Here is a 48,876-nt window from a genome sequence, read left to right as displayed (position 1 = left end):
TATAAAAGTTTTAGAGGAAATATACAGGGAGATAAAATATAATAAGAGCATTTTAAATGAATATAAGAATAGATATGAATTTAATAATTATAGGGGAAAAGATATTTCTATTATAATAATAAGCATCCTTATATTGGAAGATATATGTAATTATATAGGAATTGAGGATAAAATCTTATTAGGATATTTCAAAAAAATATGTGATGGAAATATATAAAAATCGACAAATAGTTATTGAAATAATTACAGAATACAAAATGATTAGTCTAGTTATATTAGTTTTAAAGAAATATTTATAATAATGATGTCACTTTTAAAGGATAAATAATTATCCCACCATAACATAAACTGACACTTTTCTTTAATTAGCAGTGTTAGTATAGCTTTAATAAGTAGTTAGGCATGTGAAAATAAATATCAAGTCAAAGATAGAACGTATATTTTGAATCATACAAAGAAACAGATTCTTCTGATAGTGGTATTGTCAGAAGGTTCTGTTAACCGAGTATGATTTAAAATAGACTAATATACTAACTAGTTATTTATTTACGCGGCCTTAAGTAGTGGGGGGATTTGTAATGAATATAGTTGATACTTTTAGTAAATCAATAATGAATGGTGAAACTGAATATAAATATGAGTATAGGATAACAAAATCTAATATTATGCTATATGATTATGGTGTTAATAGCGAAGTTCAATCTTATGGTATTGAAATTGAGAGACAAGATATAATAAATGGTAAAACCATTAATTTAGAGAGAGATAGTGTATACAACATAAGTCCACAAAGATATAAAGTACAGGAATTAACAAAATTATTATATGATAATGACGTTTCTCCTATAAACTCAATTGAAATTCTAGGTGAATATGTTGATGAATATATTTCTGATTTTGATGATGTACTTAAGGGCATTTCTATAGGTTAGGAGAGGGAGACCTCTCTTTTGTTTTTTATAAGGCATCTTCAAATAAATAACAAGTCAGTATACTAGTCTATTTTGAATTATACTACGTTAACAGAACCTTCTGATAGCACCACTATCATCAGAACCTGTTTCCTTGTATAATTCAAAATATACGTCGCATCTTTCACTTGTTATTTATTTTCATATGCCTAATACATAGATTTTAGAATTAAAGACGGTTTTTAGTCAAGTTAAAACTATTGATTATTACTTTTGAAAATGATAACTTTATTATAGCTTGCCACATATATTATAATAAATATATATAATATGATTTTGGAATTGAATTAATAAAACTTTTGTACAAGTAACAATATGATGTAAATGGAGGCTATTATATGATAGTAGGAGTAGGTATAGATATAGTGGAAATAAATAGAATAAAGGAAGCTATAGAGAAAAACTCATTATTTTTAGAAAGAGTATATACTGAAAATGAAATTGAATATTTAAAAAGCAGGAATTTTAGACCAGAATATGCAGCAGGAAGGTTTGCGGCTAAAGAAGCTATATCAAAGGCTTTAGGTACAGGATTTATGCAGTTTAGTATTCGAGACATAGAAATAGATAGAAATGCTAACGGTAAACCAGTGGTAGTATTAAGGGGAAAGGCAAAACAAATAGCAAATAAGTTTGGTCAATATAAAATACATTTGAGTATATCACATAGTAAAGAAAATGCAATAGCATATGCTGTTATAGAGGTGATTTAATTGAAATTTGCGTCAAGTGACGTCATACGGAGTATTGATAGATATTGTATAGATAAAATTGGTATTTCAGAATTGATTTTGATGGAGAATGCAGCTTTAAAAATTATAAAGAATATAGATTTGAAAAATAATAAATCTTTTACAATAATTTGTGGATCTGGAAACAATGGAGGAGATGGTTTAGCTGTAGGGAGACATCTAGTTGCACTTGGCAAGGATGTGAAAGTTTTTCTTGTAGGGACTATAGATAAGATGAGTGAGTCATGTAAAGCAAATTATACTATTCTAAAAAATATAGGAGTAAAGATTATTAACGTTGTCAGTTCAGAAGACATAGAGCTATTAAAAAATGCTGTAATTGACTCCAATATTACTATAGATGCACTTTTGGGGACAGGCATAACAAGAGAAGTTAAGGGAATGCATACTCTTGTTATATCTGTTATTAATGAAAATTCAAATTATATATTAGCCATAGATGTTCCATCTGGATTAGATAGCAATAATGGATATAAAATGGGGAATTGCGTTGTTAGCAATAAAACTGTAACCTTAGGGCTTTATAAAAGTGGATTTTTGAATTATGACTCAGAAAAATATACAGGTCAGGTTATAGTTGAAAAAATAGGGATACCAAAATTTGTAGAAGATAAATATCATGAAGGTAATTTTATTGCGGATAGAGATATGTTTAAAAAGTATGTTCTACCTAGAAATAAGTATTCACATAAAGGCGATTATGGTAGAGTTTTAATCTTTGCAGGTTCTAAAAATTATACAGGAGCGGCCTATATATGCACAGAAGCAGTTGTAAAAAGTGGAGCAGGACTTATAACACTATGTTGTGAGGAGGATATACTTCCTATTTTAAAATCTAAACTTGTAGAGGCCATGACCATTTCAAATAAGGATAGTGAAGGAATAGATAAGCTTTTGAACAATAGTAATTGCATAGCAGTAGGACCAGGTATGGGTAACAATGTAAATACACTTAAAGTTGTTGAGTCTATACTTAAAATTGTTCATTGTCCTGTAGTATTAGATGCTGATGCAATAAATGTTTTAAGTAATAATCTTATTTTATTAAAAAATGCTAAAGTTCCTGTAGTGTTAACACCTCATTTAGGAGAAATGGCTAGACTTACTGGTTTTTCTATAGATTACATAAAAGAAAACAAGATGGAAGTGGCAAGAGACTTTGCTAAAGACTATAATATTATTCTTCTTTTAAAAGGATATAATACGATTATTACAGATGGAAACATAACTGTAGTAAACTCTACAGGGAATAGTTCCATGGCTTCAGGTGGTATGGGAGATTGTCTAACCGGAATAATAACTTCTTTCATAGCACAAGGACAAAAGCCTATGACCGCTGCTATAACGGGAGCTTTTTTACACGGTTATTGTGGTGAAATTTTATCAAGAGAAATGTTTAATGTAAGTGCTACTGATATATTAAATAAAATTCCATACATGATAAAGGAATTACAAAATTAATAATTAAATATGAATTCTTTGGACAAGGATTGAATAGTATTAATAATAAGACATGTGAAAATAAATAGAAAGTTAAAGATGCTACTATACTGACTAGTTATTTGATTACTATGTCTAATATTGAATGCTTATTTGGGGGATTTATGAAAAAAATATTATTAATACTGTTAGCCTTTATAATTATTTTCTCTGCAATAGGCTGTAGTCTAAAAAACAATAATAAGAAGGATACCTTAGGATATTTTAAAAGTTTAAAGAGCTACAGTGCAGATATGGATATTGAAGTGAAAAATGATAAACAAAATTTGAATTACAGTGGTAGACAAATATATTCTTTAGGTTTAGGATATAGATTAGAGTTAAATAAAGAGCGGGTACTTATATACAAGGAAGATAAAATTTATGTTACTGATTTAAACAATGGACAAAAGTATGTAACTGATATGAATTTTGATGATGTATATAAAATAAGTTTTTTAGGAAAATTTATTGATCTTTTGTATACAAATGAAACTATAAAGACTTCTTTTAAAACTATAGATAATGACCAATATGAACTTATAAATACTACTATGCCTGACAGCAATAGAAATATAAGTTATGGTGTTTTATATGTGTCTATAGATAAAAAAATACCTAAAAAATTGATTATATATGATAACAAAGGTAAAGAAAAGGTTATAATAACATATAAAAATTTTATACCAAATTGTAATGTGGACAAAACTCTTTTTTAGGTGGATGAAGATAGGTAACTAGTTAAGGAAGAAAAATATACTGACAGATTATTTATTTTCATATGCCTAATATAAATTTAAAGGATATATTTGGGATGGTGATGTACTTTGTTTAAACATTTAAGACCGGTTTGGGCAGAAATTAATCTTGATAATTTAGAATTTAATATGAGAGGTATAAAAAAACTTTCTAAAAGCTCTGAAATTTTCGGCGTAGTGAAGGCAGATGCTTACGGGCATGGAGCTGTTGATGTAGCTCCTGTGCTTCTAGAAAATGGAGCTACGAGACTAGCTGTTGCAGTTATAAGTGAGGCTGTAGAGCTTAGAAGATCTGGGATTGATTGTCCAATAATGATTTTAGGATATACGCCACTTAGCTTGGCTGATGATATATTAAAATATGATATAGAACAAACTGTATTTTCTTATGAATATGCATTTGAACTTTCTAAAATTGCTGAAAAAAGACATATAAAAGTTAAGATACATATAGCATTGGATACAGGAATGGGGAGAATTGGATTTTTACCTGATGAGAAAAGTGTAGAGGATGTATATAAAATAAGTAAGTTGCCAAATATAGATATAGAAGGATTGTTTTCTCATTTTTCTACTGCAGATGAAGAGAATAAAGAATATACTAACAAACAATTTGGTAACTTTAATTGGTTTTATGATAAGCTTAAAGAAAAGGATGTTTCAGTAATGATAAGACATATAGCTAATAGTGCAGCTATAATGGAATTACCAGATACACATCTTGATGGAGTAAGACCAGGTATTATACTCTATGGATACTATCCATCTGAGGAAGTAGACAAGAAAATGCTACAGTTAAAGCCTGTAATGACTCTAAAAACTAACATAGTACACATAAAAACTCTTAAAAAGGGAGAGTATATAAGTTATGGCAGAAAGTTCAGATGTAATAAGGACAGAACCATAGCAACTCTTCCCGTAGGATATGCTGATGGATATACAAGACTTATGTTTGAAAAGGCAAAAGTTATTATAAATGATGAATTTGCTCCAGTAGTTGGACGAATTTGTATGGATCAATGCATGGTTGACATAACTGATATTAGCAATGCTAAGGTTGGTGATGAGGTGATTCTTATGGGAGAATCTGAAAACTGTAAGTTTAATGCAGATGATATTGCTCAGCATATAAATACTATAAATTACGAAGTGATTTGTATGATTGGAAAAAGAGTTCCTAGAGTTTACATAAAAAATGAAAAAGTTATAAAAATAAGGAATTATGTGTAATATATACTGTGAGAAAAATGTAGAAGAAATAAAGCAAATCCTTTGACATATTGACAAATTTTAAATTATAATGGGTACATACATATTTTCGTTTTGGTAAATAGGAGGTATTAATTGTCCAATGTCAAGCTCAAAGAGATTAGTAGTAAACCTCTCAGATAAACTTTGCAGTGAATTTGATAAAGCACTAAAGCAAGATTGTAAAAAAAGAAGTGAATTTATTCGTGAAGCAATAATATTATATATAGAAGAGAAGAAAAAAGTTGATTTTATAGAAGAAATGAAAAAGGGATATATGGAAATGTCAGAGTTAAATCTAGAAATTTGTGAAATGGGTTTTTGTTCTGATATAAAAGAATTAAAAGAATATGAAGTTAAGCTTTCGGAGAGTGATTTGCCTGATGACGATGGTGGTGAAACGAGGAGATATATTCTATGCTGATTTAAGTCCGGTAGTTGGATCAGAACAGGGTGGAATAAGACCTGTTATCATTATTCAAAATGATATAGGTAATAAGTACAGTCCTACGGTAATTGTAGCTGCAATTACTTCGCAGATAAATAAGGCAAAACTTCCAACTCATGTTGAAATTTCTTCAGAGGAATATGGTCTAAATAAGGATTCGGTAGTTTTGCTTGAACAAATAAGAACTCTTGATAAGAAAAGGCTTAAGGAAAAGATAGGTCACATGACAGATAGTGACATGGAAAAAGTGGATAAGGCACTTCTTGTAAGTATAGCACTTAAGGGTGACTGATTTTTGAAGCCATTTTAAAATTATAAATTTGGAATAGCACTCTAGTTCATTCTAGAATGCTATTTTATTTATGTTAAATAAAAATAGTTCAGTGACTTAGCAATATGAAGGTGTTTTTTATAAAAGATTATACAATTTAAATATGATTTTAAATATAAAATCCTATTGCTAAAATAGGATTTTTTTATTTGATTTATTAATAATAGTATTGTCCGGATATATGAATTATATACTAAGACATGTTCAAATAAATAACAAGTCAGTATACTAGTCTATTATGAATCATACTACGTTAACAGAACCCTTTGATAGCACCACTATCATCAGAACCTGTTTCCTTGTAAGATTCAAAATATACGTCGTATCTTTAATTTGTTATTTATTTTCATATGCCTAAGTTAAAATATCTAAAAATAAATTATAAAATATATGTTGTTTTACAGGTATATGTGTTATCATATATACATAAATGTGTTATACTATATATAATTAATATAATATATACACATAAAAAAGGCAAATTAAAGCTCATATACAGTTATAAATCAGGAGGTAAAAATATGGAAAATGATTTAAAGCTTCTTAAAGAGACCACTGTAAAGGTTAGGGAAGATATTATAACTATGCTAACTGAATCTGCTTCAGGTCATCCAGGTGGTTCTCTATCAGCAGTAGAAATATTGACAACCCTATATTTTAAAGAAATGAATATAAACCCTGAAAACCCAAAGGATGAAAATAGAGATAGATTTGTATTATCTAAGGGTCATGCAGCGCCAGCTCTATACAGCATTTTAGCTGAAAGAGGGTATTTTAATAAAAATGAACTAAAGGGACTTAGAAAATTTGGATCTATATTACAAGGTCATCCTAATATGAATTATGTACCAGGTGTGGATATGTCAACAGGATCCTTAGGCCAGGGAATTTCAGCAGCAGTTGGAATGGCTATTGCAGGAAAACTTGATAAAAAGGATTATAGAGTATATGCGCTTCTTGGAGATGGTGAATTGGAAGAAGGTCAGGTATGGGAAGCTTCTATGGCAGCTGCACAGTATAAATTAGATAATTTAACTGCTTTTGTTGATCATAATGGACTTCAGATTGATGGAAAATGTGAAGATGTAATGTCTCCAGAACCAGTAAGCAACAAATTTAGAGCATTTAATTGGAATGTAATAGATGCAGACGGACACGATTTTACAGCATTAATAACTGCAATTGATGAAGCAAAAAAAGTTAAGGGTAAGCCTACTGTGATAGTTTGTAAAACTGTAAAAGGAAAAGGTGTAAGCTTTATGGAAAATGAGGCATGCTGGCATGGAGCAGCACCAAATAAAGAGCAATGTAATAAAGCTCTAACTGAAATTCAAGGAAGATAATAAAAAGACTATTTTGTTAAGTATGGAGAATATAGGAGGGACAAAGTAATGTCAAAAAAAGTAGCTACAAGAGAGGCGTACGGACAAGCGTTAGCTAAGCTAGGATTAGAAAATAAAAAAATAGTTGTACTAGATGCTGACTTATCGAAATCTACAAAAACAGCTGAATTCAAAAAAGCGTGTTCAAATAGATTTATTAATATGGGAATTGCAGAGGGCAATATGATGTCAGTAGCAGCTGGACTTGCTACTTGTGGTAAAATTGCCTTTGCTAGTACTTTTGCTATATTTGCAGCAGGAAGAGCTTTTGAACAAATAAGAAATTCTATTTGTTATCCTAAATTGAATGTAAAGATATGTGCTACTCATGCAGGAATTACAGTTGGAGAGGACGGAGCTTCACATCAATCTGTAGAAGATATATCTTTAATGAGAAGCATACCTAACATGACTGTTATATGTCCTAGTGATGCAGTTGAAACTGAGGCCGTTATTAAAGCTATAATCGAATATAATGGACCTTGTTACGTGAGACTTGGAAGATCAGCAGTGAATATTATAAATGATAGACCAGATTATAAATTTGAAATTGGTAAGGGCGTTATTTTAAGAGAAGGCACAGATGCGACAATTGTTGCTACAGGTATTATGGTAGATGCAGCTCTAGAGGCATATGATATATTAAAAGCAGAGGGGATAAATGCTAATGTAATTAATATACATACAATAAAACCTATGGATACAGATATAATAGTTTCGGCTGCAAAAGAAACTGGTATTATTGTAACAGCAGAAGAACATAGCATAATTGGTGGATTAGGTTCAGCGGTTTGTGAAATCACTGGAGAAAATCATCCTGTTCCCGTACTTAGAGTTGGTATAAAAGATGTATTTGGAGAAAGCGGAAAGCCGGATGAACTTTTAAAAGCATATAATTTAACAGCTCAAGATATAGTGGATAAGGTTAAGATGGGAATAAATTTAAAAGCTAAGTAGTAACTACTTAGCTTAGGAATACTAATACTTTTACTTTGAATTTTGAAATTCATACAGTACAATTGACACTGATAAAAACAATATTGTTTTTATCAGTGTGTTTATTTTTGTTTAAAATTTATGTATAGTGTAAAACTATATATAAATTTTAAAAGTTTTTTAGATTTAAGATTTTAACTAATGAAACTTAGGCATATGAAAATAAATAGTATATTGAGCATAAAAATAGCATATGTTAACATTTATGTTATAATTTTATCAATGAATCTTACTTTATGGGCGTTTGTTGTACTTCCATCAAGTCTAGATGAATTATCCAGGGACGTGTGACTATTATCTGCACCTTTAGAAGAGCAGAGTGTGAGGAATTTTATAAGCACTAGTCATAGGGTAAACTTAAAATATTAAGAAAAATTGAAAGGTGATAAAATGAAAAAAATAAAAGAATATATATTGATAACGGTAGGATTTTTAATTGTGGCGCTTAGCATAAAATTTTTCTTAGAGCCTAATAAAATTGCAGCAGGTGGAGTTATGGGGATAGCTATAATAGTTAATGAAATTTATCCTCACCTATCAGTAGGTCTGTTGATGTCTGTATTAAATGCAGCTTTGTTTATAGTAGCATTTGGTGCTATAGGAGGTAAATTTGGAGCTAAGACTATTTATTCAAGCTTAGGACTTTCAGGTTCAGTTTGGATTATGGATAAATTTTTTACATTTGCAACGATTACTAATAATATACTGTTAGCTACTCTGTTTGGAACTCTTATAGGTGGAATAGGAATGGGAATAGTTTTTAATCAGAATGCTTCTACTGGAGGAACTGATATTATTGCAAAAATACTCAATAAGTTTTTACATATTGATATTGGTAAATCTTTACTGATTGTAGATCTTGTCATAACACTTTTTGCAGGTGCTACCCTTGGTGCTGATCTGGGTATGTTTTCACTTCTATCAGTTATACTACATGGATTTATAATAGATATGGTAATTGAGGGTTTCAACATGTGTAAACAGATAATGATAATAAGTAAGAAAAATGAGGAAATCAGCAAATATATTATAGAAAAATTGGATAGAGGTTGTACTGTTTTCAATGGAAAAGGTGGCTATACGTGGAAAGATACTTTTATACTATATACAGTTTTAAGTAGAAATGAATTTATAAAATTAAAAAAATACATAAAAGAGGTTGACCCAAATGCCTTCATAACTGTAAGTGATGCACGTGAAGTTTTGGGTGAAGGATTCAATAATATAGTAGGAGAAGATTAACAAATTATTAATCATGAGTAATTTAATTTTAATTTGAATAATGTAATACAATAAATAAAATTTTAACTATTATGTAAAAATAATCACTCTGAATACAGCAATATTCTGTAGAAAAAGCCTATATTATTAAATATAATTATATATATTTAGTAATGTTAATACAATTTTAATAAAAAATTGACTTTGGAAAACATTTAAATATGGTATAATCATTACATACGCAATATGAGGTTAAACAAAACAATGTAAATGAGGGGAATAATAATGATTGAGTTTAAAAATGTCAGTAAAGTTTATATGAATGATGTTATTGCACTTTCAAATATTAATATAAGCATAAAAAGGGGAGAATTTGTTTTTTTAGTTGGTCCAAGTGGTGCAGGTAAATCTACATTTGTAAAGTTATTGATGAGAGAAATTGAGCCTACGGCAGGAAGTATAGTAGTAAATGATACAGATATTACAACTTTGTCTAGAAAACAAGTTCCATACTATAGAAGAAAGATTGGTATGGTTTTCCAAGATTTCAGGTTAATATCTACACTTAATGTATATGAAAATGTAGCTTTTGCTATGAGAATAATTGGGGCAAGTGCAAGGGAAATAAAGAAAAGAGTACCTTTAGTTTTAGCAATGGTTGGTTTATCTGATAAGTATAAAGATTTTCCAAATCAACTTTCCGGTGGAGAGCAGCAAAGAGTATCAATTGCAAGGGCAATAGTAAACAATCCAGCCATTTTAATAGCAGACGAGCCTACTGGAAATCTTGATCCAGATACAGCAAATGAAATAATGAATATAATAAGTGACATAAATAGAGCAGGAACTACTGTACTCATGGCAACTCATGCGAAAAATATAGTTAATAGTATGAAAAAGAGAGTTCTAGCTATTGAGAATGGTATTTTATCAAGGGATGAGCAAAGGGGTAGATACGATGAGGATTAGTACAGTAAAATTATTTATTATTGATGCTTTGAAGAGTATAAGAAGAAATACTACTATAAGTTTGGCATCAGCAGCTACAGTAATGGCTACGCTTTTTATTTTAGGTGCATTTGCTATGCTTCTTTTAAATGTTAAAGTTGGAATTACAGATGTAGAGTCACAGGTTGAAGTTAAGATTATATTAAAAGATGACATAAAAATAGATGATCAGCAGAATGTTTATAATAAGGTAAGTAAATTAGATGGTGTAACAAGTGTTTCTTTTGAAAGTAAAAAACAAGCATTGGAAAACTTGAAAAATCAACTTGGAAAGAATAATAAAGGCTTAGTAGCAGGTATGGAAAATGATAATCCACTCCCTAATTCATATATAGTTAAAGTTAAAAGTCCTGATTATGTTTCTAAAGTTGTAGCGGCTTTGCAAGATGGTAAAGGTAAATATATGAATGGTATAGAACAAGCTAAAGACGGAAGAGATTTAGTTAATAAAATTTCAGCTATAACTAAAACTGTAAAATGGGTTGGAGCAGCTCTATTTGTTATATTGATAGGTGTGTCTTTATTCCTTATAGGAAATACTATCAGACTTGCAGTATATTCGAGACGTAAAGAAATTAACATAATGAAATATATAGGTGCTACAGATTGGTTTATAAGATGGCCATTTATTATTGAAGGAATGATAATAGGATTATTTGGTGCTATAGTTTCGGTATTAATTTTATACTATATATACGGAATTGCATATGCCAAGGCAACGTCTTCTGTATCTATAATGATGCAGTTTATAAGTCCTATATATGTACTTACAAATATATCTTGGGTTTTCATTCTTATAGGAATATTTATAGGAGCTCTTGGTAGCATAATTGCAATTAGAAAATTCCTTATTGTATAGATGAATTTTATAATTTAATATTTATCCGATAACTAGTATACTTGAAAATAAAAAATACAGATATGCATAAGGCATATGAAAATAAATAGTAAGTCAAAGATGCGACGTATATTTTTAATCATAGAAGGAAACGGGTTCCGAGGATAGTGAGCTATCTGAGGGTTCTGTTGACGTAGTAGGATTCAAAATATACTAGCATACTGACTAGTTATTTATTTGAATATGCCTAAGTTAAAAACTATAATAAATATATAGTATAATAATTATAATTATAGGAAAAATAAAATAAACAGGATTTATGGCATGCAATAATATATGATTTTGCATGCCAGTTTATTTTATTTAGATATCTCAAAATGGAAAAAATATAATTTAAATATATTTTTTTTACTTAAGGCATATGAAAATAGGCTAGCATACTGACTAGTTATTTATTTGAATGTGCCTAACATTTATTATCAACATATCCAAAATTACTTAAATTGTGAAAAGAATTTTGCAATTTATTTTTTTATAGTGTTATAATTAATTCATATTTACATAAATAATATAGAGTAGTAGCAAATGAAGGAGTGAATATAGTGATAAATAATAAAAGAAAATGGGTAGTATGTACTGTTGCTATAATAATAGTAACCAATATACTTGCATTCTCTATAGGAAACAGGGTGTCATTGAGCTTACCTAATGGAAATGTTGAAGTAAACAAAAGTAGTTTAAATGAAATAATGAAATTTCAAAAATTGTTTTTAGTAAGAAGTGAATTATATAAATATTACAATGGTAAAATTGATGACAATGCATTGGTAAATGGTGCAATTAAAGGTATGACTAATGCTCTTAATGATCCATACACAGTATTTATGGATCAAAATGAATCCAAAGCATTTAACACTCAGATTCAGGGCCAAGAGTATGTTGGGCTTGGTATTCAAGTAGAAAATAGAAGTGATAAAGTCACAGTTAATTCTGTCTTTGATGGTTCACCAGCAGAAACAGCGGGCATAAAAGCAGGGGATGCTATAATTAAGGTAAATGGAACTGCAATTGTAGGAACAGATCTTAATAAAGCAGTTTCTATGATGAAGGGTAAAGAAAATACAGATGTGACTTTAACTATAGCTAGGCAGGGAAGAGAAAATTTTGATGTTGTTGCTAAGAGAAAAAAAATTGCATATAACACAGTTACAGGACAGATGTTATCAAATAGTATTGGATACATAGATATTTCTAGTTTTGATGAAAATACAGGAGAAAACTTTGATAAAAAGCTAAATGAACTTAAATCATCTGGAATGAAAGGTTTAATTTTAGATTTGAGAGATAATGGTGGTGGAGTTTTAGATGACTGCTTAAAAGTTGCATCAAACTTTGTAGATAAAGGTAAGACAGTAACTTATACTGTAGACAAAAATAATAAAAAGCAGACTTATAAATCTCAAGGTGGAAATACTATAGGAATTCCATTAGTTGTACTTACAAATGGGAATACTGCCAGTGCTTCAGAAATATTATCTGGTGCAATAAAAGACTACAAAGCTGGTACTCTAATTGGAGAAAAAACTTTTGGTAAGGGTGTAGTTCAAACTACCTTTGATACAGGGGACAGTACTCAATTAAAAGTTACAATATCAAAATGGTATACTCCTTTAGGCGAAAATATAAATCATAAAGGATTTAATCCTGATATTGAAGTCAAATATCCACAAGAACTATTAAATAAGCCTTATGATAGAAATACAGATCCACAATTTCAAAAGGCATTGGAAGTAATCAATACTAAGGTTAAATAAAATTAATTTAGTGAAGCTAAATAGGGACTTCAGATGGGGCAAAACTTTCATCTGAAGTCATGTATTTAAGTGGAAAATTAGGTATATTAAAAGAAATAGTAAGGCAAATCCATTATTCATAGACTTAGGTACTCTTTGTCATTGATTTTAAAAGCAAAGAGTACCTAGGATTAATAGTCAATGGATAAAGTAGTTGGGTGAGAGGGGAATTTTATTTTCATGAATATTGCATTGTATGTATTTAGATCTATTTCTCAGGCAATAATTACACCACCATATATTTTTATACTTCTTATATTAGTATTTATATTGTACACAAGAAATAAAAAAACTGTTATAATGCAGAAAATGATAATAGGTGAGAAAATGAACTCATCTTTAGAGTTGACAATTTCTCAAGTTGTACTTGGAATATTTGCAGGTACAATAGCTAGTTTAATACTGTCCTATCTTGGAATAGTATTTACCAGTCAGACAACAGTAACTCTATTATTTATGATATCAATTATACTAATGATATTTGGAAGTAGATTTATATGTTTTTCATACTCAGCAGGTATACTAGCATTGATAAGTGTAGCTATACAATTTATAGAAGGAGTTTATCATATACCAATTCCACAACTTGATTTTTTGAAAGTGGATGTAGTAATGATAATTTCTCTTGTAGCAGTATTACACATTATAGAAGGATTATTAGTGATTATAGATGGCGATAGAGGGACAATACCTGTTTTTACTAATAAGAATAACAGAATTATAGGTGGGTTTGCACTTAAAAGATACTGGGTAATGCCTGTAGCTCTAATGTTTATTATGAACAATCCCAATATTTCTTATAGTGCTCAAGTCCCTATTCAAAATTGGTGGCCAATAATTAAATTCAGTAGTCATGATTTAATAAGGGATGCTTTTATTGGATTTTTTGCTTTTTATGGAATGATAGGATACAATGCCATTACTTTTACAAGGACAAAGAAGCAAAAGGTGATTTCTTCTGGAATAGGAATATCTGTTTATGGGCTTATATTACTGTTATTTGCACAAATTGGAAGAATAAACTTGGCAGCTGAATTCATAGTAGCAATTTTTACTCCATTAGCACATGAGATAATGCTTAAAATTCAAACTTACATAGAGGTTAATGGAAAGCCAAAATATGTGAGCTCAGATAACGGTCTTATGGTTCTGGAGGTAGCTCCAGCATCTCCAGCTTTTGAAATGGGTATTAAAAGTGGTGATCTTCTTATAGAAGTGAATGATAAAAAAATAGTAAATGAACAGGATATGCTAGATGTTTTGAACACTGTATCAAATTTTATATGGTTTAAGATAAAAACTGTTCATGGAAAACTTGAACAAGTTGATTATAATAAGATGAATAGAAACAAGAGATTAGGAATAGTATTTGTTCCAAGAATAATTCCTAAAGATAGTGTGGTTATGAAATTAGATAGGAGTTCTTTTCAAGATACTTTAGAGAAGGCTAAAAAAGATAAAAAAGATAAGAAATAATTGTGGGGGTTTTTTAACTCCCATTAATTTTAGCTATATACGTATATAATAGATTAAACATGTAATAAGCCAGCATGATAAACTTTAAAAAATTTTAGATAAAGTTTGACAATATTGTGGCAAAAGTATAAAATTATTATGCGAACAAATGTTCAATGGAGGTTAAATATGGGTGAATTTAAGATACATTCAAAATTTAAACCCACTGGGGATCAACCAAGTGCTATAGATAGCTTGGTTAACGGGATTAAACAGAGAAATAAATTTCAGACTCTTCTTGGAGTTACGGGTTCAGGAAAAACTTTTACTATGGCTAATGTAATTGAAAGAGTCCAAAAGCCAACATTGGTTTTAGCTCATAACAAAACTTTAGCAGCTCAGCTTTGCTCTGAATTTAGAGAGTTTTTTCCGGATAGTGCAGTGGAATATTTTGTATCCTATTATGATTACTATCAGCCAGAGGCTTATGTTCCTCAAACGGATACTTATATTGAAAAAGATGCGTCTATAAACGATGAGATAGATAAGCTTAGACATTCAGCTACATCTTCACTTTTTGAGAGAAAAGATGTAATAATTGTAGCTTCAGTTTCCTGTATTTATGGACTAGGTAATCCAGAAGAATATAAAAAGCTATCTATTTCCTTAAGAGAAGGCATGGAAAAAGATAGAGATGAAGTATTAAAAAAGCTTATAGAAATTCAGTATGAAAGAAATGAGATAAATTTTGTAAGAGGAACCTTTAGAGTTAGAGGAGATACTCTGGATATTTTCCCTGCGTCTTCTACTAATAAAGGTATAAGAGTTGAATTCTTTGGAGATGAAATTGATAAGATAAAAGAGTTTGATGTTTTGACGGGAAATATAACAGGGGCATTAAAACATTCAGTTATTTTTCCAGCATCGCATTTTGCTACATCAAGGGATAGGTTAGAAGTTGCTATAAATAAAATAGAAATAGAACTGGAAAAGAGACTGAAGGAACTCACAACAGAAGATAAACTTTTGGAGGCTCAGAGGCTTAAACAGAGAACAAATTTTGATATAGAAATGATGAGAGAAGTGGGTTACTGTACTGGTATAGAAAACTATTCTAGAATTATGGACGGAAGGTCAATAGGTGAACCACCCAAAACTCTTATAGATTATTTCCCAGAAGATTTTTTACTATTTATTGACGAAAGTCATGTAACACTTCCACAGGTTAAAGCTATGTATGGTGGAGATAGATCAAGAAAAAATACTTTGGTGGATTATGGATTTAGACTTCCATCCGCTTTTGATAATAGACCACTTAAATTTGAGGAATTTGAAAATAAATTTAAAGAGGTAGTATTTGTGAGTGCTACTCCGGCAAAATATGAAACGGAACATTCAACTAATACAGCTGAGCAGATAATAAGGCCTACGGGACTATTAGATCCTGAAATAATTGTACTTCCAATTAAAGGTCAGATAGACGATTTATATACAAAAATAAATGAAACTATAGCTAGAGGTTTTAGAGTTTTAGTTACCACCCTTACAAAGAAGATGTCAGAGGATTTAACAGATTATTTAAAGGGGATGAATATTAAAACTAGATATATGCATTCAGGCATAGATACTATAGAGAGAATGAAGATAATTCAAGGACTTAGAAAAAAAGAATTTGATGTTTTAGTTGGAATAAATCTATTGAGAGAGGGGCTTGATATACCCGAGGTTGCGCTGGTTGCCATATTAGATGCGGATAAAGAGGGTTTCCTAAGATCAGAGACATCACTTATTCAAACTATAGGTAGGGCAGCTAGAAATTCTGAAAGTAAAGTTATAATGTATGCAGACACTATAACTCGTTCTATGGATAGAGCTATAAGTGAGACTAATAGAAGAAGAGTTATTCAAATTCAATATAATAAAGATAATGGAATTATTCCTACTACAGTTAAGAAAGATATAAGAGAAATACTAGAAATATCTAAAGTTTCAGAGGAAAAAGCTGAATATGACAGTTTAGAAGATGCATTAAAGGCAAATAATGAAAATATAGAAGAACTTATAAATAAATATGAAAATGAAATGAAACAAGCAGCTAAGGATCTTCATTTTGAAAGAGCAGCAGAGCTTAGAGATAAGGTCTTAGGGCTTAAAAAGAGACTTAAGCAGAAATAGACTAGCATAGTGACTAGTTATTTATTTGAATATAACTAAACAAGGAGTGGAACACTTTGCAGGATAAAATAGTTATTAAAGGTGCTAAGGTAAATAATTTAAAAAACGTAGATATTACAATACCTAGAGATAAATTTATTGTATTTACAGGACTTTCAGGATCAGGTAAATCCTCTTTAGCTTTTGATACACTCTATGCAGAAGGGCAAAGAAGATATGTAGAGTCCCTGTCATCCTATGCAAGACAATTTTTAGGACAAATGGATAAGCCAGATGTAGAATATATTGAGGGCTTATCTCCAGCAATATCAATTGACCAAAAGACTACAGGAAGAAATCCTAGGTCCACAGTGGGTACTGTTACAGAAATATACGATTATTTAAGATTACTCTATTCTAAAATAGGCACTCCTCATTGTCCTAAATGCGGCAAAGAAATAAAGCAGCAAACTATTGATCAGATGGTGGATAAGATTTTAGAATTACCAGAAAAGACAAAAATACAAATACTTGCACCAGTAGTAAAAGGAAGAAAAGGTGAGCATGTAAAGGTATTTGAAAATATAAAGAAAAATGGATTTGTACGAGTAAGAGTTGACGGAGAAATGTATGAACTTGAAGGTGAAGATATTAAGCTTGAAAAAAATAAAAAGCATAATATAGATGCTGTAGTAGATAGAATTGTTATTAAAGATGGAATAAAAAGTAGGCTTACAGACTCTTTAGAAACAGCTATAAAATTAGCAGAAGGAGTTGTAATTGTAAATATAGTAGGTAAAGAGGATATCCTCTTTAGTGAGAGCTTTGCTTGTGCTGATTGTGGAATAAGTATTGGTGAACTTGCACCTAGAATGTTTTCTTTTAACTCCCCTTTTGGTAAATGTGATAGGTGTGATGGCCTTGGAACACTTATGGAAATTGATGAGGATTTGGTAATACCTGATAAAGATAAGAGTATATCAGAAGGAGCCATAGCGCCTTGGGGAGAGGGAAGATTAAAGGAAGACTCATGGACATATAGTATTCTTACAGCTCTTCAGAAAAAGTATAAATTTAGTATAGATACTCCCATAAAGGATTTAAATCCACAGGTTTTAGACATTATACTTCATGGGACTAAGGGTGAAAAACTTATAGTGTATTATAATAAGGACAATCAAAATATGCAGTTTAATCACCAATATGAAGGTATCGTAAATGAACTTAGAAGAAGATATATGGAAAGTGGATCAGACTACATAAAGGGTGATATTGAAAATTATATGAGTGATAATCCATGCCCAAAATGTAAAGGGGCTAGACTTAGGCCGGAAGTACTGGCAGTTACTGTTGGAGGAAAAAATATATTTGAATACTGTAGTATGCCTATTAGAGATGAACTCACATTTATAAATGAAATTACACTAAGTGAAAAGGACAAAATAATAAGTAACCAGATAATAAAAGAAATACAAAATAGATTGAAATTTTTAATAGATGTGGGATTGGACTATTTAAATCTTACAAGAGCAGCGAGAACTCTTTCGGGAGGAGAGTCTCAGAGAATTAGGCTTGCAACTCAAATAGGCTCAAGTCTTGTAGGCGTATTGTATATACTTGATGAACCAAGTATAGGACTGCATCAAAGGGATAATGATAAACTAATTGCAACAATGAAGCATCTAAGAGATATAGGGAATACTCTTGTAGTAGTTGAACATGATGAAGATACTATAAAAGAAGCAGACTTTATAGTAGATGTGGGTCCGGGTGCAGGAGAGCATGGCGGAAAGATAGTTGCAGCAGGAACTTTAGACGAAATAAAGAAATGTAAAGAATCTATAACAGGCCAATACCTTAATGGAGATAAGAAAGTAGATTTACCCAAAAGCAGAAGAAAAGATAATGGTAATAGCATTAAAATAATTGGTGCAAGGGAAAATAATTTAAAAAATGTAAAAGTAAAGTTTCCTATGGGTGTATTTACATGTGTAACTGGTGTCTCTGGTTCTGGTAAAAGTACTTTGATAAATGAAATATTGTTTAAAGGACTTAATAAAAAGATAAATCACAGTAAAGCTAATCCAGGTAAGCATAAAGAAATACAAGGCGTAGAAAATATTGATAAAATAATAGATATAAATCAAAGCCCTATTGGTAGAACACCAAGGTCTAATCCAGCAACATATACTGGCGTTTTTGATATAATAAGAGAATTGTTTTCTGTAACTAATGATGCTAAAATGAGGGGATATAAACCTGGAAGATTTAGTTTTAATGTTAAAGGCGGAAGGTGTGAAGCTTGCAAGGGCGATGGAATTATAAAAATTGAGATGCAGTTTTTATCAGATGTTTACGTACCTTGTGAAGTATGTAAAGGTAAGAGGTATAATAGAGAAACTTTGGAGATAAAATATAAGGGTAAAAATATAGATGATATATTAAATATGACTGTAGAAGAGGCAGTAAAATTCTTTGAAAATATTCCTAGAATAAAAAATAAATTAGATACTTTAATGGATGTTGGTCTAGGGTATATAAGGCTTGGTCAACCATCTACTCAGCTTTCAGGAGGGGAAGCTCAGAGAATAAAACTTGCCTATGAACTTTCAAAGAGAAGCACAGGAAAAACCCTGTATATACTAGATGAGCCTACTACAGGACTACATATAGATGATGTAAATAGACTAATAGCTATATTACAAAGGCTTGTAGATACAGGTAATACTGTGATAGTTATTGAACATAATCTAGATGTTATAAAATGTGCAGATTATATTATAGATCTTGGACCAGAGGGTGGAGAAAAAGGTGGTAATATAGTATGTACAGGAACACCTGAGGACATAGCAAAAAATAATTTATCTTATACAGGACAATATTTGAAAAAGATGCTATAATTGTACTAGGACTAGCATGGATAAGTATGCTAGTCCTTTATACTACAATTGCAAGAAGGTGAAGTGTTTGTTACTGAATAATCTATACTTAGGAGCATTACTAGAGAGTTCTGGTCTTAATAAATTGAGTTTAATTTTCAAAATAATTATTATTGGCATAATATATTTAATAATTTTCTTTGCACTTAAAATAATGTACAAAGATATGAAAAATGGTGATAAAAAGCAAGTAAAGAGAAAAAAAACTTTTGGTCTAGAGGTTGTAGACCCTGGTATGAGTAATATTATGAGAAAGGGTTCTGTAGTTCCAATAGACAGAGAAATTACCATGGGAAGAAAAGAAGATAATACAGTTGTTCTTCATGAAGAATACGTTTCAGGTCATCATGCTAGGATTTATTTAAAAAATAACAACTACATATTAGAAGATTTAGGTAGTACTAATGGTACCACAGTAAATGGAGAAAAAATTAATGAAAAAGAATATCTTCGTGCAGGAGATAAAATAGAAATAGGAACCATTGTATTTAAGGTAATAGGATAGGTGAGCTTTATATGGATAGTGTAAAAGAAGAAAAGAAACTGCTTAGAGTTACATATCTTTTTGGTATAATAAGTTTTATTAATTTATTTCTAATAAAGACTCCTTTTGATAAGTCAGCACTTATCATTGGAGGAGTTATGTGTGTACTTATGGGATACTCTAATTTTATAATAAGAAGATTTTTCCCCGATGGTGATAAATACATTCTTATTTTTGCATGTATACTTTCTAATATTGGTATGGTAATGATATATAGATTGAAACCTACAGATGCGGTGAAGCAGATCATTTTTTTTGTGGTAGGGATTGTCTGTTTTATTCTTATAGTGGTTTTATTGCCAGAGCTTAAAAAATATATAAAATTCAGATATGTATATCTTGTTTTGACACTGATTTTTATATCTATGCCTACTTTTGTAGGAGCGGGAGATATTAATGGTTCACAAAACTGGGTTCATTTTCAAGGGTTTAGCTTTCAACCTTCTGAATTTGCAAAATTGTTTTTAATTGCTTACCTGGCCTCTGCTTTTAGTAAATATAAGAATTTTAAACAGCTTATTGAGCCAGCATTTATAGTTATGGTTTCACTGGGATTTATGGTATTACAAAAGGATCTAGGTTCTGCACTCATATTTTTTTCTATATCAGTAACTATGTTATATATTTGCACCTCTAAGTTTAAATATGTAATAATTTGTTTGCTGTTATTTGCAGTAGGTGCTTTTGTAAGTTATAAATTATTTGGACATGTAAGACTTAGAGTTATGATATGGCAAAATCCTTGGCCATATAAAACAAACCAAAGTTACCAAGTAGTACAATCAATGTATTCTATAGCTTGGGGTGGATTGTTTGGAACAGGGCTTGGACTTGGATATCCAGGTTTTGTGCCTATAAACGATTCAGACTTTATATTTGCATCTATATGCGAAGAAATGGGAGTTCTTATGGGATTTGCCATAATGATTCTATATTTCTTGCTTTTTTATAGATGTATTAGAGCTGCAATGTTTACAGAAGATAAATTTTCAAGACTTTTATCTGTAGGCTATAGTGCAATGATTGGTGCTCAGGTACTAGTAATAGTGGGTGGAGTTACAAATATGATTCCTCTTACAGGAATTACGTTACCACTGGTAAGTGCTGGAGGTACTTCTATGATTATAACTTTTATAGCATTAGGAGTACTTCAGAAGATTTCCGAAGGAGGAAGATAGTTGTGAACGATATTTCAATTGGAGTAAAAAAAGTATTATTTGTGTTTCTTTTACTATTTGTAGTTGTTATATCTTATGTTGCCTATTTTGAAATATCTGTAGCTCCTAAAATTGTTAATAATACAGATAATAAGAGACTCTGGGCTAAGAGAAACGAAGTTTTAAGAGGAACTATTTATGATAGAAACAAAATTGCTCTTACAAAGAGTGAAAGAGTTAATACACTTACTCAAAAGAGAGAATACACTGGAGGTACTATGTTTGCCCATGTATTAGGATATGTCAATCCTAAATATGGGATAACTGGACTTGAATCTAAATATGATCAGTATTTGATGGGAAATAATGATTTAAGTATTAAGCAGTATTTACAGGAGCTTATAGCCAATAAGGGAGCAGTAAAAAAAGAAGATAAGATAGGTAATGATCTTATAACTACTCTTGATAGTAATATACAAAAACAAGCTTATAATTCATTGGTAAGCAGTGGGAAAAAAGGTGCAGTAGTAGCTATCAACCCTAAAACTGGTGAAATATTGGCTATGGTATCAGCACCTTCTTTTGACCCAAATGATAGTGCGCTTACTGCTAACTGGAAAGAAATAAATAGCGATAAAAACAGACCATTGTTAAATAGAGCAGTATCTGGATTATATCCCCCAGGTTCTACCTTTAAAACTGTTACTGCCATAAGTGCCTTAGAGAATGTTAATGGTATTATGAATAAAACCTTTGAAGATAATGGAAGGCTTGTGTTTAATTCAAAACAATCTCTTAGTAATTTTGATGGAGAAGTGTTAGGAAATATAAACTTTAAGCAGGCTTATGTACATTCTAGCAATGTGGTATTTGGAGGTTTAGGATTAACACTTGGAAATGACAAGTTAAAGAAGACCGCAGAAGACTTTTATTTCAATAGAGATATACCTAGTGATGGTATTGTTATAGATAAAAGTAAATTTCCTACTTATTCTAGTTATGAAAAGGGCAATATGGCACAAAGTGCCATAGGACAAAGTCAAGACTTGGCAACTCCAATGCAAATGGCATTGGTAGCAAGTACTATAGCTAATAATGGAGTTATGATGAAACCTCACCTTGTTAATTCTGTAGTGTCAAGTACAGGAAATACTATAATGAATTATAATCCTGAAAGTATAGGAACTATTACTACACCACAAATAGCTGCTACTATGAAGGAGTTCATGAGGGGCGTTGTAACTGATGGTACTGGTGGAAATGCTGATATAAGTGGATTAAATGTATGTGGAAAAACTGGTACAGCAGATCATCAAGATACGGTGAATGCAAAACCTCATTCATGGTTTATTGGTTTTGCACCTATGGAAGATCCAAAGATTGCAGTAGCTGTAATTGTTGAAGATGGAGGACAGGGTGGAATTCAAGCAGCTAAAATAGCAGCTGGAGTTATAAAAACCTCTCTTTCAAAATAGAGTAATTATGGACTAAGGATTTGCCAGCTTTATATTTATACTAATAAGATAGAATAAATATAAAGCTGGTCTTATTATATAAACAAAGGAGAAATGTATGACGGGAAAGACTCATGCAGGAATGGGAGCGGCTGTAGGAATTGCGCTGAGCAGCAAGATACCTGGTGAACTAAGTATTGTGGCAATAGTAGTTATTGTTATATCGGCACTTTTGCCAGACATAGATCATCCGAAAAGTATCTTTAATAAATACATATTGCCAGTAAAAAGTAAAATTATAAAGATAATTACCTATGGAAGTTTAGGAATAGCATTGATATTAGTCAACATATATTATTCAAATATACCTGAGCTTACAGTTATGGGAGTAGTATTAATAATTGTTGCATTTTCATCTCATAGAACTGGATTTACTCATAGTATTATAGGGATGATAATATTTGCATTTTTAGTAAATTATATGGGCGCTAGATACAATGAGCCTAACCTAGTTTACTATTTTGTTATAGGATATAGCAGCCATGTCTTAGGTGATATGTGCACTAACAGAGGGGTTCCTCTGTTTTATCCTTTAAGGAATAAAAATATAAAATTTCCCTTTACCTTTAGGGTAGGTTCTAGTAATGGAAAGCTTATTGAAGATGCTATAATTGTTGTTTCGGTTTTGTATATAGTTTACAGACTGCCAATGCTTCTGCAGCTAAAATAGGAGGGAGTTAAATGTTCGATTTTCATTATCAATTAAAGATTTTACCTGATAGACCTGGAGTTTATCTTATGAAAAATTCGCTAGGAGAAATTATTTATGTAGGTAAGGCCAAGGTTTTAAAAAATAGAGTAAGACAATATTTTCAAAGTTCCAAAAATCATTCTGAAAAAGTAAAAGCTATGGTAAAGAATATAGCTGAATTTGAATATATAGTTACGGATTCCGAAATAGAAGCTTTAATTCTTGAATGTAATCTAATAAAAAAGTATAAGCCAAGGTATAATATTTTACTTAAAGATGATAAACATTATCCATTTGTAAAAATAACTGTAAATGAAGATTTTCCAAGAATATTTGTAACAAGAATAATTGCAAAAGATGGGGGGAAGTATTTTGGACCCTATGTAGATGTATCAGCAGTATACGAAACTATGGAACTTATAAAGGGAATATTTCCTATAAGGACTTGCAAAAGAACCATAAAAGAAAATGGTGAGCGTACAAGACCTTGTCTTAATTATCATATAAATCTTTGTACTGCTCCTTGTGCAGCACTTATAAGTAAAGAGGATTATGGGAAGACAGTTTTGGAAATTATCAATATTCTTAATGGTAAGGATAGCACAATAATTAAAAAACTTAAAGATGATATGGAATATGCTTCAAAGAGCTTAGAATTTGAAAAAGCAGCTTCAATTAGAGATAAGATTATTGCTTTAGAAAAGATAAGAGAAAAACAGAAGATAATGACAGGAAGTTTTGAAAATGAAGATTTTATAAATATAGATAGCGATGAAAAAGATAGTTGTGTAAATATTTTCTTCATAAGAAATGGAAAAATAGTGGGCAGAGAGCATTTTATGCTTGAAAATACTGCTGGAGAAGACAAAGCTTCAATTATATCTGAATTTATTAAAGAGTTCTATGGAGGAACAGCTTTTGTACCTAAAACCATATATGTACCAGATGTATTGGAATCAGAACTTTTAGAGCAATGGCTTGCTATGAAAAGAGGGTCAAAGGTAGAACTTAGAATTCCTCAAAAGGGCGACAAAAAGAATTTACTTGAAATGGTAAGGAAAAATGCTAGTGCTACTTTAGATCAATTTAAGTTAAAGATAATGCAGGATAAAGTGCTGCATAAGGAAACATTGAAAGATTTAGCCCATATACTGGATCTTGAGGACTTACCTCATAGAATTGAGGCTTATGATATTTCAAATATTCAAGGAGTTGATTCTGTTGGATCTATGATAGTATTTGAAAATGGCAAAGCTAAAAATAGTGATTATAGAAGATTTAAGATTAAAACAGTTAAAGGTGCTAATGACTATGATAGTATGAGGGAGATTCTTACTAGAAGATTTAAAAGAGGATTAGAAGAGGTTAAGGCTATAGAAGAGAAAAATTTATCTTTAAGCGCAGGTAAATTTTGTGTTTTCCCAGATATTATACTTATGGATGGTGGACTTGGACAAATCAATATAGCATTAGAAGTTCTAAAAGAATTTAATATAGATATACCTGTTTGTGGTATGGTAAAGGATGATAAGCATAATACAAGAGGACTTATATACAATAATGAAGAACTGTATTTAAAAAGGGGTTCTAGTGTAATGCATTTTATTACAAGAATTCAAGATGAAGTTCATCGATTTGCTATAAGTTATCATAGGAGTCTTAGAGACAAAAGAATTCTTCACTCCATACTTGAAGATATACCAAATGTAGGAGAGAAGAGAAGAAAAGAACTTTTAAAAAGGTTTGGAAGTATAGAAAACATAAAGAAAGCGCCTTATAATGAATTAATAGATACAGATTCAATTGATAGTAAGGCAGCAAATAGTATATTAGATTATTTTAATAAGGCATATGAAAATAAATAGTAAGTCAAAGATGCGACGTATATTTTGAAGCCTACAAGGAAATAGGTTCTTCAGATAGTGAGCTATCTGAGGGTTCTGTTGACGTAGTAGGCTTCAAAATAGACTAGCATACTGACTAGTTATTTATTTGAATGTGCCTAAATCACCTAAGGATAAAAAGGATTTTTAGATTGAGAGAAATTTTTTACTCTTTAAATGGTAATAAGATCAACAATAAACTTATTATTATTGATCTGTAGGCTAGGAATTTTTTACTTGTTATTTTTTTTAAGATGACTTATACTAAATTTTATATGAATATTTTTTGAGGAGATTCAATATGAAGCAGTTTAATAATTTTTTGATTCAATTACGTGAAGCAATAGCTGAAGAGAACATACAACTTAATGTGGAAATGAAAGAACATACTTCATTTAGAGTAGGTGGACCTGTAGATGTACTTGTAACTCCAATTGATTACAACGAAATAATTAATACAATAAAATTATGTAAGGATTATAAAGTACCTTTTTATATAATAGGAAATGGATCCAATTTACTAGTTAAAGATGGAGGAATTAGAGGGGTAGTAATAAAACTTACAAAATTAGATAACATTACTGTAGATGGTACAATGATAACTGCTCAGGGAGGGGCAACCATAGCAAAGACAAGTAGAGTGGCTAGAGATGTTAGTCTCACTGGGCTAGAATTTGCTTGTGGAATTCCAGGAAGTATTGGTGGAGCACTAGCCATGAATGCTGGAGCTTATGATGGAGAAATGTCCATGGTAGTGAAAAATTCAATAGTACTTGATGAACAGGGAAATCTTTTAAAACTTAATAAAGATGAACTAGAACTTGAATACAGAATGAGTGCTATATTAAAAAACAATTATGTAGTCTTAGAAGTTACTTTTGATCTTAAAAAAGGCGATTATGAAAAAATTAAAAATAGAATAGATGAGCTTATGAAGAGAAGAAGAGAAAAGCAGCCTTTAGAATATGCTTCTGCAGGAAGTACTTTTAAAAGACCTGTAGGACACTTTGCTGGAAAGCTTATTCAAGACAGTGGATTAAAGGGAAAATCTGTAGGCGATGCTGAGGTATCTATTAAACACTCAGGATTCATAATAAATAAAGGTAATGCAAAGGCGAAGGATATACTTGATTTAATAAAAATTGTACAAAGTACTGTTAAAGAAAAATTTAATGTAGACCTTAATCCAGAGGTAAGAATAATTGGGGAAGATAAAGAAGAAAAAAATTAAATGTCATATTGGATGACATAATATGAGCTGAGCGTATCCATGGATGTTTTGGATTATAGCTTAGCTTTATATTTTTAATAGGATTCATTCATATCATTTTTAAAATAAAATTATATGGGAGGTATACATTATGAAAGAAATAAAGAGCATATCAATTGTAGGGTTAGGTGCCATTGGTTGTGCTTATGGTAGTAAACTATACGATATAGATCCTAAGGGCGTAAAAGTTATAGCTGGCGGAGAGAGGCTGAAAAGATATAGAAAAAATGGATTTGTTATTAATGGTAAAAAGTATAGTTTCCAGTATGTATCACCAGAAGAAAAGTGTGATCCAGCAGATTTGATAATTATAGCTGTAAAGGGAACTCAACTACCTAAGGCTATTGAAGATATGAAAAATCATGTAGGAGAAAACACTATTATCTTATCTCTTTTAAATGGTATTACTAGTGAAGCTATAATAGGGAAAAGCTTTGGAATGGATAAGATTTTATATTCTATGTGTGTTGGTATTGATGCTAATAGGGATAAAAATGATATTCATTTTTCTAGTTATGGAAATATAACCTTTGGAGAAAAAGATAATACTAATTATTCAGAAAAGGTAATAGCAGTAAAAGATATTTTTGAAAAAGCTCACATTCCCTATGTAATTCCTCAAGATATGATGCATTCTCTTTGGTGGAAATTTATGATCAATGTAGGAATAAATCAATGTTCAGCGGTACTAAGAGGAAAATATGGTGTTTTCCAGACAGAAATTCAGGCAAGGGAACTGATGGAATCAACTATGATGGAGGTTATAAGATTATCTGAAAAAGTAGGAGTTAACTTAAATAAGGATGATCTTAAAAAGTGGTATGAAGTATTGTATACCATGAATCCAAATAGTAGAACTTCAATGCTTGAAGATATTGAATGTGGTAGAAAAACAGAAGTAGATTCATTTTCTGGAACAGTGTGCGAGCTTGGAAAGAAATTTAATGTAGATACTCCTGTAAATAGAACACTGTATAATATAATAAAAGTAATTGAAAATAAAGAAAATTAATTTTAAAAAGGCTTTCTTAAATTTAATATTTATAGGATAGCCTTTTGTTTTTGATTTAATAAAATCAAGTTCAAAAATTAGAGCATAGAATTTCATGGTTAATGAGTTTATGTTATAATTAAAAGGCAAATATAATAAAGATATAAATTTATTGTAAGTACATACAATAATCTAGAATATATAGATATATACTAAATAGTTAAAAGAGTTTCATTGAAGCAAGTTCTTAATTCAGGTGGGGATTCTTTTACCCCATCTGAATTTTAGAACTGCGAATGCATGGCTTACTTGGCGTTGGACTCCCACTTTAAGAAAAGCAGAGAACCAAAATCTTCTTTTCGATTTTGTGTGAATCGCTTTCGCAGAGTGCAAGCAGAGAACCAAAATCTTCTTTTTGATTTTGTGTGAATCGCTTTCACAGAGTGCGTGGGAGACTTACACCAAGTTAGTCAGGTTAAAAATAAAATTTAGAAAGGCAGGTGAAAATCCTGATTTATAATTTAATATTAATAAATCAGGAGTTTATGAGATTTGTAATAGTCACAGGATTATCAGGAGCGGGAAAGACACATGCGATAAGGAGTCTAGAGGATTTAGGATATTTTTGCGTAGACAATTTGCCACCAACTCTAATATCAAAGTTTGCAGAAGCTTGTTTTCAAGCAGAAGGGAAAATTGATAGAATTGCATTAGTTATAGATATAAGAGGAGGGGAATTTTTCCATGACTTATTTAGAAGTTTAAGTAAACTTGAAGATGCAGGATATAAATATGAAATATTATTTTTAGATGCTAGTGATGAAGTACTTGTAAAACGATATAAGGAATCAAGAAGAAAACATCCTCTTTCCCCACAAGGAAGAGTTACAAAGGGGATTGAGCTAGAAAGATTAAAATTAAAACAAGTAAGAAACAGGGCAAATAATGTTATAGATACTTCTAATCTAACTACTAGAGAATTAAGAGAAAAGATAACTCAAATATATGAACAGGAAGGACAAATGGAGACTCAACTTATTGTGACCATATTGTCTTTTGGATTTAAATATGGAATACCAGTAGATTCAGATTTGGTTTTTGATGTAAGATTTTTACCAAATCCATTTTACATACCGGAATTAAAACATTTTTCAGGAAATGATAATCCAGTAAGTGAGTATGTGCTTGGATTTGAGGAAACAAGAGTATTCATTGATAAACTTTCAGATATGCTTGAATATTTAATTCCACATTATTTAAAGGAGGGAAAAAGGCAACTTATAGTTTCTATTGGATGTACGGGTGGAAGACATAGATCAGTTACTATAGCGAACTCCATTTATAATAGATTGAAGGATACTGGCCATAATGTTAATGTAGATCATAGAGATATTAACGAAGATGTAAATAAAGGTGGTAAAAAGCTATGAAACTACTGGACTGGATTAGGCCTGGTATTAGGGTTAAAAGATGGGTTATGCTCGGAATTTTAGGTATCATGCTTATTACTTTTGGTTTAGCAGAAATTATTAATAAAAGTAGGTTTTATAGTAAAGAATATTTAGCATTTTTTATTTTTCTTATATTAAGCGGAGCTTTTATACTTTATATGTCAGTAACCCAAGGCATGAAGTCTATTATTGCACTTATAAATAAAGGATATTTAAATGTATCCTTAGATTCCAGGAAACTGGGGAATCTTATATACGAAAAAAGATTATTAGTAAAGGGACCTAAGATAGTTGCTATAGGTGGTGGAACAGGACTTTCTACTATGCTTAGAGGCCTAAAATATTATACCTCTAACATAACTGCCATTGTTACAGTGGCAGATGATGGAGGAGGTTCAGGGGATTTGAGAGAAGACCTTGGAATGCTTCCACCAGGAGACATAAGAAACTGCATTTTAGCATTATCAGATACAGAGCCTCTTATGGAAGAACTATTACAGTATAGATTCAAAGATGGAAGACTTAAGAATCAGAGCTTTGGTAATTTATTTCTTGCAGCTATGGATGGACTATCAAGTAATTTTGAAGAAGCAGTAAGAAAAATGAGTTCAGTTTTAGCAGTAACCGGTAAAGTTGTGCCAGTCACATTGGAAAATATAACTTTAAAAGCAGAATTAAAGAATGGTGTTGTAGTAGAAGGTGAATCAAATATACCTGAGGCTGTTAAACAATACGAAAGTGCTATTGAAAGGATATTTATAAATCCAAAGGATGTAAAGGCGTTAAAGGAGGCCATTGACGCTATAACAGAAGCAGATGCAATAATACTAGGACCTGGAAGTCTTTATACTAGTGTAATTCCAAATCTTTTGGTAAAAGATATAGCTACTGCACTTCAAAAGACAAAGGCTTTAAGGTTATATGTTTCAAATATAATGACTCAGCCAGGGGAAACAGATGGATATTCTGTTTCTGATCATGTAAAAGCTATATATAGACATGCTGGAGATGGTATAGTAGACTACACCGTTATGAATACTGAAAAAATAGATAATAATCTTCAGGATAAATATCTTGAAAAAACTTCAGAATTGGTTAATATGGATGAAGATGAATTAAAGAAAATAGGTGTAGGAACTGTAAAAGGTAATTTTATAAAGATTAAGAATGGATATGTAAGACATGATTCAGATAAATTGGCGGCTATTTTAGTTGAGACAATTATGGATAAGAAATTGTTCTATGATAGAAAGAAGATAATTGAATACTTCTATCTATCTGAAAGATTAAAGGAAAATAAGGCCTATCAGAAAAAATAATAGGTTATTTTAAGCTATACAAGGTATTGGGAAAATAGACTAGCATACAGACTAGTTATTGTCTATGATGCCTAAAGTAAATCATATAGGGAGTAGAATGAATATGTCGTTTTCATCTAAGGTAAAAAGCGAGATTTGTAGATTTACGGATTTTTCTAAAAAAGAGGCTGTAGCAGAGCTTTCAGCTATAATGAAAGCTAGCGGAACACTGTCTTTAATAGGAAATAAGCAGATAAGTTTTAGGACTATCACAGAAAATCCAGCCATTGCAAGACTTATATTTAAATTATTGAAGAAACATTTTAATATACATACAAAACTTATGGTAAAGAGAAGTAATTCTTTAAAGAAAAACAATGTATATATTGTTCATATAAGCGAGGCAATGGGAGTAAGAGATGTCCTAAAAGAAGTAGGAGTACTAAATGAGTCTGATGGTATTATATCTTTGGATTATACTATTCCAAAACGAATAGTGGATGATGATGTATGTAAAAGATTATATATTAGAGGAGCTTTTTTAGGAGGAGGTAGTATTAGTAATCCTGAAAAAACTTATCATTTAGAATTTGTGACTCATAATGAAGAATACTCAAAAGATCTTAGTAATATAATTAACAGCTTTGGATTAAATTCAAAAGTTATACAGAGGAAGAGCAGTTTTGTAGTATATGTAAAAGAGGGAGAGCAAATAGTAGATCTATTAAATATTATTGGTGCTCATAGTAGTCTTCTACAGCTTGAAAATGTAAGAATTATGAAAGAAATGAGAAATAATGTAAATAGACTTGTGAATTGTGAAACCGCAAATCTTAGTAAAACAGTTAATGCATCAGTAAGGCAAGTAGAGAGTATAAAACTTATTCAAAGAGAAATAGGACTTTCTAGACTTCCAGAGAACCTTAGGGAAATTGCTGAGATCAGACTAAATTACCCAGATGAGTCACTTAAGGAATTGGGTGAGATGGTTAATCCACCTGTAGGAAAATCAGGAGTTAATCATAGGTTAAGAAGAATTGAAAAAATTGCTAGTGAGCTCAGGAAAGAGGGAATATAAAATTTATGTCAAAACATCAAGATATTATAAATTATGTACTCTCACTTAAATCGGGAACTAAAATATCTGTTAGAGGTATAGCAAGTAGACTTTTAGTTAGTGAAGGAACTGCCTATAGGGCAATTAAGGAATGTGATACTATGGGTATTGTTACAACAGTTCCCAGAGTTGGTACAATCAAAATTGATAAAGTGGAGAAGAAAAGCATTGAGATATTAACTTATGCAGAAGTTGTAAATATAGTTGAAGGTACAATATTAGGTGGAAAAAATGGTATTCATAAAACACTAGATAAGTTTTTGATAGGTGCCATGACCTATGATGCTGCAAAAAAATATATTAGTTCAGAATCACTTATAATCGTAGGTAATAGGGAAGATATACAGAGTCTTGCTCTGATGAATAATTGTGCTGTTTTGATATCAGGAAGTTTTGGGTGTACTGAAAAAATAAAAAAATTGGCGGATGAAAGAGAACTACCAGTGATATCTTCTTCCTACGATAGTTTTACTATTGCAACTATGATTAATAAAGCAATATCTGAAAGCCTTATAAAAAAGGACATTATCCTAGTAGAAGATATAATGGAATCACAAGTAAACTATATGAATGTAAATGATTCAGTTGGAACATGGAGAGAAAAACTAAGGACCACTAAAATAGATAAATATTTAATACTTGATAATAACAAGAAAGTAGTAGGAGTAGTCACTTTAAAAGATATAGATATTGATATAGAAAATGATGAAGTTATAAGTAAATTTATGAACAAGGATTTAATGACTGTTGCACCAAAGACTACAGTGGCCTATACAGCACATATTATGGGTTGGGGAGGTGTAGAATTAGCTCTTGTAATGGAGGATAAAAAATTAGTTGGTATAGTAGATAGAGAAGATGTTATAAAAGCATTACAATATGCATTAAGACAGCCTCAAGCAGGAGAAACCCTTGAAGATATTATACTTAAGAATTTTAAGTATGAATACAATAATGAGGGAAGAATGCATTTTAATGGTAGAATAATAGCCGAAATGCTAGATGTTATAGGAACGGCTTCTTGGAGTTCATTAAACATGCTTTTATCAACCATGGGAATTATGACTTTAAGACAAAAAAACAATATAAATGTTTCTGTAGACAGCATTATGACTTATTTTATGAAGCCCGTTCAAATGGATAGTGTAATTGATATTTTTACTGAGGTAGTAGATATGGGAAGAAATTTTTCTAAAGTACAAGTGGATATGTTTGACTGCAAAAAGGAATTAATTTCAAAACTTATGTTGTCTGCCAAGATACTTAAAAAATAAAAAGTAGTTAAAATTATTAATGCTTTTATTAGGCATATGAAAATAAATAACAAGACAAAGATGCGACGTATATTTTGAAGTCAACAAGGAAATAGGTTCCTGAGATAGTGAGCTATCTTAGGGTTCTGTTGACGAGGTGGGATTCAAAATAGACTAGCATACTGACTAGTTATTTATTTGAATGTGCCTTAGTATAAATAATTTCAAATAAAAGGTCACAAGGAGGAATTTATTATGTTTACTCATATTGTATTTTTTAAATTAAAGGATAGGGATAGTGAAAATCTTAATAAAGCTAAGGAGATTCTTTTAGGTATGGAAGGAAAAATACCAATGTTAAAAGAACTTACCGTTGGTATAGATGTAGTTCATTCACAAAGATCTTATGATATAGCATTAATTACAAAGTTTGATTCAAAGGAAGACATGGATAAATATCAAGTACATCCAGTTCACATTAATGAAGTTATTAAATATTTAAAGCCAATGTTAGATGGATCAGCCGCTGTAGATTTTGAAGAATAGAGGAGGATTTAAATGGAGAAAAAAAATTCCAATAAGGATTTTGTACATCTCCATGTACATACAGAGTATAGCCTTTTAGATGGTTCTGGCAAGATAAAGAAACTTATTTCAAGGGCTAAAGAACTGGGGATGAAAAGTCTAGCTATAACTGATCATGGTGCTATGTATGGAGTAGTTGATTTTTATAAAGCTGCCAAGGAAAATGGAATAAAACCTATTATAGGTTGTGAAGTTTATGTAGCAGCTAAATCTATGCATATAAAACATCCGGATAAAGATAATGAAACTCATCATTTGGTGCTTTTAGTAAAAAATGAAATTGGCTATAAGAACCTTATGCAAATAGTATCTTCGGCTTCCATTGAGGGCTTTTACTATAAGCCAAGAGTTGATCATGATTTTTTAAAGGATCACAGTGAAGGTATAATTGCTCTGAGTGCATGTTTAGCTGGAGAAGTACAATCTCAAATATTAAAAGGAAACAAGGAAAGGGCAAGGGAAGTAGCACTTTTTTATAAGGATACATTTAAGGACGGATTTTATCTTGAACTTCAATATCATGGAATTGATGAACAACTTAGGGCTAATGAAGAACTTATAAATATGTCAAAAGAACTTAATATCCCTCTTGTAGCTACAAACGATGTACATTATATAAACGAGAAGGATTATAAATCTCACGATATTCTTCTTTGTATTCAAACGGGAAAAACTGTAGATGAAGAACATAGAATGAGATATGCTTCGGATCAATTTTATTTAAAATCACCAGAAGAGATGTATAAGCAATTTTCCTATGTGAAAGAGGCATTGGAGAATACTTGCAAAATAGCTGAGCAGTGCAATTTTGATTATGAATTTCATAAATCAAAGCTTCCTAATTTCCCACTAGATGAAGGTGTAGATCATTTTGAATATATGAAGGAACTTTGCTATGATGGGCTAGAAAAAAGATATAATCCTATAACAGAAGAATTAACTCAAAGGCTAGATTATGAACTTGGAATAATAAAAGAAATGGGATATGTGGATTATTTTCTTATAGTTTGGGATTTTATTAGATTTGCAAGAGAAAATGACATAATGACAGGACCTGGAAGAGGAAGTGGAGCTGGATCAATAGTTGCATTTACCTTAGGAATTACTAAGATAGACCCTATAAAATACAATCTTATTTTTGAAAGGTTCTTAAATCCTGAAAGAGTTTCTATGCCAGATATAGATTCTGATTTTTGCTATGAAAGGCGTCAAGAAGTCATAGATTATGTAGTTGAAAAATATGGTAAAAATAATGTATCACAAATTGTTACCTTTGGAACTATGGCAGCTAGAGCTTGTATACGAGACGTAGGAAGGGCTATGAACTATTCCTATGCAGAAGTAGATAGAATAGCTAAAATGATACCATCCATGCTAAATATAACAATTGATAAGGCCTTAGAGATTAATCAAGAACTTAAACAAATTTATGATGAAGATGAGAGAGTTAAAACACTTATTGATGTTTCAAGAGATCTAGAGGGGCTTCCAAGACATACTTCAACCCATGCTGCTGGAGTAGTTATAGCATCACAGCCTCTTGTAAACTATGTACCACTTCTTAGAAACGAAGAGGCTATAGTGAGTCAGTTTACAATGGGTACGCTAGAGGAACTAGGACTCCTTAAAATGGATTTCTTAGGACTAAGAACCCTTACAGTTTTAAGAGATGCTGTAAGCATGATAAAAGATAATAAAGGTGTAAAAATAGATTTAGATAAAATAGATTTTAATGACAAGAAAGTATATAAGATGCTTGGAGAGGGAAAGACAGTTGGAGTTTTCCAGCTAGAATCTCCAGGAATGACTAGCTTTATGAAAGAACTTAAGCCAGATAGCTTTGAGGATATAATAGCCGGTATAAGTTTATACAGACCAGGTCCTATGAATGAAATACCCAGATATATAAAAAATAAAAATAATCCCAATGAGGAGCAGTATGCTACTCCAGAACTTAAACCTATACTTGAAGTTACTTATGGCTGTATGGTTTATCAGGAACAGGTTATGCAAATAGTTAGAGATCTTGCTGGATATTCCATGGGTAGAAGTGATTTGGTTAGACGTGCCATGTCTAAGAAAAAACATCATGTAATGGAAGAAGAGAGACATAATTTTATATACGGTATTACAGATGAAGATGGAAATGTAGAAGTAGCCGGTTGTATTAGAAATGGTATTTCAGAAAAAGCTGCAAATAAAATATTTGATTCAATGATAGACTTTGCAAGTTATGCTTTTAATAAGTCTCATGCAGCAGCTTATGCTGTAGTTGCTTATGAAACAGCCTATCTTATGAAATATTATCCTACTGAATTTATAGCTGCTATGCTCAATAGTGTTATGGGAAATAATGAAAAGGTAGCTTACTATGTAAGGTTCGCTAAGGAATTAAATATAGAACTTATGCCTCCGGACATAAATGAAAGTTTTGCTAAGTTTACAGTTAAGGGTGAAAGGATAAGATTTGGTTTAGCAGCAGTAAAAAATGTAGGAGTTAATGTAATTGAAAGTATAGTTAAATCTAGAAATGAAAAGGGAATGTTCACTAATCTAGTGGATTTTTGTAATAAGGTGGATATTGGTGAAGTAAACAAGAGAGCTGTTGAAAGTTTAATAAAGGCAGGAACTTTTGATTATTTCAAAGTATACAGGTCTAGACTTTTAGCGGTTTATGAAAAGGTTATGGATGGAATTGGAAGCCAAAGAAAGAAAAACATTGAGGGACAAATAAGCTTATTCTCTAATTTGCAGAAAAGCAAAGATACTTCTTATGAGGATATGGATATAAAGTATCCTAATATTAAGGAATTTGAAAAGAAGTATATACTATCTATGGAAAAGGAAATGACAGGACTATATATTTCGGGACATCCATTAGATGAATACAAAGAAACTTTAGATTTGTCAGTAAATACAAATATATCTGATATAATTATTGATGAATCTCTAGATGAGGTAGGAACTACAGAAAATTACAAGGTAAAAGATGGAGATAGAGTAATAATAGGCGGAATATTAACAGAAGCTAGTAGAAAAATCACTAAAACTAATTCTATGATGGCATTTTTAAAAATTGAAGATATGTATGCTGCAATTGAAGTTATAGTATTTCCTAAAACGTTGGAAAAATTTAATGGTATTATAAAAGAAGATGGAATGGTAATAATAAAAGGTAGAGTAAGTATTAGAGAAGAGGAGCAGCCTAAAATATTATGTGAAGATATTAAACCATTAATAAAAATAAATAATTCTAAAGTATATATTCAAATTGAAGAAGAAAAGAAAGTTACTGGTACTATAAAAGAAATAAGAACTTTTTTATCTGAATTTAGAGGTAGCACACCAGTTTATATATGTACTAGAAAAGAAAGAAAAAAATTTATGCTTTCTAATGATCTATGGATAAATGAAGATATAGAAGTGTTAGATTTTTTAAGAAAGAGATTTGGGGATGAAAATGTTAAAGTATGTTAACATTTATTGTATATTATTCTGTAAATTGATACAAAATAATATAGATAATTCTTCAGTTATCATATAATATAAGAAAATTTACATTATATTTCTTATAAAGCATTGAAGTTTTTTCATATTTCTATTAGAATTAAATACGGAGTTAGTTATTAAACTTAGGCATGTTAAGTCATAATGAATTTTATAAAATGTGTGGGACAAGTTTAGTCCCTCATGGTCGTAGGAGGTATGTATATGAAAACAATAGCTGTATTAACAAGTGGTGGAGATGCACCAGGAATGAATGCTGCCATAAGAGCAGTAGTAAGAACCGCTCTTGACAAGGGACTTAGAGTTATGGGTATTAAAAGAGGATATAGTGGACTCATAAATGGAGAACTTTTCGAAATGGAGAGAAAGGATGTATCTGACATTATTCAAAGAGGTGGTACTGTTCTAAGAACTGCGCGTTGTGCTGAGTTTTTAACAGATGAGGGAAGAAAAAAAGCAGCAGGCGTTTTAAAAGTCTTTGGTGTAGATGGATTAGTTGTTATAGGTGGAAATGGATCATTCATGGGAGCACAAAAACTTTCAAAACTTGGAATTGCTACAGTTGGAATTCCTGGAACTATAGACAATGACTTATCATATACGGATTATACATTAGGTTTTGATACTACTTTAAATACAGTATTAGATGCCATAAATAAATTAAGAGACACATCTACTTCACATGAAAGAGTAAGTATAGTTGAAGTAATGGGAAGAGACTGTGGAGATATAGCTCTATACTCAGGTATTGCTGGAGGAGCAGAAGGAGTTTTAATCCCTGAAAAAGGATATGATTTTGATGAATTGTGTAAAATTATTCTTCAGGGAAAACTAAGAGGAAAAATGCATAGTTTAATTCTAGTAGCAGAAGGAATTGGTGGTTCAATTGAACTTGCCAAAAAAGTTGAAGATGTTACTGGTATTGAGACGAGAGCAACCATTCTTGGACATATCCAAAGAGGAGGAAGTCCATCAGCTTCTGATAGAATGCTTGCTTCAAGAATGGGTGTTAGAGCAGTAGAAGTACTAATTGAGGGAAAATCATCAAGAGTTATTGGAATAAGAGATAATAAAATAACAGATGATGATATAGATGAGGCATTAGCGATACCAAGTAAGTTTAATGAAAGACTTTATGAAATATCAGAAATACTTTCAAGATAGTCTTTTATAAAATATAATATATAAAACTAAAAACTAGAATTTTAAAGTATAAGGAGAGTTTAATAATGCAAAAGACTAAAATGATCTTTACCGTAGGACCAGCAAGTGAATCAGAAGAGGTTGTATCAAAGTTAATCGAAGCAGGAATGAGTGCATCAAGACATAATTTTTCACATGGTGACCATGCAGAACATAAGACTAGAATGGATATGATCAAAGCACTAAGAGAAAAATATAATAAGCCAATAGCTATAATACTTGATACAAAAGGACCAGAAATTAGAACACATAATTTTGATGGTGGAAAGCTTGAACTTCAAAAGGGAGATAAGTTTACAGTAATTTGTGGAGAAGAAGTTCTTGGAGATAAGACAAAATGTTCAATCACTTACACAGACTTATATAAAGATGTTGTAAAAGGAAACACTATACTAATCGATGATGGTCTTGTTGGATTAACTGTTGATTCAGTTGAAGGAACAGATATTCATTGTACTGTAGCTAATACAGGTCTTGTAGGAAGTCACAAGGGAATTAACGTTCCAAACGTTTCAATAAAACTTCCAGCTATGACAGAAAAAGATAAGAGTGATCTTATATTTGGATGTGAACAAGGTGTTGATGCAATAGCAGCTTCATTTGTAAGAAAAGCAGCTGACGTAATTGCTATAAGAAAAGTTCTTGAAGAAAATGGTGGAAGTAACATTCAAATTTTCTCAAAAGTAGAAAATCAAGAAGGCGTAGATAACATAGATGAAATCATTGAAGCATCTAATGGTGTAATGGTAGCAAGAGGAGATATGGGAGTTGAAATTCCTATAGAAATGGTACCACTTACTCAAAAAATGATTATTGAAAAATGTAATAAAGAAGGAAAACCAGTTATAACTGCAACTCAAATGCTTGATTCAATGATAAGAAACCCAAGACCTACAAGAGCAGAAGCATCAGATATAGCAAATGCTATATTCGATGGAACAGATGCTATAATGTTAAGTGGTGAAAGTGCTAATGGATCATATCCAGTAGAAGCTGCACAAACTATGGCAAGAATTGCTCAAGCAGCAGAAAAACAATTAAATTATAAAGAAGTAATTGCAAAGAGAAAACAAACTTCTGTTAAAAACGTTGCAAATGCAATAAGTCTTGCTACATGTGAAACAGCATCAGAACTTAATGCAGCTGCAATAGTTACAGCTACTCAAACTGGAAACACAGCAAGAATGGTTGCAAAATACAGATCAGAATGTCCAGTAATAGCAGTAACACCACAAGAAAAAGTTGCTAGATCTCTTGCATTAAGCTGGGGTGTATCACCAATAGTTGCTGAAAAAGTTGAATCAACTGATGAATTAATAACTAAATCAGTAGAAAAAGCTAAACAATATGAATATGTTAAAGACGGCGACCTAGTTGTAGTTGCTGCAGGTATACCTGTTCAGAATACAGGAAGCACAAATATGATGAAGGTTCATGTTGTAGGATCTGAAAAATAATAAGTTTAACAGGAGTAATTTTAATTTAGTATGATATTATTGCTAGGTTTAAATAATTTGTTAAATTTCATAAGAAGAACACTATTGAGTTTAAGACTTAATAGTGTTCTTTGATTTTTTACTAGTTATGAAAAATATTTATCAAAAAATTTACAATATGTATAATATTACATATTGTGGTTAAAATAATAAGATGATAAAATATAATGGAATATTGGAAATATGGCAACTGATTCTTTCTTAGCACCTTAATTAGGTGCTCTTTTTTATTTTTTGAATATTTTTACTTGGATTCGTAAAAAATAATTCTAAATTTAAAAAGTAAGGCATATTCAAATAAATAACTAGTCAGTATACTAGTCTATTTTAAATTATACTACGTTAACAGAACCTTCTGATAGCACCACTATCATCAGAACCTGTTTCCTTGTATAATTTAAAATATACGTCGCATCTTTGACTTGTTATTTATTTTCACATGCCTAATAGAGGAGATTTTTATGTCAAAATTAATCTGTAGTGCTATAAATTGCTTAAGTAATATTGATGGATTGTGTACAGCTAAAACTATACATATAAATGGAGGATTAAATAAAAAAACATATTGTGAGACCTTTTCAAATAGAACATTAAAAAGTGCATTAGCTAGCATGACTAACATTAATTTAGTAGGAGAAATAAGGCAAGCTTTTAATAAAGATAACATAGTTATGAATCCTAATATACTTTGTAGAGCAAGTAACTGTAATTATAATATGAAAGGACAGTGTGTTGCTTTGAATGTACAGATATATGGAGCAACTTGTAATAATAACCAATGTACTCAGTGTGAGACTTTTCAATGATGTGGAAAAGTTATGAATAAGAGGTTATCACTAAGGCAGTTAGAAGATTTATTTAATAATCAGGTATTGCTACAAATTAAAATAAATATATTAAAAGAGTCTGTGCTAAAAAATAATTAATTAGATTTTGCAGACTCTTTTAATTTTTTACTAAAGTATTTATGATATAATTAACTAGAATTTTGTTGAGACAATTTAAAATTGTATTGTTTTAGAAAGGTGAAAATAATAGATGAAAAATAGTGTACCTGTAGTAAAAAATGAAAATTATATTATTGATATACAATCCTTAGGATATGAAGGAGAAGGAATAGGCAAGATAGATAATTTTACTGTATTTGTTAAGGGAGCTTTAGAGGGTGAAAAAGTTGAGGCTAAGATTATAAAGGTAAATAAGAATTTTGCCTTTGGAAAACTTATAAATATAATAAGACCATCAAAATACAGAGAAGAGCCTGTATGTAAAATATACAATAGATGTGGAGGATGTCAGCTTCAACATTTAAATTATAAGGCGCAGCTAAATTTTAAAAGAAAAAGAGTGGAAGATTGTATTGAGAGAATTGGTAAATTAAAAATTAATAAAAATAAAAGTGCTGCTGAGCATGATATTCCTGAAAAAGAGGAAATTTCTTTGGATAGATATGATTATAATGATGGAATTGTTGTTCATAATACTATAGGCATGGAGAAGCCATATAGGTATAGAAATAAAGTTCAATTACCTGTAGGTACTATAAGAGATGAGTTTGTAGTAGGTTTTTATTCTCCAAGAAGCCATGACATAATAGATATGGAAGAATGTTATATTCAGCATGAAGTTGGTGATAAGGTAGTAGCAATTATAAAGCAATGGCTCAAAAAATATAATATTCCTATATATGACGAAAAAACAGGTGCGGGTTTAGTAAGGCATATAATGGTGAGAAAGGCCTTTAAAACAGAGGAAACTATGATCGTACTTGTAACTTCTAAAGAAAATATACCTCATGAGGAAGAATTTATAAATCTTATGAGCAAAAATATAGATGGATTAGTTAGTATAGTTCAAAACATAAATACTAAAAATACTAATGTGATATTAGGATTAAAGTGTAAAACTTTGTGGGGAAAGAGTGATATAGTTGATAATATTGGAGATTTTAAATTTAATATATCACCATTATCATTTTTTCAAGTTAATCCAGTACAAACAGAAATTTTATACAATAAAGCTTTAGAATATGCTAACTTGCAGGGTAATGAAATTGTATTTGATGCTTACTGTGGAACAGGAACTATATCTTTATTTTTATCACAAAAGGCTAAAAAAGTATATGGAGTGGAAATTATACCTGAAGCTATAGAAAATGCAAAGATAAATGCAAAGCAAAATGATATAGATAATGTAGAGTTTATGGTAGGAGACGCAGAAAAGGTCATTCCTGAAATTATAAATAGTGGTGTAAAAGCAGATGTGGTTATAGTGGATCCACCACGTAAGGGATGTGAAAAATCTCTTTTGGAAGCAATGGCAAAAATGAATCCTGAAAAGATAGTTTATGTATCCTGTGATCCTGGAACCTTAGCAAGAGATCTTTCTATTCTGGACAATTTAGGCTATAAGACTTTAGAGGTGCAGCCGGTAGACATGTTCCCAATGACAGGACATGTGGAGTGCGTAGTGAGGATAGTAAAGAAATAGCCTGATATCAAGGGCTTTGAAGGATTTTAAGTAAATATTTAAGTGTGTTTTATGTTCCCTCAGACTACGTTTGGGGGAATTTTTGTGTTAGGGGGGCACATTTACGCAGAATGAAGGATATTTGCGTTGTTGTATAGGTTTTACATAACTTGTATATTATAACAGAAAATAACGTCTCCTCGCCTCCACCATATTAAGACGTTAATATTGCAGAACTTTAGCACATTGAAATTTTTTAGGGCGATAGACCGTTGATTTATAAGGAGTTGTATATAATTTAGTAAAAATCCTTAATTACAATTTTTACTGGAAATTATTTTGAAAAAGCTTGGGATGAAGATAATTTTGAAATGCCTAATCTAGATATTAAGGTTAGATTTCTAAAATTTTCAGAAGAAATTTATAGTGGAAATAAAATAGAATTTAGAGAATCATGGATTATAACAACAGATAAGTATACTTCATCAGAAACTTTATGGAAAATAATGCATAGTAGATGGCATATTGAAAATAATGCTTTTCGTCAATTGAAAACCGAATGGCATTTAGATCATTGTCTTCTTCATAGCTCTACGGGCATTGAGACAGTATTAATGTTTATAATACTTGCTTTTAATTTAATGCAACTATACTTTTTTCGTTGTATAAGAGATTTTAGAAAAAATAATATGCTTCAAATAGATTTTGTAGAAGATATGAGAGAGGATTTAATTATAATCCATAATTGGATCAATCCTATATTAGATGGGACTTAATTTAAATTAAAACTGGAAATTGTTATATATAATTATTTGGGGAAATGGGAATTTATAATTCTTTCAGCGACCTACCGGTCTTAAGAGATACCAATCCTTTAAATAAATGTATTAAAATATAATTCCAGTAAAAACAAAATTTTTACTGGAATTTAAGTGCTAAAATTCTGTAATCTAAATAAAAATATAACGGAATCTGTAAATATTATTTTAAGTTAAGAGAGGAGGTTGATTATGACTGTAAGATAAAGTTTAACCTTCAACAGAGATTTAATAACTGGAAAATTAAAAGAGATAGCTAAATATAAACTAAAAGACTATCCCATGAGGGGAGTATTCTCAGTATAACTATTTGATGCACTAACAGGAAAGAAAACCTATGAAGCTAAAAGTGAAAATAGAATAACTCCAGTATATGCAAATGCAGCTTATTTAGATGCTTTTTGTGGAAGAATTTTAAACAATTATGTTGATGATGTGGTTACTAATTCTAATGGAACTACCAGTAATCCATGCAGATGTATGCTGCTCACTGACGGAAATGTTCCATATTGATGTCTATAAAAAATTAATTATGGTTGCTATTTTTCTTCTTAATATTGCAATCGTGCCATGTTTTAAAACTTAGAATTAGAATAGCGACTTCGATACATGCTGAAATTATATGGCTAGTAGAATCTGTTGTTTTTTTTACGAAAATTGCATTAAGATTAAGAGTTAGTGTACTTAATTGAAGAAATAAAATTGAAAATTGTATTGGACTAAGATTCATTTTTTAACACCTCGCAAGTTAAAAATACATCCATTTTAGTATGTATTTTTTATTGAATTATATACTTATTACGTAAGAACTCTTAAGACTCTCGGAATTGGAGTAATATTTGAGAAGGAGAATATAAATACCTTAGATTTCAAAGGTGAAGTTTTATTAACCCTTCTAAGCTCCTTGGCCCAAGATGAATCGAGAAATATAAGTGAAAATTCTACTTGGAGAATAAGGAGAAAATTTGAACAAGGAAAGGTAGTAGTAAAGCATACAAAATTTTTAGGATATGACAAAGATGAGGAAGGCAATCTTATAATAAATGAAAAACAAGCCAAAGTAGTAAGAAGGATTTATAAAAACTACCTTGATTGATTGTCAGTGGAAGAAAGGACTTAAGAGTCAGAATATATTGGTAAGATATAAATCTAGGCAATTTATTGGAATTTTAAAAAATGCGGAGCCAATACAAAGCTTTGATATGGATTTTGCATACTCCGCAATAATATTTTAGAGGATAAATACAGGTTATCTTTTTTAATAGTTTTTTATAAAAAAATACTTGACCTGTAGTTAACTCTAGGTACTACAATATAACTGAAAGGAAACAAGAATCTATGAAGATTGTATTAGTATTTATGAAAAATGCTGCAAATAAGAAAGTATTCTTATAATGAAAAAATTAAGAGTGGATAAAAAAAGCACCTCTTGATAGAATACAGAGTACAGTTTATTATGGAAAGGTGGGTTTTTATGTACAATACACAGCTAGAAACTTTTATACAAGTAGCAGATGCCGGGAGTTTTTCTAAAGCCGCCCAAATTTTATATATTACACCTACTGCGGTTACCAAACAAATCAACCTTCTGGAATCCAGTATGGAGCTGCAATTGTTTGTCCGAACTCATCGAGGACTTACATTAACAGAGGCAGGAAAATCTCTTTACACAGACGCAAAGTATATCATTCAGTATTCAAAAGAATCTCTTGCCAGAGCAAGAAATGCTATGGAGAACAATGTAAATACCATTCGGATTGGCACATCATTGATGACACCGAGCCGTTTTTTAATGGAACTATGGCCGAAGATTTATGAGTTTTGTCCTGATCTGAAGGTTCAACTGGTCTCCTTTGAAAACACCCCTGAAAACGCTAGAGAAATCCTGATGCATCTGGGGCAGAATATCGATTTGGTGACTGGCGTTTTCGATGGGGAATTTCTACGCCAGCGAAAATGCGCAACGCTGGAACTTTCCAGAAAGCCCATTTGCTGTGCCGTATCCATCCATCACAGACTAGCAGCAAAAAGCAAGCTGACAATTCAGGACTTGTTTGGTGAAAACCTGATGTTGATTCGAAGAGGGTGGAACAGTTATGTCGATATTATACGAGATGATATCTGGCAGAACTATTCTCAAATTACAATAAAGGATTTCTCATTCTATGACGTAGGTGTGTTCAATCAGTGTGAAAACAGCAATGATATCTTGATGGCATTCGACATCTGGGAGAATGTACACCCATTATTGAAAATCCTTCCTGTGGAATGGAACTATGATATTCCATTTGGCTTGCTGTATTCGCCAACTCCATCTAAACATGTTCTTTCCTTTATCCATGCAGTTTCTCAGGTTTTTGGATTAGAAGTACAAAAAAATAAATCAAGTAAAAAGTCCACGGAGTAATTTGCTTCGTGGATTTTTTAAAATTGAGTTACAACCTTTGGGTTTGCACTGAGAAACTTATTGAAACTTCTATTTATGGTCCTATTTACTTATAATAAAACTGTAAAGAGAGAACTAGCGGCTAGACAACAAAGGAGTGTGTTAAATAAAATATGAATAATTTTATCTTTGAGAATGCGACAAAGACCTATTTGGGACGAGGTTGTGTAAAAGAATATCTTGCAAATGCGCTGTCAGGTTATGGCGATAATGTTATGCTGGCCTATGGTAGCGGGTCTATTAAGCAAAACGGAATCTATGATGAGGTCATGGAGGTGTTAAATGCGGCTGGAAAGAACGTCATCGAGTTTTTTGGTATTATGTCTAATCCGACTTACGAAAAGGTATTGGAGGGTGCGGCACTGATAAAAGAAAATAGCGTTGATTTCATCCTTGGCGTGGGCGGAGGTTCCGTTATGGATTGCTGTAAAGCTGTCTCCATGGCGGCTGTTTCTAAAGAGGATGTGTGGGATAAGTATTGGGCAAAGATGAGTGTTATAGATTTTGAAACGCTGCCTCTTGGTGTAATTGTAACAGTTGCCGGTACAGGTAGTGAGATGAACGGCGGTGCAGTTATTACCAATGAAAAGTATAAAGTGAAAACAGGTAGGGATTATCCTAAATGCAACCCTAAATTTGCCATGCTTGACCCGGAATACACCTATAGTGTATCGGTGGATCAGATGGTATCCGGTGGCTTCGATATTTTAAGTCATATTATGGAGACTTATTTCAGCGAACCAGATGAGGACAATGTTTCCGATGATATTGCGGAGGCGTTGATGAGAAGCGTTATACGCAACCTTCGTGAGGCAATCAAAAATCCTAAAGATTATAACGCTCGAAGCAATCTGATGTGGGCGTCCACCATGGCCGAGAATCGTATCATCAAGCTAGGCAAGAAGATGGACTTTGAAGTTCATCAGATCGAGCATCAGTTGGGCGCTTATTCAAATTGTAACCACGGCTGTGGTTTAGCAGTCATAAGCCTGGTCTATTATCAACATATCTACTCCTACGGTCTTTATAAATTTGTCCGCTTTGCTCGAAACGTCTGGAACATCCAGGCAGAAGGCAAGAAGGAGGATGAGCTAGCAAGATCGGGTATTGAGGCACTATCTGATTTTATCAAAGAAATTGGCTTGCCAACGACACTGCAGGAGCTTGGTATTACTGATAAGGATATACTAAAGCAGGTTGCGGACTCCTGCAACATCTCTGCTGGAAGTTATAAGAAGATGACCCATCAGGAAATATTGAAAATCTTAGAAGAATGTTATTAATAACTGATGTTGTATAATTATTTTATTTATGTGTGAGGAAGGAGAACGCAATGAAAAAAGTATTAGTTTTATCAGGTAGTCCGCGAAAGGGCGGCAATTCAGACACGTTATGTGATCAGTTTATAAAGGGTGCAGAGGAGGCAGGTCACTCAGCCACGAAGATTTATGTAAGAGATTGTAAGATTGGAAGCTGCAATGCCTGCTATGCCTGCAAAAAGAGCGGTATTTGCGTACAGAAGGACGATATGACAGATATCCTTCAGCAGATGATCAATACAGATGTCATCGTTCTCGCTACACCTGTATATTTTTATTCTATGGACGGTCAGATGAAAACTCTGATCGATCGTACACTGCCTCGATATACGGAAATTAAGGATAAAGATTTCTATTTCATTGCCACTGCAGCTGCAGGTAAGAGCGCAATGGAGCGTACCATCGACAGTTTGCGTGGATTTACGGATTGTCTGCCAAGGGCTCATGTAAAAGGCGTTATTTATGGAGCAGGTGCATGGCAGCTTGGCGACATTCAGGGAAACAAAGCAATGCGGGAAGCCTATGAAACAGGCAAAAATGCATGACAATATACAAAGAAGGCTACACTATAAAAATACAAAAATAAACTGGAGGAATTCAATATGAAAAAAGTAACTTTGAACAACGGAGTAGAAATGCCGATTCTTGGTTTTGGCGTTTTCCAAATCACAGATGAAGAGCAGTGTGAACAGGCTGTGCTGGATGCTATTCATACCGGCTATCGTCTGATTGATACTGCTATGTCCTATCATAACGAAGAAGCGGTTGGCCGTGCAATTAAAAAGTGCGGTGTTCCCCGTGAAGAATTGTTTATTACAACCAAGCTGTGGTTGGCTGATGCAGGTTATGAAAAGACTATGAAAGCCTTTGAGACTTCTTTGAAAAAGCTGGGTCTTGATTACCTGGACTTATATCTGATTCACCAGCCTGTGGGTGATGTATACGGCTCTTGGAGGGCGATGGAGGAGCTTTATAATGCAGGGAAGATTCGTGCAATTGGTGTGGCTAATTTCATGCCTGACCGATTGGTGGATTTTGTATTGAACAACGAAATACCACCTGCCATCAACCAAGTAGAGGTTAATCCTTTCTGTCAACGTACTTTTGACCAAGAGATTATGGAGAAAAAAGGCGTACAGATCCAATCTTGGGGACCTTTTGCAGAGGGACGCAATGGCCTGTTCCAGAATGAAACCTTGAAAACTATAGGAGAGAAATACGGCAAATCTATTGCACAGGTTGTGCTGTGTTGGCTTATTCAGCGAGGTGTAGTGTGCATCCCTAAGTCTGTGCGTAAAGAACGTATGGAGCAGAACTTTGATGTGTTTGACTTTACTTTAACCGATGAGGATATGCAGTCCATCGCTTCTCTGGATACCGGCAAGAGCTGCTTCTTCTCCCATCACGACCCTGCAGCTATCGAGAGGCTGTGCGGTCTGGCTCGTTAAAAACAGAATGAAAGTTCATTACATTATAAATAAAGGAGAACGTAGAAAAGAATGAACAACACAGCGAATAATACTTGGAAAATTTACATGCTGGCCCTTGTCAGCTTCTTGATTGGCACGACACAATTAGTCATCGAGGGCACTCTGGATAAAGTCGCTGTTTCCGTCGGTGTGTCTATAGCGATGGCGGGACAGCTTATCACCGTATTTTCGCTTGCCAATGCCATCGGCACTCCTATTGTGATAGTAGCCATAGCGAGGATGAAAAAGCGCAAGCAACTGCTATTGTCTCTCGCCATCCTATTACTCGGCATTGTTTCGACACTCGCCCTTCCAGGCTTTGGCTTCTTGATGGTCTCTCGCGTCGTACTCGGAGTCGCAACGGGCTTATTCGTCGTCACCGCCTATGGCATAGCTGCTAAGTTGGCTCCTGCCGGACGTGAGGTCGGAGCAATGTCCAACATCACAATGGGCTATAGCGCCTCACTCGTCTTTGGTGTTCCTATTGGCCGTATTGTCGCTACGGCGTATGGTTGGAAGTCTATCTTTTGGGGCGTAGGCATCTTAAGCCTGCTGGCAATCT

The 48,876-nt window shown here is 31.7% G+C and carries 41 protein-coding genes and 1 pseudogene; all 42 read left to right on the top strand.

Going from position 1 to position 48,876, the window contains the following annotated elements:
* Window positions 1-217, top strand: a pseudogene (locus tag RH99_RS19520) (hypothetical protein); the annotation flags it as partial.
* Between the two features lie 361 nt (window positions 218-578).
* Entirely contained in the window at window positions 579-932 is a 354-nt protein-coding gene (locus tag RH99_RS05160; RefSeq protein ID WP_010234904.1) for a DUF6514 family protein, read from the top strand.
* A 377-nt stretch (window positions 933-1,309) separates the two neighbouring features.
* Window positions 1,310-1,684: a holo-ACP synthase gene (acpS, locus tag RH99_RS05155; protein WP_010234900.1), complete on the top strand. Its 375-nt coding sequence runs from the start codon at window positions 1,310-1,312 to the stop codon at window positions 1,682-1,684.
* Complete coding sequence (locus RH99_RS05150) at window positions 1,685-3,184, top strand: NAD(P)H-hydrate dehydratase (RefSeq protein ID WP_010234898.1); 1,500 nt, start codon at window positions 1,685-1,687, stop codon at window positions 3,182-3,184. It abuts the gene before it with no gap.
* Between the two features lie 143 nt (window positions 3,185-3,327).
* Window positions 3,328-3,921 (top strand): germination lipoprotein GerS-related protein, encoded by a 594-nt coding sequence (locus RH99_RS05145; protein ID WP_010234895.1) that lies wholly within the window; start codon window positions 3,328-3,330, stop codon window positions 3,919-3,921.
* 108 nt (window positions 3,922-4,029) lie between these two features.
* The gene (gene alr / locus RH99_RS05140) at window positions 4,030-5,190 is read left to right on the top strand and encodes an alanine racemase (RefSeq protein ID WP_010234892.1); all 1,161 of its coding nucleotides are present in this window, start codon (window positions 4,030-4,032) and stop codon (window positions 5,188-5,190) included.
* Between the two features lie 121 nt (window positions 5,191-5,311).
* Entirely contained in the window at window positions 5,312-5,632 is a 321-nt protein-coding gene (locus RH99_RS05135) for a CopG family ribbon-helix-helix protein (protein WP_010234889.1), read from the top strand.
* On the top strand, window positions 5,592-5,948 hold the full coding sequence (locus tag RH99_RS05130; RefSeq protein WP_035776494.1) for a type II toxin-antitoxin system PemK/MazF family toxin: 357 nt from the start codon (window positions 5,592-5,594) through the stop codon (window positions 5,946-5,948). The genes RH99_RS05135 and RH99_RS05130 overlap by 41 nt, the downstream gene beginning before the upstream one ends.
* 560 nt (window positions 5,949-6,508) lie before the next feature.
* A complete protein-coding gene (locus tag RH99_RS05125) occupies window positions 6,509-7,330 on the top strand; it encodes a transketolase (RefSeq protein WP_010234883.1) in 822 nt (273 codons plus the stop codon).
* A 48-nt stretch (window positions 7,331-7,378) separates the two neighbouring features.
* Complete coding sequence (locus RH99_RS05120) at window positions 7,379-8,326, top strand: transketolase family protein (protein WP_010234880.1); 948 nt, start codon at window positions 7,379-7,381, stop codon at window positions 8,324-8,326.
* A gap of 429 nt (window positions 8,327-8,755) precedes the next feature.
* Entirely contained in the window at window positions 8,756-9,607 is an 852-nt protein-coding gene (locus tag RH99_RS05115; protein WP_010234877.1) for a YitT family protein, read from the top strand.
* 264 nt (window positions 9,608-9,871) lie between these two features.
* Entirely contained in the window at window positions 9,872-10,555 is a 684-nt protein-coding gene (gene ftsE, locus RH99_RS05110; RefSeq protein WP_010234873.1) for a cell division ATP-binding protein FtsE, read from the top strand.
* On the top strand, window positions 10,545-11,453 hold the full coding sequence (gene ftsX / locus RH99_RS05105) for a permease-like cell division protein FtsX (RefSeq protein WP_010234870.1): 909 nt from the start codon (window positions 10,545-10,547) through the stop codon (window positions 11,451-11,453). The genes ftsE and ftsX overlap by 11 nt, the downstream gene beginning before the upstream one ends.
* A 584-nt stretch (window positions 11,454-12,037) precedes the next feature.
* Window positions 12,038-13,246: a S41 family peptidase gene (locus RH99_RS05100; RefSeq protein ID WP_162829315.1), complete on the top strand. Its 1,209-nt coding sequence runs from the start codon at window positions 12,038-12,040 to the stop codon at window positions 13,244-13,246.
* A 219-nt stretch (window positions 13,247-13,465) separates the two neighbouring features.
* A complete protein-coding gene (locus tag RH99_RS05095) occupies window positions 13,466-14,761 on the top strand; it encodes a PDZ domain-containing protein (RefSeq protein ID WP_010234864.1) in 1,296 nt (431 codons plus the stop codon).
* Between the two features lie 168 nt (window positions 14,762-14,929).
* Window positions 14,930-16,915 (top strand): excinuclease ABC subunit UvrB, encoded by a 1,986-nt coding sequence (uvrB, locus tag RH99_RS05090; protein ID WP_010234861.1) that lies wholly within the window; start codon window positions 14,930-14,932, stop codon window positions 16,913-16,915.
* A 56-nt stretch (window positions 16,916-16,971) separates the two neighbouring features.
* A complete protein-coding gene (gene uvrA, locus RH99_RS05085; protein ID WP_010234858.1) occupies window positions 16,972-19,794 on the top strand; it encodes an excinuclease ABC subunit UvrA in 2,823 nt (940 codons plus the stop codon).
* Between the two features lie 67 nt (window positions 19,795-19,861).
* Complete coding sequence (locus tag RH99_RS05080; RefSeq protein WP_010234855.1) at window positions 19,862-20,338, top strand: FHA domain-containing protein; 477 nt, start codon at window positions 19,862-19,864, stop codon at window positions 20,336-20,338.
* An 11-nt stretch (window positions 20,339-20,349) separates the two neighbouring features.
* Window positions 20,350-21,555: an FtsW/RodA/SpoVE family cell cycle protein gene (locus RH99_RS05075; RefSeq protein WP_010234852.1), complete on the top strand. Its 1,206-nt coding sequence runs from the start codon at window positions 20,350-20,352 to the stop codon at window positions 21,553-21,555.
* A gap of 2 nt (window positions 21,556-21,557) precedes the next feature.
* Window positions 21,558-23,009, top strand: a complete 1,452-nt coding sequence (locus RH99_RS05070) for a peptidoglycan D,D-transpeptidase FtsI family protein (protein WP_010234849.1) — start codon at window positions 21,558-21,560, stop codon at window positions 23,007-23,009.
* A gap of 97 nt (window positions 23,010-23,106) precedes the next feature.
* Window positions 23,107-23,718: a metal-dependent hydrolase gene (locus RH99_RS05065; protein ID WP_010234847.1), complete on the top strand. Its 612-nt coding sequence runs from the start codon at window positions 23,107-23,109 to the stop codon at window positions 23,716-23,718.
* An 11-nt stretch (window positions 23,719-23,729) separates the two neighbouring features.
* Window positions 23,730-25,604 (top strand): excinuclease ABC subunit UvrC, encoded by a 1,875-nt coding sequence (uvrC, locus tag RH99_RS05060; RefSeq protein ID WP_010234844.1) that lies wholly within the window; start codon window positions 23,730-23,732, stop codon window positions 25,602-25,604.
* 319 nt (window positions 25,605-25,923) lie between these two features.
* The gene (gene murB, locus RH99_RS05055) at window positions 25,924-26,853 is read left to right on the top strand and encodes a UDP-N-acetylmuramate dehydrogenase (protein ID WP_010234841.1); all 930 of its coding nucleotides are present in this window, start codon (window positions 25,924-25,926) and stop codon (window positions 26,851-26,853) included.
* A gap of 130 nt (window positions 26,854-26,983) precedes the next feature.
* On the top strand, window positions 26,984-27,904 hold the full coding sequence (locus tag RH99_RS05050) for a ketopantoate reductase family protein (RefSeq protein WP_010234838.1): 921 nt from the start codon (window positions 26,984-26,986) through the stop codon (window positions 27,902-27,904).
* A 524-nt stretch (window positions 27,905-28,428) separates the two neighbouring features.
* The gene (gene rapZ, locus RH99_RS05045) at window positions 28,429-29,313 is read left to right on the top strand and encodes an RNase adapter RapZ (protein WP_010234835.1); all 885 of its coding nucleotides are present in this window, start codon (window positions 28,429-28,431) and stop codon (window positions 29,311-29,313) included.
* On the top strand, window positions 29,310-30,653 hold the full coding sequence (gene mgfK, locus RH99_RS05040; RefSeq protein ID WP_010234832.1) for a gluconeogenesis morphogenetic factor MgfK: 1,344 nt from the start codon (window positions 29,310-29,312) through the stop codon (window positions 30,651-30,653). The genes rapZ and mgfK overlap by 4 nt, the downstream gene beginning before the upstream one ends.
* Before the next feature lie 103 nt (window positions 30,654-30,756).
* The gene (gene whiA / locus RH99_RS05035; protein WP_010234829.1) at window positions 30,757-31,710 is read left to right on the top strand and encodes a DNA-binding protein WhiA; all 954 of its coding nucleotides are present in this window, start codon (window positions 30,757-30,759) and stop codon (window positions 31,708-31,710) included.
* Between the two features lie 5 nt (window positions 31,711-31,715).
* The gene (locus RH99_RS05030) at window positions 31,716-33,023 is read left to right on the top strand and encodes a DRTGG domain-containing protein (RefSeq protein ID WP_010234826.1); all 1,308 of its coding nucleotides are present in this window, start codon (window positions 31,716-31,718) and stop codon (window positions 33,021-33,023) included.
* Between the two features lie 234 nt (window positions 33,024-33,257).
* Window positions 33,258-33,548: a Dabb family protein gene (locus tag RH99_RS05025; RefSeq protein WP_010234823.1), complete on the top strand. Its 291-nt coding sequence runs from the start codon at window positions 33,258-33,260 to the stop codon at window positions 33,546-33,548.
* A gap of 12 nt (window positions 33,549-33,560) precedes the next feature.
* Window positions 33,561-37,064: a DNA polymerase III subunit alpha gene (locus tag RH99_RS05020; protein ID WP_010234819.1), complete on the top strand. Its 3,504-nt coding sequence runs from the start codon at window positions 33,561-33,563 to the stop codon at window positions 37,062-37,064.
* 234 nt (window positions 37,065-37,298) lie between these two features.
* Entirely contained in the window at window positions 37,299-38,258 is a 960-nt protein-coding gene (pfkA, locus tag RH99_RS05015; protein WP_010234816.1) for a 6-phosphofructokinase, read from the top strand.
* Between the two features lie 65 nt (window positions 38,259-38,323).
* Window positions 38,324-39,754 (top strand): pyruvate kinase, encoded by a 1,431-nt coding sequence (gene pyk / locus RH99_RS05010; RefSeq protein WP_010234813.1) that lies wholly within the window; start codon window positions 38,324-38,326, stop codon window positions 39,752-39,754.
* Between the two features lie 500 nt (window positions 39,755-40,254).
* Entirely contained in the window at window positions 40,255-40,599 is a 345-nt protein-coding gene (locus RH99_RS05005; protein WP_010234810.1) for a DUF1540 domain-containing protein, read from the top strand.
* A 232-nt stretch (window positions 40,600-40,831) separates the two neighbouring features.
* Window positions 40,832-42,283 (top strand): 23S rRNA (uracil(1939)-C(5))-methyltransferase RlmD, encoded by a 1,452-nt coding sequence (gene rlmD / locus RH99_RS05000; protein ID WP_010234807.1) that lies wholly within the window; start codon window positions 40,832-40,834, stop codon window positions 42,281-42,283.
* A gap of 350 nt (window positions 42,284-42,633) precedes the next feature.
* Window positions 42,634-43,038: a transposase gene (locus tag RH99_RS04995; protein WP_010234805.1), complete on the top strand. Its 405-nt coding sequence runs from the start codon at window positions 42,634-42,636 to the stop codon at window positions 43,036-43,038.
* An 823-nt stretch (window positions 43,039-43,861) separates the two neighbouring features.
* Complete coding sequence (locus tag RH99_RS18535; protein ID WP_444979457.1) at window positions 43,862-44,176, top strand: recombinase family protein; 315 nt, start codon at window positions 43,862-43,864, stop codon at window positions 44,174-44,176.
* On the top strand, window positions 44,169-44,315 hold the full coding sequence (locus RH99_RS19515; RefSeq protein ID WP_010234795.1) for a hypothetical protein: 147 nt from the start codon (window positions 44,169-44,171) through the stop codon (window positions 44,313-44,315). Before RH99_RS18535 ends, RH99_RS19515 begins: the two co-directional genes overlap by 8 nt.
* 239 nt (window positions 44,316-44,554) lie before the next feature.
* The gene (locus tag RH99_RS04980) at window positions 44,555-45,487 is read left to right on the top strand and encodes a LysR family transcriptional regulator (protein WP_010234791.1); all 933 of its coding nucleotides are present in this window, start codon (window positions 44,555-44,557) and stop codon (window positions 45,485-45,487) included.
* 152 nt (window positions 45,488-45,639) lie between these two features.
* Entirely contained in the window at window positions 45,640-46,809 is a 1,170-nt protein-coding gene (locus RH99_RS04975) for an iron-containing alcohol dehydrogenase (RefSeq protein WP_010234788.1), read from the top strand.
* A gap of 50 nt (window positions 46,810-46,859) precedes the next feature.
* Window positions 46,860-47,390: a flavodoxin family protein gene (locus RH99_RS04970; RefSeq protein WP_010234785.1), complete on the top strand. Its 531-nt coding sequence runs from the start codon at window positions 46,860-46,862 to the stop codon at window positions 47,388-47,390.
* A 57-nt stretch (window positions 47,391-47,447) separates the two neighbouring features.
* Window positions 47,448-48,293, top strand: a complete 846-nt coding sequence (locus RH99_RS04965) for an aldo/keto reductase (protein WP_010234782.1) — start codon at window positions 47,448-47,450, stop codon at window positions 48,291-48,293.
* A gap of 51 nt (window positions 48,294-48,344) precedes the next feature.
* Window positions 48,345-48,876 (top strand): MFS transporter (locus tag RH99_RS04960; protein ID WP_010234779.1); only part of this gene is annotated, 532 nt, incomplete at its 3' end.

Source organism: Clostridium arbusti SL206 (genome assembly GCF_000246895.1).
Taxonomy (GTDB): domain Bacteria; phylum Bacillota; class Clostridia; order Clostridiales; family Clostridiaceae; genus Clostridium_I; species Clostridium_I arbusti.
This window is presented reverse-complemented; position numbering and strand designations above follow the sequence as displayed.

What these genes read in the sequence shown, in the direction of transcription:
- RH99_RS05160 (WP_010234904.1), top strand. Translation starts at nt 579, where the DNA reads ATGAATATAGTTGATACTTTTAGTAAATCAATAATGAATGGTGAAACT.
- acpS (WP_010234900.1), top strand. Translation starts at nt 1,310, where the DNA reads ATGATAGTAGGAGTAGGTATAGATATAGTGGAAATAAATAGAATAAAG.
- RH99_RS05145 (WP_010234895.1), top strand. Translation starts at nt 3,328, where the DNA reads ATGAAAAAAATATTATTAATACTGTTAGCCTTTATAATTATTTTCTCT.
- RH99_RS05135 (WP_010234889.1), top strand. Translation starts at nt 5,312, where the DNA reads ATGTCAAGCTCAAAGAGATTAGTAGTAAACCTCTCAGATAAACTTTGC.
- RH99_RS05130 (WP_035776494.1), top strand. Translation starts at nt 5,592, where the DNA reads ATGACGATGGTGGTGAAACGAGGAGATATATTCTATGCTGATTTAAGT.
- RH99_RS05125 (WP_010234883.1), top strand. Translation starts at nt 6,509, where the DNA reads ATGGAAAATGATTTAAAGCTTCTTAAAGAGACCACTGTAAAGGTTAGG.
- RH99_RS05120 (WP_010234880.1), top strand. Translation starts at nt 7,379, where the DNA reads ATGTCAAAAAAAGTAGCTACAAGAGAGGCGTACGGACAAGCGTTAGCT.
- RH99_RS05115 (WP_010234877.1), top strand. Translation starts at nt 8,756, where the DNA reads ATGAAAAAAATAAAAGAATATATATTGATAACGGTAGGATTTTTAATT.
- ftsE (WP_010234873.1), top strand. Translation starts at nt 9,872, where the DNA reads ATGATTGAGTTTAAAAATGTCAGTAAAGTTTATATGAATGATGTTATT.
- ftsX (WP_010234870.1), top strand. Translation starts at nt 10,545, where the DNA reads ATGAGGATTAGTACAGTAAAATTATTTATTATTGATGCTTTGAAGAGT.
- RH99_RS05095 (WP_010234864.1), top strand. Translation starts at nt 13,466, where the DNA reads ATGAATATTGCATTGTATGTATTTAGATCTATTTCTCAGGCAATAATT.
- uvrB (WP_010234861.1), top strand. Translation starts at nt 14,930, where the DNA reads ATGGGTGAATTTAAGATACATTCAAAATTTAAACCCACTGGGGATCAA.
- RH99_RS05075 (WP_010234852.1), top strand. Translation starts at nt 20,350, where the DNA reads ATGGATAGTGTAAAAGAAGAAAAGAAACTGCTTAGAGTTACATATCTT.
- RH99_RS05065 (WP_010234847.1), top strand. Translation starts at nt 23,107, where the DNA reads ATGACGGGAAAGACTCATGCAGGAATGGGAGCGGCTGTAGGAATTGCG.
- uvrC (WP_010234844.1), top strand. Translation starts at nt 23,730, where the DNA reads ATGTTCGATTTTCATTATCAATTAAAGATTTTACCTGATAGACCTGGA.
- murB (WP_010234841.1), top strand. Translation starts at nt 25,924, where the DNA reads ATGAAGCAGTTTAATAATTTTTTGATTCAATTACGTGAAGCAATAGCT.
- RH99_RS05050 (WP_010234838.1), top strand. Translation starts at nt 26,984, where the DNA reads ATGAAAGAAATAAAGAGCATATCAATTGTAGGGTTAGGTGCCATTGGT.
- rapZ (WP_010234835.1), top strand. Translation starts at nt 28,429, where the DNA reads ATGAGATTTGTAATAGTCACAGGATTATCAGGAGCGGGAAAGACACAT.
- mgfK (WP_010234832.1), top strand. Translation starts at nt 29,310, where the DNA reads ATGAAACTACTGGACTGGATTAGGCCTGGTATTAGGGTTAAAAGATGG.
- whiA (WP_010234829.1), top strand. Translation starts at nt 30,757, where the DNA reads ATGTCGTTTTCATCTAAGGTAAAAAGCGAGATTTGTAGATTTACGGAT.
- RH99_RS05030 (WP_010234826.1), top strand. Translation starts at nt 31,716, where the DNA reads ATGTCAAAACATCAAGATATTATAAATTATGTACTCTCACTTAAATCG.
- RH99_RS05025 (WP_010234823.1), top strand. Translation starts at nt 33,258, where the DNA reads ATGTTTACTCATATTGTATTTTTTAAATTAAAGGATAGGGATAGTGAA.
- RH99_RS05020 (WP_010234819.1), top strand. Translation starts at nt 33,561, where the DNA reads ATGGAGAAAAAAAATTCCAATAAGGATTTTGTACATCTCCATGTACAT.
- pfkA (WP_010234816.1), top strand. Translation starts at nt 37,299, where the DNA reads ATGAAAACAATAGCTGTATTAACAAGTGGTGGAGATGCACCAGGAATG.
- pyk (WP_010234813.1), top strand. Translation starts at nt 38,324, where the DNA reads ATGCAAAAGACTAAAATGATCTTTACCGTAGGACCAGCAAGTGAATCA.
- RH99_RS05005 (WP_010234810.1), top strand. Translation starts at nt 40,255, where the DNA reads ATGTCAAAATTAATCTGTAGTGCTATAAATTGCTTAAGTAATATTGAT.
- rlmD (WP_010234807.1), top strand. Translation starts at nt 40,832, where the DNA reads ATGAAAAATAGTGTACCTGTAGTAAAAAATGAAAATTATATTATTGAT.
- RH99_RS04995 (WP_010234805.1), top strand. Translation starts at nt 42,634, where the DNA reads ATGCCTAATCTAGATATTAAGGTTAGATTTCTAAAATTTTCAGAAGAA.
- RH99_RS04980 (WP_010234791.1), top strand. Translation starts at nt 44,555, where the DNA reads ATGTACAATACACAGCTAGAAACTTTTATACAAGTAGCAGATGCCGGG.
- RH99_RS04975 (WP_010234788.1), top strand. Translation starts at nt 45,640, where the DNA reads ATGAATAATTTTATCTTTGAGAATGCGACAAAGACCTATTTGGGACGA.
- RH99_RS04970 (WP_010234785.1), top strand. Translation starts at nt 46,860, where the DNA reads ATGAAAAAAGTATTAGTTTTATCAGGTAGTCCGCGAAAGGGCGGCAAT.
- RH99_RS04965 (WP_010234782.1), top strand. Translation starts at nt 47,448, where the DNA reads ATGAAAAAAGTAACTTTGAACAACGGAGTAGAAATGCCGATTCTTGGT.